The organism is Candidatus Binatia bacterium (genome assembly GCA_036493895.1).
In the GTDB taxonomy this organism is placed as follows: domain Bacteria; phylum Desulfobacterota; class Binatia; order UBA1149; family CAITLU01; genus DATNBU01.
In genome coordinates this window covers 1-57,671 of record DASXOZ010000022.1, presented here as the reverse complement: position 1 = coordinate 57,671, position 57,671 = coordinate 1, and the positions used below count along the sequence as shown (strand labels likewise).

Annotated in this window: 44 protein-coding genes (1 of these 44 running past the window's edge); 14 read left to right on the top strand and 30 right to left on the bottom strand. The window is 67.3% G+C overall.

Features of this window, described 5'->3' with window-relative positions; all coding sequences use genetic code 11:
- From VGK20_06030 to VGK20_05920, 23 genes are all read right to left on the bottom strand, one after another.
- Positions 1–1,054, bottom strand: partial view of a glycosyltransferase family 4 protein gene (locus tag VGK20_06030; GenBank protein HEY2773595.1) — the 5' portion only. The gene continues 257 nt to the left of window position 1, outside the view; the window shows 1,054 of its 1,311 coding nt (coding positions 1–1,054); it begins with the start codon at positions 1,052–1,054; its stop codon lies beyond the left edge, outside the window.
- On the bottom strand, positions 1,051–2,715 hold the full coding sequence (locus tag VGK20_06025) for an alkaline phosphatase family protein (protein ID HEY2773594.1): 1,665 nt from the start codon (positions 2,713–2,715) through the stop codon (positions 1,051–1,053). Before VGK20_06025 ends, VGK20_06030 begins: the two co-directional genes overlap by 4 nt.
- Before the next feature lie 86 nt (positions 2,716–2,801).
- Positions 2,802–4,670, bottom strand: coding sequence for a sulfatase (locus tag VGK20_06020; protein HEY2773593.1), 1,869 nt, complete (start codon positions 4,668–4,670; stop codon positions 2,802–2,804).
- 4 nt (positions 4,671–4,674) lie between these two features.
- Positions 4,675–6,696 (bottom strand): alkaline phosphatase family protein, encoded by a 2,022-nt coding sequence (locus VGK20_06015; GenBank protein ID HEY2773592.1) that lies wholly within the window; start codon positions 6,694–6,696, stop codon positions 4,675–4,677.
- Positions 6,697–6,939: 243 nt separating this feature from the next.
- The gene (locus VGK20_06010) at positions 6,940–8,109 is read right to left on the bottom strand and encodes a glycosyltransferase (protein HEY2773591.1); all 1,170 of its coding nucleotides are present in this window, start codon (positions 8,107–8,109) and stop codon (positions 6,940–6,942) included.
- 7 nt (positions 8,110–8,116) lie between these two features.
- Positions 8,117–10,648 carry an FG-GAP-like repeat-containing protein gene (locus VGK20_06005; protein HEY2773590.1) on the bottom strand — a complete coding sequence of 844 codons (2,532 nt, stop codon included), beginning with the start codon at positions 10,646–10,648 and terminating at the stop codon, positions 8,117–8,119.
- A 40-nt stretch (positions 10,649–10,688) separates the two neighbouring features.
- Positions 10,689–12,062, bottom strand: a complete 1,374-nt coding sequence (locus tag VGK20_06000; GenBank protein ID HEY2773589.1) for a flippase — start codon at positions 12,060–12,062, stop codon at positions 10,689–10,691.
- Entirely contained in the window at positions 12,059–13,174 is a 1,116-nt protein-coding gene (locus VGK20_05995; GenBank protein HEY2773588.1) for a hypothetical protein, read from the bottom strand. Before VGK20_05995 ends, VGK20_06000 begins: the two co-directional genes overlap by 4 nt.
- Entirely contained in the window at positions 13,171–14,421 is a 1,251-nt protein-coding gene (locus VGK20_05990) for a glycosyltransferase family 4 protein (protein HEY2773587.1), read from the bottom strand. Before VGK20_05990 ends, VGK20_05995 begins: the two co-directional genes overlap by 4 nt.
- Positions 14,418–15,404, bottom strand: a complete 987-nt coding sequence (locus VGK20_05985) for an NAD-dependent epimerase/dehydratase family protein (GenBank protein ID HEY2773586.1) — start codon at positions 15,402–15,404, stop codon at positions 14,418–14,420. The genes VGK20_05990 and VGK20_05985 overlap by 4 nt, the downstream gene beginning before the upstream one ends.
- Before the next feature lie 2 nt (positions 15,405–15,406).
- Positions 15,407–16,612, bottom strand: a complete 1,206-nt coding sequence (locus VGK20_05980; GenBank protein ID HEY2773585.1) for a Gfo/Idh/MocA family oxidoreductase — start codon at positions 16,610–16,612, stop codon at positions 15,407–15,409.
- A 25-nt stretch (positions 16,613–16,637) separates the two neighbouring features.
- Positions 16,638–17,633 carry a hypothetical protein gene (locus VGK20_05975; GenBank protein HEY2773584.1) on the bottom strand — a complete coding sequence of 332 codons (996 nt, stop codon included), beginning with the start codon at positions 17,631–17,633 and terminating at the stop codon, positions 16,638–16,640.
- Between the two features lie 35 nt (positions 17,634–17,668).
- On the bottom strand, positions 17,669–18,745 hold the full coding sequence (locus VGK20_05970; protein ID HEY2773583.1) for an SDR family oxidoreductase: 1,077 nt from the start codon (positions 18,743–18,745) through the stop codon (positions 17,669–17,671).
- A 17-nt stretch (positions 18,746–18,762) separates the two neighbouring features.
- Complete coding sequence (locus tag VGK20_05965; GenBank protein ID HEY2773582.1) at positions 18,763–20,175, bottom strand: sugar transferase; 1,413 nt, start codon at positions 20,173–20,175, stop codon at positions 18,763–18,765.
- Between the two features lie 106 nt (positions 20,176–20,281).
- On the bottom strand, positions 20,282–21,622 hold the full coding sequence (locus VGK20_05960; protein HEY2773581.1) for a glycosyltransferase: 1,341 nt from the start codon (positions 21,620–21,622) through the stop codon (positions 20,282–20,284).
- Between the two features lie 71 nt (positions 21,623–21,693).
- Positions 21,694–22,425, bottom strand: coding sequence for a CpsD/CapB family tyrosine-protein kinase (locus tag VGK20_05955; GenBank protein HEY2773580.1), 732 nt, complete (start codon positions 22,423–22,425; stop codon positions 21,694–21,696).
- Positions 22,426–22,431: 6 nt separating this feature from the next.
- Entirely contained in the window at positions 22,432–24,030 is a 1,599-nt protein-coding gene (locus VGK20_05950; GenBank protein ID HEY2773579.1) for a GNVR domain-containing protein, read from the bottom strand.
- 21 nt (positions 24,031–24,051) lie between these two features.
- Positions 24,052–24,774 (bottom strand): polysaccharide biosynthesis/export family protein, encoded by a 723-nt coding sequence (locus VGK20_05945; GenBank protein HEY2773578.1) that lies wholly within the window; start codon positions 24,772–24,774, stop codon positions 24,052–24,054.
- A 558-nt stretch (positions 24,775–25,332) separates the two neighbouring features.
- Positions 25,333–27,567 (bottom strand): AAA family ATPase, encoded by a 2,235-nt coding sequence (locus VGK20_05940; protein HEY2773577.1) that lies wholly within the window; start codon positions 27,565–27,567, stop codon positions 25,333–25,335.
- Positions 27,568–27,662: 95 nt separating this feature from the next.
- On the bottom strand, positions 27,663–29,069 hold the full coding sequence (locus VGK20_05935) for a sigma-54 dependent transcriptional regulator (GenBank protein HEY2773576.1): 1,407 nt from the start codon (positions 29,067–29,069) through the stop codon (positions 27,663–27,665).
- Positions 29,066–29,683, bottom strand: coding sequence for a hypothetical protein (locus tag VGK20_05930; protein ID HEY2773575.1), 618 nt, complete (start codon positions 29,681–29,683; stop codon positions 29,066–29,068). The genes VGK20_05935 and VGK20_05930 overlap by 4 nt, the downstream gene beginning before the upstream one ends.
- Positions 29,684–29,850: 167 nt before the next feature.
- Entirely contained in the window at positions 29,851–30,216 is a 366-nt protein-coding gene (locus VGK20_05925) for a hypothetical protein (GenBank protein ID HEY2773574.1), read from the bottom strand.
- A gap of 210 nt (positions 30,217–30,426) precedes the next feature.
- The gene (locus VGK20_05920) at positions 30,427–32,091 is read right to left on the bottom strand and encodes an acyl-CoA dehydrogenase family protein (GenBank protein ID HEY2773573.1); all 1,665 of its coding nucleotides are present in this window, start codon (positions 32,089–32,091) and stop codon (positions 30,427–30,429) included.
- A 272-nt stretch (positions 32,092–32,363) separates the two neighbouring features.
- On the opposite strand from VGK20_05920, the gene VGK20_05915 reads away from it, so the two are divergent.
- The 5 genes from VGK20_05915 (at position 32,364) to VGK20_05895 (ending at position 39,027) form a co-directional block, all read left to right on the top strand.
- Positions 32,364–33,020 (top strand): peptidylprolyl isomerase, encoded by a 657-nt coding sequence (locus tag VGK20_05915; GenBank protein ID HEY2773572.1) that lies wholly within the window; start codon positions 32,364–32,366, stop codon positions 33,018–33,020.
- 19 nt (positions 33,021–33,039) lie between these two features.
- Complete coding sequence (metF, locus tag VGK20_05910; GenBank protein HEY2773571.1) at positions 33,040–33,906, top strand: methylenetetrahydrofolate reductase [NAD(P)H]; 867 nt, start codon at positions 33,040–33,042, stop codon at positions 33,904–33,906.
- A 202-nt stretch (positions 33,907–34,108) separates the two neighbouring features.
- Positions 34,109–35,089 (top strand): aldolase/citrate lyase family protein, encoded by a 981-nt coding sequence (locus tag VGK20_05905; GenBank protein HEY2773570.1) that lies wholly within the window; start codon positions 34,109–34,111, stop codon positions 35,087–35,089.
- A gap of 96 nt (positions 35,090–35,185) precedes the next feature.
- The gene (locus VGK20_05900; protein ID HEY2773569.1) at positions 35,186–37,003 is read left to right on the top strand and encodes a glycosyltransferase family 39 protein; all 1,818 of its coding nucleotides are present in this window, start codon (positions 35,186–35,188) and stop codon (positions 37,001–37,003) included.
- 17 nt (positions 37,004–37,020) lie between these two features.
- A complete protein-coding gene (locus tag VGK20_05895; protein HEY2773568.1) occupies positions 37,021–39,027 on the top strand; it encodes a sulfatase in 2,007 nt (668 codons plus the stop codon).
- Between the two features lie 66 nt (positions 39,028–39,093).
- Here the strand turns inward: VGK20_05895 and VGK20_05890 are convergent, their stop codons facing one another.
- Both VGK20_05890 and VGK20_05885 read right to left on the bottom strand, forming a co-directional pair.
- Entirely contained in the window at positions 39,094–40,236 is a 1,143-nt protein-coding gene (locus tag VGK20_05890; protein ID HEY2773567.1) for an acyl-CoA dehydrogenase family protein, read from the bottom strand.
- Between the two features lie 67 nt (positions 40,237–40,303).
- Positions 40,304–41,509, bottom strand: coding sequence for an acyl-CoA dehydrogenase family protein (locus VGK20_05885; protein HEY2773566.1), 1,206 nt, complete (start codon positions 41,507–41,509; stop codon positions 40,304–40,306).
- Between the two features lie 180 nt (positions 41,510–41,689).
- Between VGK20_05885 and VGK20_05880 the strand changes: the two genes are divergently transcribed.
- The 4 genes from VGK20_05880 to VGK20_05865 are packed head-to-tail and all read left to right on the top strand — an operon-like array spanning position 41,690 to position 45,495.
- Positions 41,690–42,136: an SRPBCC domain-containing protein gene (locus tag VGK20_05880; protein HEY2773565.1), complete on the top strand. Its 447-nt coding sequence runs from the start codon at positions 41,690–41,692 to the stop codon at positions 42,134–42,136.
- Complete coding sequence (locus VGK20_05875; protein HEY2773564.1) at positions 42,133–43,110, top strand: SDR family NAD(P)-dependent oxidoreductase; 978 nt, start codon at positions 42,133–42,135, stop codon at positions 43,108–43,110. Before VGK20_05880 ends, VGK20_05875 begins: the two co-directional genes overlap by 4 nt.
- The gene (locus tag VGK20_05870) at positions 43,107–44,222 is read left to right on the top strand and encodes a DUF1214 domain-containing protein (GenBank protein HEY2773563.1); all 1,116 of its coding nucleotides are present in this window, start codon (positions 43,107–43,109) and stop codon (positions 44,220–44,222) included. Before VGK20_05875 ends, VGK20_05870 begins: the two co-directional genes overlap by 4 nt.
- Positions 44,223–44,226: 4 nt before the next feature.
- Entirely contained in the window at positions 44,227–45,495 is a 1,269-nt protein-coding gene (locus tag VGK20_05865; protein ID HEY2773562.1) for a sulfotransferase, read from the top strand.
- Between the two features lie 2 nt (positions 45,496–45,497).
- Here the strand turns inward: VGK20_05865 and VGK20_05860 are convergent, their stop codons facing one another.
- Positions 45,498–46,271, bottom strand: coding sequence for an enoyl-CoA hydratase-related protein (locus VGK20_05860; protein ID HEY2773561.1), 774 nt, complete (start codon positions 46,269–46,271; stop codon positions 45,498–45,500).
- The gene (locus VGK20_05855) at positions 46,268–47,497 is read right to left on the bottom strand and encodes a CaiB/BaiF CoA-transferase family protein (protein ID HEY2773560.1); all 1,230 of its coding nucleotides are present in this window, start codon (positions 47,495–47,497) and stop codon (positions 46,268–46,270) included. The genes VGK20_05860 and VGK20_05855 overlap by 4 nt, the downstream gene beginning before the upstream one ends.
- A 133-nt stretch (positions 47,498–47,630) precedes the next feature.
- Here VGK20_05855 and VGK20_05850 point away from each other — a divergent pair, with 133 nt between their 5' ends.
- The 4 genes from VGK20_05850 (at position 47,631) to VGK20_05835 (ending at position 53,838) form a co-directional block, all read left to right on the top strand.
- Positions 47,631–47,900: a hypothetical protein gene (locus tag VGK20_05850; protein HEY2773559.1), complete on the top strand. Its 270-nt coding sequence runs from the start codon at positions 47,631–47,633 to the stop codon at positions 47,898–47,900.
- A 70-nt stretch (positions 47,901–47,970) separates the two neighbouring features.
- Positions 47,971–49,701: an amidohydrolase family protein gene (locus VGK20_05845; protein ID HEY2773558.1), complete on the top strand. Its 1,731-nt coding sequence runs from the start codon at positions 47,971–47,973 to the stop codon at positions 49,699–49,701.
- A 7-nt stretch (positions 49,702–49,708) separates the two neighbouring features.
- Positions 49,709–50,737 (top strand): TauD/TfdA family dioxygenase, encoded by a 1,029-nt coding sequence (locus VGK20_05840; GenBank protein ID HEY2773557.1) that lies wholly within the window; start codon positions 49,709–49,711, stop codon positions 50,735–50,737.
- Positions 50,738–51,204: 467 nt separating this feature from the next.
- The gene (locus VGK20_05835; protein HEY2773556.1) at positions 51,205–53,838 is read left to right on the top strand and encodes a prolyl oligopeptidase family serine peptidase; all 2,634 of its coding nucleotides are present in this window, start codon (positions 51,205–51,207) and stop codon (positions 53,836–53,838) included.
- 112 nt (positions 53,839–53,950) lie between these two features.
- Here VGK20_05835 and VGK20_05830 read toward each other — a convergent pair whose 3' ends face one another.
- The gene (locus VGK20_05830) at positions 53,951–54,886 is read right to left on the bottom strand and encodes an SPFH domain-containing protein (protein ID HEY2773555.1); all 936 of its coding nucleotides are present in this window, start codon (positions 54,884–54,886) and stop codon (positions 53,951–53,953) included.
- A 15-nt stretch (positions 54,887–54,901) separates the two neighbouring features.
- Positions 54,902–55,375 (bottom strand): NfeD family protein, encoded by a 474-nt coding sequence (locus VGK20_05825; protein HEY2773554.1) that lies wholly within the window; start codon positions 55,373–55,375, stop codon positions 54,902–54,904.
- 174 nt (positions 55,376–55,549) lie between these two features.
- Between VGK20_05825 and VGK20_05820 the strand changes: the two genes are divergently transcribed.
- Complete coding sequence (locus VGK20_05820; GenBank protein ID HEY2773553.1) at positions 55,550–56,746, top strand: glutathione S-transferase N-terminal domain-containing protein; 1,197 nt, start codon at positions 55,550–55,552, stop codon at positions 56,744–56,746.
- Positions 56,747–56,815: 69 nt separating this feature from the next.
- Here the strand turns inward: VGK20_05820 and VGK20_05815 are convergent.
- Positions 56,816–57,671: hypothetical protein (locus VGK20_05815; GenBank protein ID HEY2773552.1), on the bottom strand; the 856-nt coding region annotated here is incomplete at its 5' end.

Genomic DNA, 57,671 nt, shown 5'->3' with positions numbered 1-57,671 from the left:
CGACCGCCTTGGCCGCGCTCATGTAATTCAGGAGCTTGACAGGATAGCCGGAACCGAGCCGCCGCGGTAGCGCCAGCACGTCACTTGCTGCCATCGCGCGGCGGACCTGCTCGAAGTCGGCGTCCTCGACGACGATGGCTGCTTGTCCCTCCTTGAGACCTGCCTTGAGACCTGCCTCGAGACCTGCCTCGAGGCCTGCTGCGGCCAGCAGAGGACGCAGCGGCGCGCCGCCGCCATGCGTCACGACGAGCAGGCGCGGCCGGCCGCCGGCGCCGCGGGCCGCTGCGTTGCCGATGAGCCGGGACATGGCTGCCACGAGCAGCTCCAGGTTCTGGTACGTATCGAGGTTCCCGACATACCCGACGACGAAATCCCCGTCGCCGATCCCGAGCGCCCGGCGAGCGGTGGCGCCGTCGGGCAAGGCCCCGTCGTCCTCGACTGCCGGAGCGATGACGGTGATTTTTTCGGCTTGGCATCCCGCCGCGACCAGCGCGCGGGCGCTCCAGTCGCAAAGCGCGATGGTGCGATCGGCGCGCGGCGGCACTTGCGCGTCGAGCATTCGACCGATCCCGGCGGCGAAACGACGAAGTACGCCGCCGGCGAAATACGTCTCCAGCTCGTCGCCCATCAGGTTGTGGCTGTGGTAGACGACCGGCGCGCCCGAGATCATTCTCGCGGCGAGCGCGGCGACGGCGGCTTCGTAGTTGTGCGCGTGGACGACGTCGATGCGGCGCTCGCGCACGATGCGCGCCAGTCGCTGCGCGAGAAGGACGTCGAGGAACGGCTTGGCCAGGTTCGGACCGGAGCGCGACGAATCGTCGCCGGGAAGACGCGCGATGCGGTGATGAACGACGCCGTCGGGCGCCAGGCCGCTTCCCTGCCCGTACGTCAGCAGGTGAACTTCGTGTCCGGCCGTCGCCAGGTGACGCGCCATCTGTCCGACGAACACCTGGGAGCCTTGCGGAGACGGAAACGGACAGGCCGCGACCAGCGCGATTCTGCGCAGGCTGCGCGAAGGAGTGCGGCGGGCCGCAGCAGCGGACGCGACCGTCACGGCAGGTATCCGAGCGCCCTCAGGCGGCTTTCGACTTCGCGTTCTTCATCCGCTGCGTAGTCGCTCTCGGGCTCGGTGCGCGGTGTCGCAACCGAAGCTGCGATGCCGCGAGCCGGCAGCTCCACGAGGCAGCGGCCCTGCATCGATGCGGTGGCCGGGAGGCCGGCGAGCGCGAGCGCCGTGACTCCGAGATCTGCGAGCCCGCAGGTGTCACCGTCGTCGCAAGCGGCGACGCCGTGCGGCCGCGCGTGAGGTCCGGCAAGCAGCGCAATGCCGTACTGGTCGTGCACGCCGCCAGGCGCCGAGCCTTTCGCGCCGACCTGCTCGTCGTCGCCGAGGCGGCGGATCCACGTCTTCTCGCGCCCGGCGCGGCTCGATGCGGCAGCATAAGCGTAGCCGCCGGGTTTCCTCAGCTCGAGCACGAGATCGGGAAGACGCGCGGCAAAAGGGCCGTCGAACAGGGCTTCGCGGCGCGCCGCCGAGAGCACGACGCAGCCGTCGTCGAACGGATCTTTCATCTCGAGCAGATCTTGCGTGAGCCGCGCGAGCAGCTCCTCGCGTACGGCCGGCGAAACGATGCCGCGCGGCTCGCGTCCCTGCAGGTTGATTCGCAGCGACGGAAAGTACGCGACTTCGTCGCTGTACACGGACGTGTGGTCCCAGTCGATGCCGGCAAAGCGCGAGCCCGATTCCACGCGGTCGGCCAGGCCCCCGGCAGCCGCGAATGCCCGCGCCTGCCATGACGAAGGGATCGACGCCAAGGCGCGCCGTTTGAGGCCCTGCGCGGCGGCGCCGGAACCCGTGAACCGCAGGTATCCGTGGTCGGCGAGCCAGCGGTTCCACAGCAGCACCCGATCGGAGCCGCCGGCACTGCCATGGTCCGAAAGAAGCAGCACGTCGGCGTCGTTACCGGCAGCAGCGAGCAACCGGGCAAGGCCTTCGTCAAGGGCGGCGTAGACGTCGGCAATGACGCCGCGGGGTCCTTCGCGATGACGCGGCGACGCCTCGTCGTCGAATTGCCAGAAATGGTGGGCAACCGTGTCCGGCTCCATGAAGTGCACGACGAAGACGTCGAGCGCGTGCTCACGCATCAGCTCTTCGGCGATGCGCGAACGCAGGCGCACGTCGTCCACGAGCCGGAGCGCCGCACGCCGATGCCACGTCGCATCGATCCGGCCCTGCGGGATTCCCTCGATGCCGAGCCGGCCGTGGCGCTCGCGAATTTCCCGGCCGAACGACTCCGGATGCGTCGCGCGCACGGATGCGGACGATCCGAGCGGAGTATCGAAGCCGCAGATCTCGAACACGCCGCGCGCTTCGGGCGGGAACGTCGCCGGCATTCCGTACATCCCGATGCGCAGGCCCGCGTCGGCCATCGACGCCACGAAGGTCGGCAGCCGCCGGTGCGTCGCGTTGACGAAACGCACCGCGTAAGCGCCCGGGCGTGGAATCGTGAAATCGGTGATGCCGTGGTGGTCGGGATTCGCGCCGGTAAGGAAGCTCGTCCACGCGGGAAACGTCACCGGCGGCGTGGTCGAGCGGACGTTCCACGTGCAGGCGCCGCCGGCCAGGAGCCGGGCCGTCGTCGGCATTCGGCCTTCGCCGACGAAGCGACGAACCAGGTTCCATCCTGCGCCGTCCCAGCCGACGACCAGCAGCATGTGCGCGCTCCTTTTCGAGTTTCTCGTCCGACTTCGTCGGGCCAATGCGCGCGCCGACGAGGCGGCGCCCGCGCATGGCCGTTGCGCTACTTGCCGCTCGCGTACCCGAGCGAGCGCAGCTTCTCCTGCGTGGCAGCATCCACACCTGCACCTCCCGCACCAGTTACCGCCTTGGAGCCGGCGTTCGCCTTCAGCGTTTCCAGGTCTGCGCGCAAACCGTCGACCACCTCGGCATTGGCCGCCGCGACGTTCTTCATCTCGTGGGGATCGGCCTGCATGTCGTAGAGCTCCACCGGTGCCAGTCCGCGGGGATTGCCTTCGTTGGCCGTGATGAGCTTCCACTTGTCCTTGCGGATCGAGTGCAGGACGTTGCCCTCGTGGTCCTCTTCCTGGAAGAGGGCCGCCGGCGCGGGCTTGTCGGAGAACAGGTCGCGCCCCTGCCACGCATCGGGCGCAGTGACGCCGGCTGCTCCGACAAGGGTCGGCGCGATATCGAGAAGCTCGGCCCAGGGTTTCACCCTCGTGCCGGCCTTGGCGCTCTTCGGCAGCTTCATGATCACCGGCACGTGCGACAGCTCATCGTACAGCGTCGTGCCGTGCCACCAGCCCTTGTGCTCGTAGAACTCCTCGCCGTGGTCGGCCACGAGCGCGATCACGGTGTCGTCGTAGTGCTTCGATGCCTGCAGCGCGTCCACGAGGTTCGCGATGAAACGGTCGAGGTATTCGACTTCTCCCGAGTAGAGCTTCTCGAGGCGGTCGCGCTGCGAAGGATCGGGGTCCGGCGTGTCGACGCGCGCAACGGCAATGCCGTCGTACGGGAGCTCGAAGTACGGGTCGTGGGGATCCATGTAGTGGATCAGCGCGAAGAACGGCCCGTCGGCGTTGTGGTCGAGCCACGGGAGCGCCGCGCCGTTGACGGTCTGCGCGTCCTGGTAATAGTTCTGGACGTACTTTGCCTTCGAGATGAAGCGCTCACGGATGAGGCGCATCCCGCTGTAGAACGCCAGCTTGGAGCCCGAGTCGGTGGCGCCGAAGAAGAAGTCCGGCGACAGGTAGTAGTATTCCTGGAAGCCCTGCTCGAAGTTGAACGCCGGCGCGACGTTGATGTTCGTCACGTACCCGACGGTGCGGTAGCCGGCACCTTTCATCACTTCCGCCAGCGTCGTGACGCCGTCGGGCAGAGAGTCGGTCTTCAGCATGACCTTGTGCGAGGACGGGTACAGTGAAGTGAGGATCGTCGAGATCGACGGCCGCGTCCACGTCGAGTTCGAGAAGGCGTTCTCGAAGACGACGCTGTCCTTGGCCAGCCGGTCGATGCCCGGCGTCTTCGTCGTCGTCGATCCGTAGGTGCCGAGGTGATCGGCCCTCAGCGTGTCGGCGATGATCAGGATGACGCTCGGTCCTGTCGCCGTACCGGGCTGGGTCGGCGCCACGGGCGCCTTGTGGAGCATGTCGAGCCCCGCCGTGGCCGCGGATCCGGCACCGACCAGCACTGCCGCGAGCGCGACGGTCGCAAAGATACCGGTGCCGCCGGGCTTGGACAGTGCGAGCACGATTCGTCGCAGCAGCCACAGCACGACGACGGCAGCAACGAGAAGCCCCGCGTGCACGAGAAGCCCTTTGGACGAGGCGACCGGCAGGCTTTCGGCAAACACGTCGCGGACGATTCGGAAACGCGCAACGGCCAGGCCGAGCAGCGCGGCCACCACGCCGGCCCCCGTCGCCGCCGCGGCGCGCGCATCGCGGGCCAGTGCCGGCACGATGCAGAAGCCCAAGCCCAGCCCGCCGCCGACCGCAGAGCCGATCACTCCGTACGAGAGCACACCGAAGCGGAACACGCCGAACTCGTCGCCGCCTTCGGTCGTTGCGATCACGGCGGCCTCGATGAGACCTACCAGCGCCGCGCCGACGAAACCGCCGAGAGCCGAAGCGACGATCTTTGCTACCCAGCGCATCGCTTCACTTCCCCGCCGGCGCGGCCAGGTTCAGCGCGTGGCCGTCGTACTGCGGCGGCACCGGCACCCCGAGGAGCGTCAGGATCGTCGGCGCAAGGTCGCCGATGGCCGGATGCTCGTCGCTGATCTTGACGTTGCTCATCAGCACGCCTTCGGTCTGGTCAGTCTCCGACGTGGCGTGGTCGCCGCTCCACTTCTTCATGTTGTCCTCGAACAGTCCTTCCGGAGCGCCGCCGAGCGGCGTCGCCGACGACACCCGGTATCCCGGCGCCATCCCGATCTGCATGTCCTGGCCCTCGCCGACGCGACTGCCCTTCCACGTATCCTTTCCCGAATAGACGACGTTGACCGCCGGCTTTCCGGTCTTCGGATCAACGACCTTCGTCATTCGATCCTGGATGTCCTTGATGACCTGGTCGTATTCGGCGCCAGGCTTGACGATGCCCTTTCCTTCGCGGCCGGCCACGTTGACGTAGATGCCGCCGACGCCGAGGGCGTACGCTTTGGTCTTCGACCAGTCGACGTCCTGCAGGAACTTCTTCGTCGTCGACTTCGCGCCTCCTTTCAGCGCCATGAAGCCTTCCTGGACGAGCCAGGTGTTGACGTTGAAGCCGCGCCTCCAGCTGTGGAAACCGTGATCCGACAATACGAACAGGATGTCCTGCGGGCCGAGCTTGGCGCGCACCTTGCCGATGATCTCGTCGGCCCTCTGGTAGGTTTTCAGGATCGAGTCGCCGAAGCGCGCGGCCAGAGCGGCGTCGTAGCGAGGGTGCTCGGGGTCGATCAGGCGGTACATCATGTGCGAGGTGCGGTCGGTCTCGACGAACACCGAGACCAGCAGCTCGGTGCTGCGATTCTCGAGCTCGTGCAGCGTGATGGCCTCGCTCTCGCGGAACGTGTCCCAGATGTCCTGCATGAACGCTTCCTCGTCGATGCGTTCTTCGTTCAGGCCCCAGGTCTCGTGGTTCCACCCGACGGTCTTGTAGTCGCCGACTGCCTTGACGAGCTCCTTCGAGTAGCCCTCGGGCTCGGTGACGGCGATCGCCGGATCCTCCGGGTCGTAGTTGATCGGCGACATGTACAGGCGAAGATTCGGCTGCACTTCGAGCACGCGAAAGCGCGCCATCCCCGAAATCGTCGACAACGCCGTGATCTTGAACGGGATGCGGAACCAGTCGCTCCAGTGTCCCGTCTCCAGCGTTTCCTTGCGGCCCGCCAGCTCCACCGCCACCGCATCCTTGCCGGCGCGCGACAGGTGCAGTGGAACCGTTACGCGGTCGCCCTTGTCGGAAAGCGGATTGACCGGGCCTTCGATGTCGGTGTCGACCGAATCGCCTTGCGCAAGCGAGACGACGCGGCCGCCGAGCTCGGGATTGGCAGCGTCGCGAGGGCTGAGGTCGCTCGACCAGTAGTGGAACGTGCCTTCGCTGCCGCGCACGTCAGGCAGGCCGAGTCCGCCCTGCGCGTAGCTGTGCTGTTCCTGCTCGAGCGGATAAATGCACGGCACTCTCAGCACGACGCTGCGCTTGCCGGCGCGGTCGGCCGTGGCCCAGAACGACTCTCCGGTCATCGTCGACGTGAACGTCTCGGGCTTGGTTTCGAACAGGCCGAACCGGTACTCCGCCTTGTGGCTGACGGAGCCCGTGCGGTCGGGAAGGTACGTCTTCGGATCGCGCAGGATGAAATCGAAGATGCCGTGACCGCCGGGATTCATTCCGGTCGTGAAGGTGGCCCACGCGGTGCACGACGACGGCGGAGTGGTCGTGGCCAGGTGCTTGAACGTGCCCGTATTCATCATCTCGGACATGTTCGGCAGCTTGTCCTTCCACTGCTCGACGAAGTTCGGATCCACTCCGTCGAAACCGAGCACGACGATGCGCCGCTGCGGCGGCGGCCCGGCGTCGCGGCGGCTCTCTCCTCCTGTGCACGCGGCAACCACGAGCGCGACTCCCGTCGCGACTGCTGCCGTCGCCGCCAGGCGGTGTCGCACGCCGGCGACCGTCACAACTTTCGTCAGACTCCTCATCGTCCTCCTCGATCCGGACATCCCGCCACCGCCGTTTGCGCGGGCACCGTGGCAGCGGCAGCCCGGCCACTGGAGCGTCCCGTCGTCATTGCGCTGCACTGCTTCCAGGCCCGATCGCTCGCACACTGCGGTTGCCGGGCAGCCGCGCCGCTGCGGCCCCATCGCGGGGTCGTGTCGCTGGATCGGATCCGCCGGGGTCGTTGCTGCTGATCGGGCTCCTGGGATTGCGGGTGGCCGCGGCCTTCAGTGCGTTTTCCCATTGAGAAGCGTCACGTACAAATCTTCGATCTGGCGGACCATGCCGCTCGCCGAATAGCGCGCGACGACGCGGGTGCGGGCAGCCTCGCCGATGCGCCGGCGCAGCGCCGCATCGCCCAGCAGGACGCAAAGCCGGGCGGCCATCGAACCGGCATCCGGATAGTCGACCAGGTTGCCGCTGACCCCCTCCTCGATCACTTCGGGCGCACCGCCGACCGACGTCGCGACCACCGGCAGCCGCATCGCCATCGCCTCGAGGATCGCGTTCGACATCCCTTCGCTCTCGGACGGCAGCACGAAGGCGTCGAAGGCCGACAGCACCTCGGGCATGTCGCTGCGGCGCCCGAGAAGATGGACGCTGGCGTCCAGGCCGAGGGAGCGCATCAGCTCGGCGGGCTCCAGCGGCATCTCGTCGGCGCCGGCGATGACGGCGTGGGCCCGCGGAAAGCTGCGGCGAAGCTCGGCCATCGCCTCAAAAAACATCCGGAACCCCTTGCGAGGCCTGAAAGTTATCGCCGTGCCGACGATCGGATCGTCGCCGATCCCGAGCTCTGCCCTCAGCTTGTCTCGCGCGGCACTGCCAACGCGGTCCGGGTCGAAACGTTCCGTGTCGGTCCCGCTCGGGATCATCACCATCCTCGCGGTCTGCGGCCCTTCCACTTCGCGCGTGAACTCGAGAACCTGCGGAGCGTTGCCGGTGACCACGTCCGACAGGCGGCCCGAGACGCGGACCGCGAGCTTTTCGGCCACGCCGGCCGGGCGGTGCAGGCCGCGTTTGCTCGTGACGACCGCCGCGCCGCAGAGGCGCCCGGCGACGGCAGCGTAAAAATTGCCGCGCAGCAGATACCCGTGCACGACGGCCGGACGCACGTCGCGCAACGCCTTCACCATCCGGCTCAAACCTAGGATATCACTCGGGTTCCTGAGCGATCCGCCCATGCCGAATGTGCGTACTTCGACGTCGAGCCCGCGGACGGTCTCCAGCAGGTTGCCGTCGTCTCTCAGCGCGAACAGCACCGGACAGAAGCGTTCCCTGTCGATCAGCCGCAGAACCTGGAGGATATGGGTCTGGGTGCCGCCCGTGATCATCTGCGCGATCACGTAGACGACCGCAGCCGGCCCCGGCCGCGGGCTCCTGCTGGCCCCTGCCGTCACGCGGTACTCAGGGTCGCCAGAAGCTGTTGGTGCCGACGAGGCCGAGCTTTGCCTGCGCCAGAGGCCCGTACGGCGCGAAACCCTGCCATCCCTTGACCGGCGACCCGTCGGCTTCGAACGCGAGGACCTGCCCGGCGCTGCCGGGACCCGTGGAGATCAGGATCTCGTCGGCCCCGTCGAAATCGACGTCCGCCGCTGCGATCGCATCCGCATGCCCGGTAAGGAAGAAGCTGACCGCGTTGCCGAGCCCGTTCGGGGTGAAGTGTTTCCCCTTGCCGTCCCACGCCTGGATCCAGATCTGACCGGATGCCGGGCACGTGATGATCTCGCGCTGGCCGTCGCCGTTGAGATCGGCAACGGCGAGCAGCACTCCGGAGTTGGGACCGAGGCTGCCCTGCAGCGGGTAGGCCTGCCACTGCGCGACCTGCGTGCCGGTGCCCGAGAACACGCGCACGGCAGGAAGGCCTGCCGCCGGCGCCGCAATGACCTCGTCCTGCTGGCCGTTGGGGTCCGACTCTTTCTGCACGTTGCCGCCGGCGATGTTCACGCCGACTGCGTTCACGAGGTTGCCTTCGATCGTGTCGGCCGGCTTGAACGCCGCGAACTCGACGATCTTCTGCCAGGAGATCATGCCGTTCGGATCGACGAACTGGCGGCGGTGCACCGCGATGTCGATCGTGCCCGTGACATTGTCAGCCGGTGCGACCGCAATCTCGTCGCCGGCATTGGCCGCGGAGAAATTGCCTCCGGCGACGTTGACGCTGCCGCTATAGACCATCGGACCCGGAGGAACCGTGGGGAACGCGGGGAACTGGGAGACTTGGCGACGGCGCCGCTGGGCGCGATAGACGACCACGTTGCTGGAGCCGCCACCGGAGCCGGCCCCGACCGCGAGCAGGGAGTTCGCAGCACCGGCGCGGTCGGACTGGTCCAGAAGCGCCATCGACAGCTTCGTCGTCGGATAACCGCGGAATGCGCGGATCTCCGCTTCGCGACGATGGCCGAATGGATCGAAGCTGCGGATCACGACTTCGCGATCCAGGTTCGGCCCCGACACGTAAATGCGCGATTCCCGTCCGCGCCTGCCGGCAAACGACGCGAGCACGCTCCCGTTGGCGCCGGAGAGCACGTACGCCGCTCCTGCCCCGCGCCTGCCGTCCGGCGTCGCGCCGGGCGAACCGGCGATGATGTCGGGAACGCCGTCGGCGTCGAAATCGATTCCGCTGCCGAGCGATTGCCCGAACTGCGAATTGGGCAGGCTGCCCGACTGGGACCACAGCTGCGCGCCGTTGCTGGCATTGAACGCTTCGACGCGGCCGGCTGCGACGCGCGTCTGCACTTTCGCATCCGGCGCGCCGACGACGACGTCGCTGCCCGGTCCTCCGTCGAGCGAGCCTGGCGCGACCAGCGAAGTGCCGAAACCGGCAAACTGCTGGGGAGTCGGTTCGACAATGCGGCGGATCTTCGTGCCGTCGCCGGTATAGAGGTCGATGGCCCCGGCCTCCAGGGTATTGCCGACCTTCGCTCCCGGCGATCCGATCCACAGGTCGCTCTTGCCGTCGCCGTTGCCGTCGGTGGTCGCGACCGCCGAGCGGCCGAACCTCTGGCGAGTCTCGTCGCCGCGCAGCGCGACGATGACGTCGAACGGGGGCTTTCCGGAGATGATCGACAGGCGTCCGGCGCGGTCGACGAGAGTGGTCGTGGTCGACGTGGTGGTCGTCGTGGACGCGGTCGTGGTCGTCACGCCGGCGGCTCGCGCGACAAAATCCTCGGCGGGAAGGCTGACGCCGTTGGCGGATGCGAACCAGTCCGGAATGCCGTCTCCGTCGACGTCGCCGGCATAGCCGACGAGGCTGCCCCAGTTCTCGAAGTGGTTGAGGCCGTCGTTCTGGCCGAGCACCGACCCGTCGGCGCCCGACAATACGTAGGCGACACCGTCGCGGCTGCCGTCGACGAGCGCTTCGCTCGCTCCGACGGCGATGTCGGCCTTTCCGTCTCCGTTCAGGTCCGCAAGCGCCGAGACGGTTTCGCCGAGGCCGGCAAAATCGTTGGCGCCGCGAGTTTCCCACAGCACTCCGTGCGTCATCGAGCGCACTTCGAGACGCCCGGCGTCGAGGCGAACGCCGCTCGTTTCCTTCGGCACGTCGAAGGCCGGGGCGCCGATCGCGAGCTCGTCCCTGCCGTCGCCGTCGAGGTCCGGAATGAAATCGAGAGCGGCGCCGTAACGCTCGCCGTCCTGGACGCCGGGCAGCGAGGCGAGCACGGCCCCGGTGGCGCCGGAGAAGACTTTTACACGGCCCGACTTTTCGCTGGTGCCGACCCACGCACACGGGGCGCCGACCGCGATGTCGGGAACGCCGTCGCCGTCATAATCGCCGCCGGTAGCGACGGACCAGCCGAAGGCGTCGCCGTCGTCGGCGCCGCACTGGACCTCGAGCGCTGCGGCGCGGCCGGCCATTGCGGCGACCAGCGCCACTGCCCCGGCCAGCGCCAGCCAGCCGTGACTTTTTTTCCCTTCGGACGGGGGTGCCAGGACCATTTGGGGCAGCTTGGGGAAAAAGGGATCTGGTCGCAAGTCGCTATCTCGCATCGGGGCGAGGCACGCGGCTGCGCGCCAGGCGCTGCGAGAACTCCGCCGCAAGCCGGCGCCAGCGCTCGAAATCCTCTATCCGGGGAACCAGGGGCTCGTACCACGACATCCCCGACTCGAGCAGGAAGAACACGTACAGCAGCAGCGCCGCCACCGTGTACGACGTGCTGGTGCCGATGGCAGCCCCGCGGATGCCCATCTTCGGGATCAGCCACACGTTGAGGCCGATATTGCCCCCGAGCGCGATGTAGGCGGCAATCACGTTGACCATCTGGCGGTCGCGCGCCGTAAAATCGCGAGACAGCAGCACGTACATCGACATCATCACGATGCCCCACGAGATGTAGATCAGCGGCACCGCTGCCGGCTCGTACGCGGCCCCGTACAGAGTGGTGATTGCGAACTTGCCGACGAACGTCAGCACCAGCGCCGAGACCGACGTGATCGCGAACGTCTGGCGGCATGCAGATGCCGTCATCAGGTGCACCCTCTCGTCGCTCACGCCGGCCAGGCGCGGGAACATCGCCAGTCCGAGCGACTGCGGAATCGACATCATCTGCTCGGCGAACTTCGCGCCGATCGCATAGAACGCGACTTCCGACGGCGACAGGTAGTATGCGCAAAGGTAGACGCCGGTCTTGAAGTTGAAGTGCGACGCGATGATCTGCAGGTGGGACTTCATGCCGTAGCGGAACATGCGGCGGAAAAGGCCGCGGTCGAACAGGAAATGCAGCGGCGTGTCCTTGTGGATCGTCCAGAACACCCACAGCAGCATCACGGTGTTGAGCACGATCGAGACGCCGAGCGCGCCGGGAAGCCCGAGCTTGAGACCGACGAGCACCACCGCCATCAGCACGAGCGCGATGATCGACTCGCCGAGCAGCCGTGCGTTGTAGACCCGGAAGCGGTCGGTAGCCTGCAGGATCCCGTAAAGGTAGCTCTCCATCAGCAGGATGGGGATCATCGGCAGGATCGTCATCAGCGCCCACAGCGGCACGCCGCGCAGGAACGTGTGCAGGATCTGGTCTCGCAGCAGCACCACCAGCACGATCAGCAGGGCGCCCGTGCCCAGGCCGAACCACACGGCAGTGGAGGCCACTCGCGAGACGTCCTCTTTCTCGCGGCGGATGAAGTAGATGACGGCCTGGGCCTGGCCGAACTTCGTCAGCGTGGTCAGCGTCGCGGGAAACGTCGAGACCAGCGAGAAAATTCCGCGCGAGGTGGGGCCGAGCCAGCGCGCGGTGATCATCCCGATGATGATGCCGAAGCCCATCTTCGCGAAGATCGTCGCCAGCGTACCCCCGAAATCCTCGAACAGCTGCCACAGCGGCGACATCGCCGGCCTCTTGCCCGTCAGCTTCAAACCTCGTCCCCCGCAAGCACGTCGAACAGCTCGCCCAGCACTTTTTCCTTGAGAAAGCCGACGGCGTCGGTCACCGGCGGTACCTGCAGCAGGAACGACGGAACCACGGCCGCCAGCTTGTCGGCCGCCCCCGGCTCATCGAATCGCCGGGCGCCGGAGACGACGTCGAGCACTTCGTTCATGATCGACAGGCGGCGCACTTCCTTGGCCATCGTGTTGGCGGCGCGCAAGCGCGCGGCGCTCTCGCGCGGCACCAGCGGCTTGAGCAGGAACTCGCTGGCGCGCTCGACGTGCAGCAGCACGCCCGCCTTGCGCGGCGCCAGCTCGACGTCGCCGACGCGGTAGGCATCGCGCGCGAAGACGCGCTGCTCGCCGGTGGCGACGAGGCGCTTGGCGCCGGCGCCGGCCAGCTTGCGGCTGCGCTCGTCGAGCAGCAGCAACTCGGGCACTGCCAGCACGTTTTCCCCGTCGTGGAGCAACAGGTTGTCCGACAGCATTTTCTGGTCGGCGTCCGAGAGCATCGAGACGGTCAATGTCGACTTCCCGCAGCCCGGCATGCCGGCGAAGATCACCGCGCCGATGCGCGTCGAGACGGCGCCGCCGTGCAGCACGTTCCAGCCCGCCCCGCGGCTGAGCCACCAGAGCAGCGGATGGTAGAAGAAATAATACAGCAGCGTCGAGAAGCGCCGTCCCCTCAGCTCGTCGAGGTGGGAGCGATGGCGCAGCCTCTGCAGCGATTCGACGGTGCCTCCCGACGAGAGATGGAAAAAGTATCGCCCGGTCAGCTCGACGCTTTCGTCGCGCATCGCCAGCTTCATCTGCAGGTCGGTAAAGTCGTCGATGCGAAGCCACAGCGCACCTGCGCCGCCGACGTAGAGGTCGCGGTCGGGTCGCCGTGTCCACGGGATCGCGTCGAAGCCCACGCCTCCGGGCTCTCCGTCGCGCGGCGGCGGACTCTCGCGCCACTGCACCGACGAGCGGATGTCGAAGCGTCCCTTGTCCTCGGTGAGGAAAGGCTCGAGGGCAGCGCGGGCATATTCGGTGAACGCCGGCAGCTCCGACTCCATGCGCACGCGCACGCCGTGAAGCTCGAAGCAGGCCGTCGCGCTCACGCCGCCGCCTTCGCCCGCCCGTGAAGCGCGGCGTCACGACCTGCGGTCGCCCGCTCGAAAGCCCGGCTCATCAGCGCAACGTGTCGCGGCAGTGCGAATCGCTCTGCCGATACCCTCGCCGCGCGACCGAGGGTTTCGCGCCGGGCGGGGTCGCCCAGCAGCACGGCAAGCTCGCGCGCCAGGGCCGGCGCATCGCCGGGCTCGACGAGCACCGCATCGTCGCCGTCGTGGACGAACTCGGGAACTCCCCCGGCCCGCGTCGCGATGACAGGCCTGGCTACCGCCATGCCTTCGATGATGACGCGCCCGAACGGCTCGCCGCGTACCGACGTGTGCACCAGAACGTCCATCGCGTTCATCAGGTCGGGTACGTCGGCGCGCGGCCCGGTAAATACGACGCGCGAGGCGAGTCCGCGCGCAGCCACCAGCTCGCGGACCTCGCGCTCGTAAGCGGCGCCGCTGCGGTGGGTGCCGCCGACGATGAGGACGACGAGCGCCGGTTTCTCCGCGGCCAGCAGGTCCAGCGCCTCGACGAGCACCTTCTGCCCTTTCCACGGCTGGATGTTGCCGACGACTCCGGCGACCTCGCAGTCCGCAGCAAGGCCGAGCTCGCGCCGGACCTCCGCCGAAGCGCGCTTCGGGCGAAACGCCGCAAGGTCCAACCCGTCGTAGATCACCTCGAAGAATCCGGGCCGCATTCCGCCGGCGCGGCAGTGGTCCTCGATCGCCTTCGTCATCGAGATGCAACCGGCCACCGATGCGGACAGCAGCCTTTCGATCCACGACAGCTTGTCGAACCCCTTGGCGTGGATGACACACGGGACACCGACGAGGCGCGCAGCGACGATCGCGTCGGAGTTGCCGCGAAAACCGTTGCACGCATAGACGAGGTCGGGAGCAAATGGTGCCATCGCCGCACGCAGGCGAAGCGCGGACGGAAGCGTTTCGGCGGCGAAGGTCGCGGAGCGCCGCAAGAGCTGAAGCGCGGAGGCCACCGCACGCACGTTCCTGGCGCCCGCGTAGGCAGTGCTTTCCTGCAGCGCATGCGTCTTCGGCAGGACCCGCCGCGAGACCACCGTCACCGGGATGCCGCGCTCGCGCAGCTCGCCGATGCACGGCTTGTGCTCGTAGAGCACCACCGACGGCGTGATCCTGGCCCGGTCGATTCCGCGAAGCAGCTCCAGCATTCCGGTCAGCGATCCGCCGACCACGCTCCCGGACGACGCCTCGACGAAAACGACCTTCACGCGGCAGCCTTGAGCGACTCCTGAAGGCTGGTGCGAAGATCGACGGCGGGAGTCCAGCCGAGACGCGACCTCGCGGCTTCGGTCGAGTAGCGCGCACTGCGTTCGGAGCGCAGCAGCTGGTACGCAACCGTCCACGGGCGGCGACGTGCCAGGCGGTGCGCGAAGTCGGCGGCACGAACGACGGGTGAGATGAGCGACACCGGCAGGTACACGACGCGCAGAGGTCGGGGCCTCACGTCCGACAGCGTACGAAAATACCGCTGCTGCGTCAGGTCCGGATCGTCGATGACGTTGAAGATTCCACGCTCGATTCCCTCCGCGGTGCCGGCCAGTACGACCGCGTCGGCCGCGTTCTCGACGTAGACGAGAGGAACGCGATAGTCGGGGCTGCTGACGACTGCGAGAAGGTCGGGCCTGAGGAACTTCTTGACGCGACCGAGGAAAATTCCCTGTCCCGACGGCTTCGGCCCGTACAGCACTCCCGGCCGCACGACGACGACGGGACGGCCCACCCGCACGGCAGTCGACGCGAGGCGGTCGGCGTCGAGCTTCGACCTGGTGTAGTGACCCCGCAGCATCGGACGGCGGTCGTAGTCACTCTCGTCGCCGATCTCGAGTCCGTCGCGGTCGATGTCGAAGATGCCGAGGGAGCTGACGTGCACGAAACGCCGGGCCTTGCCGGCCAGGCTCGCATCCATCAGCCGCTGGGTGGCTTCGACGTTGACACGCCAGAATTCTTCCCAGGGGCCGCTCGACAGAACGCGGGCTCCGACATGGTAAACAACGTCACATTCGGCCGCGCGAGGGAGCCAGGGTTCGGTGTCACCGAGGTCGCCATGCACGACTTCGACTCCGCGCCCGGCCAGAGCGTCGGCCGCCGCGCCTTCACGAGCGAGCGCAACGACGTCGTCCCCGCGTGCGAGGAGCCGACTGACGACGCGGCTGCCGAGGAAACCGGTTCCTCCGGTCACGAATGCGCGCATGCTCACTCTCCCGATACGGCCCGAGGATCGACGGGCGTCGTGCCCTCTTCGCCTGCGGCCGGCTCGCTCGAAGCCGCCGGTTCCGCGCCGCCGAGAGCTTCCCTGGCACGGCCCGCTCGCGGACGCGCCGGGCGCACCGCCGCCGCGGCCTTGCGCGGGCCTGCACCGCCCTGCCCGACAGCATCCCAGATGCGTGCGGTCACGTCGACCACCGCGCGCGCCTCGGCCTCGCTCACCGGAGGAGGTGTGCCCCGCCTCACGCTGTCGTAGAAGCGCCGGATCAGCTCTCCCATGCCGGGGTAGTAGCGGATGCGGCCGCGCACGAAGTCGATGGTATTGCGAGCGGTCTGGCCGACGAGCTGCCAGGCCTCGTCGAGGTTCGGCAGCGGCTTGGCGATGATCTTCGGCACGTCGTAATCGCGACGCCGAACGATCGTCATGTTGTTGAGGTTCACCTCGACGGTCATCTTCGAGCCGCAAAGGCGAAGCGTGTTCATCATCGGCGAAGCGTTCATCGAGATCGTCAGGAACCCGGTGCGCGACTTGCCCTGCATCAGCACGCGCAGCTCCTCGATGCGCCCGTCCTCTTTCGGTGCGAACGCGACTGCATCCAGCCGCTCGACCTCGCCGAGGAAATGCAGCTGCAGGTAGAGCGGATGCGGCACGAGGTCGCCGATGCCGCCGCCTGCCATGTCGCCGAGCCACTGGCGCTCGCTGGCCAGGCCGGCCTGGTAGCTCTCGATCGCGACGAGGTCGCCGAGCGCGCCGCTTTCCCACAGGCGCCGCGCTTCGAGCATCGGCGGATCGAACAGGCGGTTGTGATCGGCCGTGAAGAACGTCGAGCCGCGGCGCGCGGCCGCCGACATCGCCTCGACGTCGTCGAGGCTGAGCGCGAGCGGCTTTTCGATCAATGCAGGAACGCCGCGCTCCAGCACCGCGATCGCGCAGCGCGCGTGGGCGCGCGGTGGGGTCAGCACGTGGACCGCATCGAGGCGCTCGCACGCGAGCATCTCCCCGACGTCGCGATACACCCGTTGCACGCCGAAGCGGTCGGCCAGCTCGCTTGCCGAAGCGAGCGAGAGATCGCAGACCGCAACGGCGTCGCCACCGGCCTTCTGCACGTAAGGAAGGTGGGCGTTGGCGATCACGCCGCAGCCGATGATGCCGACCTTCAGTTTTTCCTGCCGTGCGCCCGCGCCAGTTGCCATCGGTGTTTTCCCGCGCCTGCCCGCGTCAGAGTGCGATCGGTGTCGCGAGCCGGCATACCAGGCCCGGCTCCGAATCCATGGCCAGCGAGCACGCGTTGACCGCGCTGGCCAGCGTGGCCAGGTCGCCCTGCAATCCGATCGGGAAGCGCACGACGATCGGCGGCCTCCCGTCGATCTCGATCTGGTCGAAAGGCTCCTCGCAGTCGAGCCTCATCGTCAGCGAAAACGAGATCTCCTTGCCGTCGGGTGCCACGGCGCGGGCCGTGTGGGCCAGCCCCAGCACCTGGCCGGGAAGAACGACTTCCCCTGCCCTTTCGACTTTCTTGTCGGCGACCACCGGCTCCAGGCTCTGCACCACTTCGCCGACGCTCCAGCCGAGCGCGGCCGCCAGGTAGCGGACCGATTCGGGAAAGCCGGCGTGTCCCATCGCGAAGCGGCTGGTTCTCTCGCGCACCGAGGCCGCATCCTGGCCGACGCCCATCTTGCGACGCAGGGCATTGCGACGCTTGGAGAGATCGACGAGGCGGGTGCCGCGCACCGCGGTAGGGCCGAGCGTCATCGAAGAAAGATACGTCGGCAGACGGTCGAGGAGAAAGCCCGGATTGACACCCGCGGCGAACAGCGTGACGCCCTTTTTCCTGGCAGCCGCATCGAGGCGCCGCGCTGCATCGTCGCGGTTGCCCCAGGGCCAGATCACTTCCTCGGCCGTCGTCACGACGTTGCAACCGGCGTCGATCAGCTCGAGCAGCTGGCTTTCGATGCCGTCGATGTGCGAGCCGGCGCAGTGGAACGCGACGTCGACCTTGCCGGCATCGGCCAGCGCCGCGCTGAGCGTGCCACGTACGGTGGCACCGCCCCTGGCACCCCACAGCGAGGCCAGCGGCTTGCCGATCTTCTCCGGATCGACGTCGACCGCACCGACGCTGTCGAGCCGGCCGGTGGCCGCGCTCTCGCGCGCAATGCCGATGCCGATCTCGCCAAGACCATAATGAAGAACCCGGAGCCGGGTGTGCTCGCGCATTTCGCCCTCTGTCTCTTGAGTGGAAGGGGCCGCGGTCAGGCCACTTCTTCGATCGCGTCGCTCGGGTCCGCGGTCTCGTCGATGCAATCGCGGCCGAGGCCGCCGAAACCGTGATGTCGAAGCCAGCCGACGTTCGAGTACCGCGCGTCGGTCCAGTCGATGCGGGCCCTCTCCAGCAGGTCCTTCACTTCGTCGATCCCCTGCTCGATCGAGACCGATGCCGTGAACCCGAGCACGTGCCGGATCTTGTCGAAGCTGACGCGATAGCTGCGCAGATCGTCGACGCGCCCGCCGTTGTCGATGCGCGTTCCCGGGATGCGGGCGGCGACCATCTCGGCCGTGGCGCTGATCGTGAAATTGTTCTCGTCGGAACCGACGTTGAAGATCTCTCCGCTGACGATTTCCGAGGACGACTCGGCGGCCACCAGGAAAGCCTCGGCGACGTCGCGCACGTGGACGTGGGGACGCCACGCCTCTCCGCCGGTCACCGTGATGCTGCCCGTCGCAGCCGCGCGGCACGTCATCGTGTTGATCATCAGGTCGAAGCGCGGTCGCGGCGAGGCGCCGAAGACGGTGCCGAGCCTGAGCATCACGACGCTGCGGCCGTCGAGCTCGCGCTGCAGGATCTGCTCGGAGACGATGCGCGTGCGGGCGTAGAACGAGACCGGGTTGAGCCGCGAACCCTCGTTCAGCACCAGGCCTTCGGTGGCACCGTAGACGCTGCACGAAGACGCGAAGACGATGCGACCGAGGTCCGGATGGTGACGGACGACGTGGCAAAGCAGCTTGGTCGATTCGATGTTGATCGACGTCGTCTCTTCGCGATCGACCTCGCAGGCGGGGTCTCCGACCAGAGCCGCCAGCGCGATGACGGCACGGGCGCCGCTCGCCGCGCGCATCATGTCGCGGATGTTGCAGATGTCGCCGTACTGGATCTCGAGGTGCGGATGCGGACGAATGCCGCGCAGCCCCGCGTTGCCGTAGAGGAACGTCTCGAGCACGCGCACGCGATAGCCGCGCTCGAGCAGGCGGCGCACCAGGTGCGAGCCCACGTAGCCGGCGCCGCCGGTGACAAGGACGAGGTCGCCCGCGCTTAGGAAATTGCTGGTCATCCGTCTCCGGTGCGCTCTCAGGCCTGGGAGGAGAGAACCACGTTCTTCATCGGCTCGGCCGGCGCCTGCTCGAGCAGAGCCGAAAGGGCCGGCACCAGCCGGTACTCCAGGCCGAGCTTCTTGCAGGCCTCGGTGATCTCCCTCAGCACGACCGGATCGAGGTCGACGAGCGAGATGAGCACCATCTCGACGCCGTGCAGGCTCGCCGACATCGCGATGTCGGTCGCCCCGCCCACGACGCGGACACCATGGATCAGAGCTCCCCACTTGTGCGGCTCGTGATCGATGATGCCGACCGGCATGAACCGTGACTTCGGGTCCTCGAGCAGCGAGCGAAGGATCGTCTCGCCACCGTGACCGGCTCCCGCAACCAGTACCTTCACGAGCGGGCCCCTCTCCTCGTTCCGGGCCGCGCCGCTCTGGACCGAGCGAAGGATATAGCGTGCACCGGCGGCGAGGAAAAGCAGCAGCATGGCGTCGATCACGAAGACGGCGCGCGAATGGCGCTGGATCGAGAACGTGGTGGCCGCCACGAGCAGCGCCGAGCTGACGCTGACGGCCTTGACGAGCGCCGCAAGGTCGCGGCGGCCGAGCCAGCGGGCGCTGCGCTGGTACAGGCCGTAGTAGACGAAGACCGGAGGTTTGATCACCAGCACCCAGGCCAGCGCCTTGCCGGCGTAGGTCCACAGGGACGGGTCGAGGCTCCAGTCGAACTTGATCAAGTTGGCCATCACGTAGGCGAAGACCATCAGGACCATGTCGAGGCCGAGCGCCGCGAAGCGGTAGCGGTTGCGGGCGAAGAAGCCGCGCTTGAACTGGGACAGCGACACCGAGACGAAACCGCTCAGCAGGAAGCGCATGTCGCCCCGGAACGTCGCGTCGCGCACGTAGGTGAAGTCGCGCGCGAGCTTCTCGGGCAGGATCTGCTGGATGTAGTGCTCCTCGACGCTCTCGCAGCCTTCGGGGTACTTTTCGATCTCGTCGCGCCCGTCGATCTGGCTGGGACCGATGATGCCCGGCCTGGCCGAAAGCACCTCGCGGAACTCCGGCGGGTAGAAGTTCGTGAAATACGGGTCTTCGGGCCGCGGCCCGACGAACGACATGTCGCCGAGGAAGACGTTGAGCAGTTGCGGAAGCTCGTCGAGCTTGGTCCAGCGCAGCAGGTGGCCGACCGGCGTGATGCGCGGATCGCGCTTGACCGTCAGCCGTGCGCCGCTGCGATAGGCGCCGACGATCATCGTACGGAACTTGAAAATCCGGAACGTCGTGTCGTTCGGCCCGGCCCTTTCCTGGCGGAAGAACACGGGCCCGTGCGTGTCGAGCTTGATCAGGACGGCGATGGCGGCGAACAGCGGCCACAGCACCAGCAGCGCAGCCAGCGACACGACGAAGTCGAACAGCCGCTTGGCCCTGCGTTGTCTCGACGACATCACGCGCCGGCCCTCCGCGAGGCCGCAGTTGCAGGTGCCTGCGTCGATCGCCTGCGACTGCGCGACGGGAACGACGCGGGGCTGGCAGCGTGCGTCGCCATGGCCGTCACGCGGCGGTCGCCACCGCGACCGGCGCAATACGTTCGTCGAAGACGCGCGAGAGCGCCTCCAGGTTCTTCTTCCTGTCCCAGATGTCGGCGACGCGAGCCATCGCCGCGGCGCGCAGCCTTGCCGCCAGCGCCGGATCGTTCGCAATGCGGGCGAGCGCCTCGGCAAGCGCGGCAGGATCGCGCTGCGGAACCATCAGGCCGCAAGCACCGTCGTGGACCAGTTCGGCGATTCCTCCCATCTTCGTGGAAACCACCGGCAGCCCAACTGCCATTGCTTCGGCAATCACGTTCGGGATCACGTCCTGGCGGCCGAAGTTGGTCATCTCGATGCTGCCCATCGCGAACGCGTCACAGTCGCGATAAAGCGCGAGAAGGCGATCGTGATCCAAATATCCGTGAAAGACCACCCTATTCGTGATGCCGAGCGTCTTCGCCTGACGTTCGAGATAGCCGCGCTGGGGCCCGTCGCCGGCCAGGTGCAGCTCCGCGTTGACGCCCTGCGCCACGAGGCGGGCGACCGCGTCGACGATGAAGTGAAATCCTTTGTACTCCTTGAACCAGCCCACGCTGACAATCCGGAAAGCATCGCCCGGGCTTCGCGGCCCAGGCTGGAACCGCTGCAGGTTGGTGCCGTGGTAGTTGAGCACGATGCGACCGGCAGCCTCCGCGGAGCACATCGACGCGAGGTAGCGGCGATTGTAGTCGGCGCAGGTCACGAAGAAGTCCGCCGTCTCCAGTTTCTCGGGAAGCATCCACGGCATCATGTGGATGTCGTAGGCGTGAGCCGTGACACTGTACGGCAGGCCGCTCCACTGCTTGATCAGCATGCCGACGGTGGCCGGGTACGTGGCCCAGTGGCAGTGCACATGGGGGACCCCGTCGCGGCGCAGCACTTCGGCGAGATAGATCGCGTGCGGCACCATCATCCACGACTTGGCAAGGTAGAACCACTTGTTGCCGCGGTAGAGAAGGTCGAGCCAGTCTTCCAGTCCGAAGGTCTGCGGCCCCGGCGATGCCGAGTCGTGACGGATCGGCACGGGGCGTCGCCACGCGCGCAGCACGGTCGCGAAAAGGCGCGCGACCGCCGCCGGGTCTTCGCGCAGCGCGCGCAGGAACGGCGCCCAAAGCTGCATCGAGCCGTAGCCGGGACAGTAATGGGTCTGGTCGATGAGGCTGCGCGCTTCGGCCTGCTGCAGGTTGTGGTCCACCCTGGACAGCAGCGAATAGAGGCGGATGTCGTAGCCGCGCTCCCTCAGCCCGAGAACCTCGGCGAGCGTGAACGTCTGGTTGATGACTGGAAAGAGCGGAAAGAGATACCCGATGCGCCGCCCGCTCATCTCGGCGTCCCCACGGCCGTGCCGGCTTGCATCGCCCCCTCGCGCCCCTCTCGCCTTGGCTTCTGCCGCCGCTAGCCGATGACGGCCGCAAAGCGCTCGGGGATGTATTGCCGCGTCTTGTTCAGGACGACGCCGAGGATGTTGGCTCCGGATTCGCGCAGAATCTCGGTCGCTCGCGATGCGACGCCAACCGGAGTCGCGTCGGCTTCGATCACCAGGATCACGCCGTCGACCAGCGGCGCCAGTGCGCGCGCGTCCGGGTAGAGCGTGACCGGCGGAGCGTCGATGAACGTGACGTCGGCCAGACGCGCCAGTCCTTCGACGACCTCGGGAGCTTTCGGATTGTCGATGACGTCAACGGCGCTCAGGCGGCCGTTGCCGGCCGTGACGATCGCGACGCCGGGGACGTCCGTCGGCTGGATCACCTCGTCCAGCCTCTTGTCTTCGGCGATGACGTTCATGAAGCCGGCCTGGCCGCTGACGTTCATCAGGCGCCACAGCGCCGGGGTGCGCAGGTTGAGGTCGACGAGCAGCGCACGCGTGCGGCCGCCGCCGCCGATGGCGCGCGCGAGCAGGCAAGCCACGCTCGAAGTTCCCTCGCCGTGCAGGGAACTGACGACGAGAACGCTGCGCACCGACTCGCCGACCTGGCTCGTCATCAGTGCGCGGCGCAGCTCGTAGTAGTCGTCCGCGCCGTGCAGCGGAATCGTCGGGGGAACGTGCTCGACGTCGAACGTCTCCGCGGCCCTTTCCTGGGCGCGAAGGGCCTCGGCACGCTTGAGAGCTTCGTATGTCTTGCTCATGGCGCGTCAGGCCGGGCGGCCGCCTCCGTTGTTCCCGTTGTTTCGGGGACGGTTGCCGGAACGCCTGGCGTTGCCGACGCGATATCCGTTGCCCGCTTGTCCCTGCTGGTTGCCCTGCTGGTTGCCCTGCAGGTTGTTGCCCTGGAAGTTCAGGTTGCCGCCGGGTCCGCCGCCTGCGCCGCTGGCCGGAATTGCCGCGAGCACCGGCAGGTCGAGCTGGTGGCGCACGTCGAGATCGCTGTTCATCACCGGGTTGACGAGCTCGACGACCACCGCCGCGCTGACGCCGAGCAGCAGCGCGAGGAAGATCGTCAGGAACAGCGTGATCATCTTGTAGTCGGGATCGGATTCGAGAGGGCCGGCGGCGGCCTGGATGACGGCGACATTGGAGATACCCGCCAGGTCCATCGCCTCGGAGATCTTCGCCTCGTTCAGCTTGCCGAGCAGCGTCGAGTAGATGTCCTTGGCTTCTTCGCGGTCGCGACGCAGGCGCATGACCTCGTAGTGCTTGGCGTGAAGGACGCGAATCTTGCCCTCGTAGTCGGTGATGCGCTCGGCGAGCATCGCGCGGCGGGCTTCGAGGGCGCCGAGCTCGGCCTGGTTGGTCAGCAGGTCTTCCTGCAGTTTTCGACGGGCCGGCGTCTGCGACATCTTCTTGCGGCCGACGACCGTGCCTTCCTGCGACGCAACTTGCGATTTCAGCTGCGCGATCTCGTTCTCGACGTCCTCGACGAGCCGGTTCTGCGGCGTGTACAGCTGCAGCAGGCGCTGGCGCTCCATGTCCAGGCGCGACAGGTTCTGCCGCATGTAGTTGAGCAGCGGGTTCGGGACCATCTCGGTCTCGACGGCTTCCTGCTCGGGGATGTACTCGAGCTCGGCCTCGATGGCCGCCACCTTGGTCGTCAGCTCGGTGACCTGCGCTTCGGTGCGCATCTGGTCGGCTTCGAGCTGCGACCTCTGGCGCATCGTGTTGTCTTCCTCGGTGGCCACCGAGGTCAGGCCGTTGGTCGCGTCGAAGCGCTCCAGCTCCAGGTCGGCCTGGACGAACGTCTCCTTGGCCGTCTGCGTTTCCTTGTCGAAGAACGGAAGGGCGTTCTGCTCCTTGTGGGTCTCGATGTGGTACTTCGTGTACAGGTTCGTCAGCGTGTTGACGACGTGCACCGCGAACTCCGAATCGGAGCTGCGGTAGTCGACCTCGATGACGTTGGACTGGGGCCGGCGGCTGGCGAGCAGGCGTATCGTCAGGGACGGAACGGACGGAACCGGGAACCCGCCGCCGGCGCTGGTCTGCGACTGCGACTCCAGCTCATCGTGCAGGCGCCGGATCAGGTCGCCGCTGCGGATCAGCTGCAGCTCGGAGTTGACGACCATTTCGTTGGGCAGGTCGGGCGTGGCGTGCTCGCGCTCCAGGGGGGTGAGGTCGGCGTAGCCGCGGTCGCGCGTGACCAGCACCAGGGCCTTCGCGGTGTACGACGGCTGCCGGATCAGGAAGTTGAAGAAGTTGAACGGCAGCACGATCGTCGCGAACACGAGTGCGACGAGGCGCCACCGCTTGAAGATCGCCGTGACGGCCTGGCGGATGAGATAGAGGGAACGCTGATCCATCGAGAAGTTTTCCGCTCTCTCTCAGAAATCCGTCAGACGCGTGGTCGGCTCGCGAATCGGGATCAGGTCGATGATCCATTGACGAACCCAGATGTCGGCATTGGCGATCCACGTCGTCGGCACGTAGATGACGTCGTTCGGGCCAATGACGAGATCCTGGGTGGTGTCGCCGGTCTCGAGCACGTGGCGAAGATCGAGGCGCTTGGCGGAATAACCGCCCTGTGCGTTCCACGCGATGTGAAGCACGCTGTCCAGGCGCGCGTTGTAGGAGAATCCTCCCCTTTCCATGACGGCCCGCAGCGTGGTCATTCCCGGCTTGATGATCACGTAGCCGGGCTTTTTCACCTCGCCGCCGATGTAGGCGTGGAACGTCGTGAATTCCTTCACGCCGACGGTGATCGAGGGATCGCGGAAGGTGAGCGAGGCGCGCCGGGTGATCTCCGACGCCAACTCGTCCGCCGTCAGGCCTACCGCCTGGAACTGGCCGAGCGCCGGCACCGCGAGGCGGCCGTCGGGACCGATCGTCCCTTCGCCGGTGAGCGCGTCGTGAAACTGCGAGTGGATGTCGACGCGGTCACCGGGTTGCAGCCGGTAGATCGGCGACGTCGTGTTGTCCTGCACCGCACCCATCGCCGCAGCAATCGGCTTGATGTCCTGGGTCGGAGGCGCAATCGACGGATTCTGGAAGCAGCCGGTCCACAGAAGCGCGGCCGGAAGGGCGATCATGAGGTGTCGTGCTTTCATGAACCCTGTCCGCCCTTTCCCGATCGCACGGCCATCACAAGTCGCGACATTCGATCCGGCCTCGCAGGACGAAGCGCCCGGACCGTAGTCCCGGCGCAGCATTCCCTCCAGCCACGAAATTTTTGCAGTGACGCCACGGAGAATCTCAACACCAACCGCAAACGGACCGTCCTCCAAGCCCGACGCCGCCGGCGTATGTTCGTCCCCGCACGGAAAACCCCCGCCATCCCTCGAGCCGACCCGATCGACTCCCCGGCGATGCGGCCGACGCATCCTTCCCGAAGATGCAATTCGCCAATCTCGACCCGGGCTCTGAGGAATAGAGCATACTAAGTAAACTTACAAGAAATCCGCGGAGCAAACCGTGTGTTTACGATGCAACGCGCAGAGCCTGAATCCGGCCCGACGCGCCGCGCGGCCAGCTTTGCACGGCGAGCCGTCGAACCCCTGGCCGACCGTGACCATTCGGTCGGCATCGTCGCATCGGTTCCCGGCAGACTACCTGTCGGCAGAGGGCCCAACAAGACACAAGAAACGTTCATCAATCGTGAGGATTGTTCAGGGCGTGGCGGGCAGCAGCTGGCGTGCGGCGGCAAGTGCCGCCTCCCTGCCCGAAAAGCCGGTGGCGTAGACCATGTGGACGGGGTTGTCCTTGCCCTTGCTCAGCGTTTGCAGGGGCCGGCCGGGAAGCCTCGAGGCCGCCCAGGACGATGCCTTGGCAATTTCCGCCGGCTCGGCGCTCTCGGCAACCAGCACGCGATAGCCGCCGCCCTGGACCGGATCGATCATGTGCTCGGGCTTGAGGAACGGCACGAAGACCTCGGTCCCGACCGGAAGCTGGTGGGCATTGCGGATGCCTGGGTTGTGCCGGAAGATTTCGGCGAGCACCGACTGGTCGACGCTGCCGTAATACTGCATCGCGATCGCCCAGACCGTATCGCCGCGGGCCACGTGCACTCGCCGGCCGACGACCGGAATATCCCCGGATTTCGCCGGCTTGCCCGCAGATCCGGAGATCGAGGCAAGCGATTCCAGTCCTGCCGCCAGGCCGCTCGGAGGCGCGGCCATCGACGGCGGTGCGGAGGCCGCGAGCCTGGGCGAAGGCGGTGACTGGACCGCAGCTTCGGGATGACGCATCGCTTCGGCGGCCATGGCCTCGGCATCGGCTCGCGGCCGTTCGTCGTCGCGCTCGTACGGCTGGTAGGCGTCGACGTGCGAACCGCCGCGGCCTGCTTGTTTCTCGGCGACCGGCCGGCGCGGGCTCGGCGTCACGGCGGCAGTTTCATCCGACTCGGCATCGCCAGGCGCCGCCGGCGCTGAGCCGTAGAGCTTGGCCGCGGTCGACCTCGCCATTTCCTCGGCCCGCCGCTTGATCGAATCGGTGCTGAGATCGAGGTGGCCGGCCGCTCCGGAGGCCTGCCCGGCGGTCGCGGCGGCAGAGTTGGCCGGAGGTGTGGGAGCCGCAGCCTCGCGGATCGGCTCCCGGGAGCCTTCGGCCGGAGCGCCGACGGCCGGCGGCATACCGGCTGGCGCGGGATCGGTCGCCTGGTCGGCAGGAGGCCACGATGAAGGAGCCGGAACGGCCGGCGCCTGCATCGCCGCCGGCGCCGGTGCCGCTGATGGTGGCAGCGGCGGCGAAGGAGCCACGGCTGTCTGCACAGGCGTCTCGTGAGCAGCGGGCGCGGGAGCCGCCGGTGCAGGAGGCGTCGCCGGCGCGGTAACCTGAGGCCTGGCCGGCGCCGGTGCCGACGGCGGCGACGATGCATTCGGTGCGGGCGGCGCCTGCTGCGACGCGACGCGCACCGGCGCGCCTTCGTCTCCGGACATCGTCAGCCCGCGGCCGAGCAGGAACGCCGCGGCCACGACGGCCGTCGCCGCGACGCCGTACCGCACCGCCGGAAGCGCGATCATCGAGCGCGCCCGGCCGAGCCAGCTTTCGGTCGGATTGAGTCCGTCCAGGTCGCGGATCGCGGCATTCATGACGGTCGTCGTGATGCGATCGCTGCCTTCGGCGAACGCGATCATCATCGCGTTGTCGCAGATGACGTTGATGACGCGCGGAATTCCCTGGGAGGCCTGCCAGCAGCGGTGCAGCGCGGAGGCCGTGAACAGCTCGGCCTTCTGGCTGCCCGCGCTTCGCAGGCGCGTCTCGACGTAGGCGCGGATCTCGTCGCTGCGCATCGGCTTGAGCGTCGCGCGCACGCCGATTCTCTGGCGAAGCTGCCTCAAGTTCGGCCTTCGCAGCTTGTCCTCGAGCTCGGGCTGCCCGGACAGCACGATCTGCAGGATCTTTTCCTTCGACGTCTCCAGGTTCGACAGCAGGCGCAGCTCTTCGAGCACGTCGTCCTCGAGGGTCTGCGCCTCGTCGATGATGACGACGACGTTACGGCCTTCGGTGAGCTGGGCGAGCAGGAAATGGTTGAGCCGCTCGATCAGCTGCAGGCGCCCGGCCGGATCGGTGCGGATGCCGAGCTCCATGCACAGGTATTCGAGGAGCTCGTCGAAGCTGACGCCCGGATTGAAGACGAATACGATCCGAGTCTCGCCTTCGATCTCGTCGACGATGCGCCGAAGCAGCGTGGTCTTGCCGGTACCTGCCTCGCCGATCAGCGTGAGGAAGCCCTTGCGCGACTTGATGCCGTAAAGAACGGCGGCCAGCGCCTCGCGCGTCGACTCGTTGATGTAGTGGAACTTCGGATCCGGCGTCAGGTTGAACGGATTTTCCGAGAGGTGGTAGAAATGCGCGTACATCGCTGTGCCCTGCAGGCTCGTCGCGGGCCTGCTGCTCCTCACCCTTTATCTCACGAGGGGGCGTCCTACCCAACCTGTCCCTGCCCGTCCCTGTCCGGCTTTTTCGCAATCCCCGGCCTGCGAAGCCGCGCCTGCCGTCAGCTTCCGGACTGGGGCTCGCGGGGCCTGCGGAAGTCTTCCCGCTTCAGGCCGTGCTGCTTCATCTTGCGGTGCAGGGTCGCGGCGTCGACCATCGCGTGCTTGGACGTCGACGAGATGCCGCCGCGCGCCCGCCTCAGCACCGAGGCCAGGTAGTCCTTTTCCGCCCGCTTGAGGAATTCGCGAAGCGGCAGCTCGTAATCGCGCGCCCGGCCCGAGCCCGGCGTGCTGGTCGGCGTGCCGCTGCCGCCGGGAAGGTCCACGTCCTTGATCAGCGGGCCGGCGGCCTTGAGGATGGCACGCTCGAGCACGTTGCCGAGCTCGCGGACGTTGCCCGGCCAGTGGTACGACATCATCACCTGCAGGGCCTTGTTCGAGACCCGCATGCCGCCGCGCTCGCGCGCGTGCGGGTTGTTCTTGAGCATCTCCGTGACGAGCAGCGGGATGTCCTCGAGCCGGTCGCGAAGAGGCGGGATGACGATCGGCACGACGTTGACGCGGTAAAAGAAGTCCTCGCGCATCTCGCCGCGCGCGATCATCTGCTCGAGGTCGCGGTTGGTCGCTGCGATGACGCGGATGTTGACCTTGATCAGCCGGTTGCCGCCGAGCTTCTCGACCTCGCGCTGCTCGAGCACGCGCAGCAGCTTGAGCTGCATCGGCAGCGAGATGCTCTCGATCTCGTCGAGGAACAGCGTGCCGCCGCTGGCCAGCTCGATCTTGCCGACGCGGTCCTGCACGGCGCCGGTGAACGCGCCGCGCTCGTGGCCGAACAGCTCGGTCTCCAGCAGCGTGTCGGGAAAGGCCGCGCAGTTGATCGCGACGAAGCGGCCGCTCTTGCGCCGCCCCTGGAAATGCACCGCGCGCGCAGCGAGCTCTTTCCCGGTGCCGGACTCGCCGGTGATCAGCACCGTCGCGTCGTTCTGCGACAACGCCTCGATGGTGCGGAAGATCTCGTGCATCGCCGGGTTGCGGCTGACCATGTTCGCGAACGAGTAGCGCTCGGAAAGCTGGCTCCTCAGGTAGCTGATCTCGTCGAGGAGGCGGCGTTTCTCGAGGATTTTCTCGGTCGCAAGGATGATCTCCTCGCGCTCGAACGGCTTGGTGATGTAGTCGTTGGCGCCCTGGCGGATCGCCTCGACGGCGCCCTTGATGGATGCGTAACCGGTGATGATGATGACGCCGAAGTCGCTCCAGCGCTCGTGGATCTGCTTGGTCAGGCTCAGACCGTCGGTGCCGGGGATCTTCAGGTCGACGACGCCGAGTGCGTAGTCGAACTGCTCGAGCAGCGTCAGCGCCTCGTTGGCGCCTTCTGCGCTGTCCACCTCGTAGTGCCTCTCGCGGAACAGGTCCTCGAGTTGGCGGCAGATCAGCGGATCGTCGTCGACGACCAGGATGCGCTGTGTCATCGTCCGGCCTCCCCTGCTGCCAGCGGCAGCTTCAACGTCAGCGACGATGCTTCGCCGTCCTGGATGTCGAGGTCGCCACCGTGAAGGTGGGCAATGCGCGCGGTCAGTGCCATCGGCAGGTCGCGGCGCGCCGGATCGTCCAGGCCGGCATCGCGATGGATGCGCAGCGCAACGGGATTGCCGTCGAGCAACTCGACGACCAGCGGCTGGCCGCCGGCTCCATCGTGCATCGAGGCTTTGCACAGCAGCGACAGCGCCTCGGAGATTCGAGCGGGATCGACGTCGACCTCGCAGCGTCCCGCACCCGAGTCGCCGGAGATCTCGATGCGCCGGATGCCGACGTGCTGGCGCATGCTCGCGACGAGATCGTCCATGCGCACCCGCAGGCGGCGAAGCTCGATCGGACGGACGAACGCCAGCGCCGAGCGCGACATCGCCTCGATTTCCTCGAGAGTGCCTCGCAGGCGGCCGACGGTGGACGCGACGGTGTCATCCCCGGCGGGGATCACCTCGTGAAGGAGATCAAGGAGGTAGTAGGACCGGTGGAAGCAGTTGGCGAGGTCGTGGGAGACCTCGGAAAGGACGCGATCCTGGTCGTCTAGGTCTCTGGACACTCCGGCGCACCTCGCACGGGCAGCGGGTGGCGGGACTCTCCCCGACCGCCGCCCCGCCCGGCCTGCAACTCCGGATCCAGCTCCGGACCTTGCATGCCTGCGCCGCATACAGCCCGCGTTCGCGCAAATTTGCAAGTCCGCACGGCCCTCGCCGAGGGCCTTTCTTCTCAGATGCGGTCTTCGCTGTCCGTCAGGATCCGCTCTCTCAGCGCCATCGGGTCCAGCGCGAGGGCCTCGCAGACGTTATTGAACGAAAATGGGGAGTCCCAATCCTCGCAGCTCAGCCAGTGAGCCGCCTGGCGGCGCAGGATGGCCGGGTTCTCGCGGGGAGCCTTGAGCTTGCCTGCGTAGCAGGCCACCGCGTCTTCGAGCACCGCCAGCATCAGCGCGCGCTCGGGGGTCCGTTCCTGGGTTTCCTCGGCAAGCGAGCCTGCTGCCGTGAAGAACGAGCGCGGGCGCGTCCTGGAGAAGCGCTGCCTGCGGTCCGTCGACTGCTGGAAACCGTGTTCTGCCTGCTGTGCCGCCTTCCTCATCTTCCTCTTCCTCCGCGTTTGCTGGCAGGCATGGAGCAAGCCCGAAGCCAGGCAACGAAAAGAGAGAAAGTGTTTGAAAAGGCTGGATTTTTGCGATCGGGCCCGCGCCGACAGCGGACGGTCGTGTACGGCCGCGGTCAATTCCGTACGATTCGGCGGAAATTGGTGGCCGGAGTTTGCGACCAGCCCGGGAGCGGGCGTTGCGACAGGTCAGGCGCCGAGCAGTTGCCGGGCGATGACCTTGAGCTCCAGGATCGGCTTTACGCCTTCGAAGATCGGCAGCACCGTGGCATCGACGACGTAGCGGGAGATCGGATACTCCTCCGCATAACCCCACCCGCCGTGCAGGAGCTGGCCTTCCTGCGTGACCGCCACTGCGATGTCGCACGAGAGCAGCTTCGCCATCGCGGGCTCGAGCGAAATCGTCTCGTCGGCATCCATTGAACGGCCGGCCCGGTAGCTGATCTGGCGCGCGACCTGGGTCTGCGTGGCCATGCGGCCGAGCTTGTACTGGCTGAGCTGGAAATCGACGAGGTTGCTGCCGAACTGGCGGCGGTCCACAGCGTAGCCGGCTGCCGCTTCGAGCGCGGCCTGGGCAAGACCGGTCGCGCGACCTGCCGTCTGCAGGCGCCCGGCCGCGAAGCCGTTCATCTGAAGGTAGAAGCCCTTGCCCAGTCCCTTCTCCTCGCCGATCAGGTTCTCGGCCGGCACGAAGTAGTTCTCGAACGCGAGCGTGTACGAGTGCATGCCGCGGTAGCCGGGCGTCGCGTCGGCCTTGCCATGCAGCACTCCGCCCCCCGGCTGCTTCATCTCGAACTCGTGTCCCGTGAAAGGATCCTTCTCGACGATGAACAGCGACAGACCGCGCGCACCGGACTTGGGATCGGCATCGGTGCGGGCGAGCAGCGCGATCACGTTGGCGCGACCGGCGAACGTGCACCAGGCCTTGGGGCCGTTGATCACGTAGCCTTTCCTGCCGCCCACCTCCGCCGCTTCGGCGCGGCACGCGACCGACGCGACGTCGGAGCCGGTGTTGGGCTCGGTGACCGAGATCGCGACCATCAGCTCGCCGGCACTGACCGGCGCCAGCCACTTGCGCTTCTGTTCTTCGGTGCCGCCCTTGAGAAGGGCTTTCGTCAGGATCTCGGGCCTCGTGATCAGCGATCCGGCAGCCGCCAGCGATACGCGCGACAATTCCTCCGTCGTCACGATCATCGCGAGGTTGCCCATCCCGAGCCCGCCGTAGGCCTCCGGCGCCGACATGCCGAAGTAGCCCATCGCGGCCATCGCGCCGATCAGCGAGTCGGGCACGAGCTCGTCGTGACGGTGGATCCGCTCGGCCAGCGGAGCGACTTCCTTCTGGGCGAAGCTGCGCACCGAGTCGCGCACCATCACGACGTCGTCCTCGGGCATCCACGCGTTGTTGCTGCCGCGCTGGGAGGCTACCGCGCGGCCGATCGCGCGCACGCGGTCTTCGCAGGCCGCGAGGCGGATCAGGCGTGAGACCGCGGGCGAGCCTACCGTCTTGTCGATGACGCCGGCCGGCAGCGCATAGTCGTCGCCCGCCAGCGTGAGCTGGCCTGCCAGCTTCGCGGCGACCTCGCCGGCGTAAACGGCGGCCTCGTCCACGAAGAGCGAAGCATCGGTGCCGCTTGCGGCAGCGGCGTTTGCGTAGTCGAGCATCGAGCGCGCGGCGAGAACTTCGGTTGCCAGGTAGGCGACGCGCTCGCAGTGCACCTGCCACGAATCGATGTCTTTTCCGGAGGCCGTGCGCGCGGACGCCGAACGCACCGCCTCGCGCGAGACCTCGTCGATCGCGTCGACCAGAGTCGCCACATCCCCCGCCGTGACCTGCGCCGCCAGTCTCTGCGTCATCGAACCGTCTCCTGCCGTATGGATACCGCAGCGGAACGCTGAGGCGAACGGACGTGTACGGGCGCAACCGGACGGTGTCAACGCCGCGCGCCGCCGGCCGCAGAGGTCGCAGCGACAGCGTGTTCGCGAGCGCGCAGCCCTTCGCAGCCGCTCGCCGCTTTCGCGTCCGCGACGTGCGTGGTAGCCTCGCGTCCCACTCGTCGCGTCGCAGGCCGCGCCGTCGCGCGCCGCCCGCGAATGTAGCGGCCCCAGTCACTCCCAGGAGACCACGGATGACCCCTTTCGTCCCCGCTTCCTCGCGTTTTGCCGCGCGCCTCGTCGCTGCCGCGGCCGTCCTCATCGTTGCCGCCGCTCCTTTGTCGGGATGCTCGAAAGGCGCCGGAACCGGAGCGGCACCCAAAGCCGCCCCGCCTGCCGTCGCCGGCCCGATGGTCGTCATCAAGACGAACAAGGGCACGGTCGAGGTCGAGCTCAATCCGGACAAGGCGCCGGCCACCGTCAAGAACTTCCTCGACTACGTCGATGCCGGCTTCTACGACGGCACGATCTTCCACCGGGTCATCAAGGACTTCATGGTCCAGGGGGGCGGCTTCACGCCCGACGGCCAGCAGAAGCCGACGCGTCCGCCCGTCAAGAACGAGGCGAACAACGGACTCAAGAACACGCGCGGCACCATTGCGATGGCGCGCACGGCGGTGGTCGACTCGGCAACTTCCCAGTTCTTCATCAACCACGCCGACAACGCGTTCCTCGACTACAAGAACGACACGCCGCAGCTCTACGGCTACTGCGTGTTCGGCAAGGTTACGTCGGGGATGGACGTCGTCGATGCCATTGCCAATGCGCCCAAGGGCAACAAGCAGCCCGGCGTCTTCTCGGACCGGCCCCAGGACGACGTGATCATCGAGTCGATCAAGAGGAAGGGCTGAGGCCCGGCGGCACCAGGCCATGCAGATCGCTTCCCTGCTTGGGCGGGGGACACCGGTTTTTTCTTTCGAGTTCTTCCCGCCGAGGACCGAGGCCGGCGACCGAGCCCTTCTCGATACGCTGGCCGAGCTGAGGCCGCTCGCGCCGGACTTCGTGTCGGTGACGTACGGCGCCGGCGGCAGCACCCGCGACCGTACGGTCGAGCTCGTCGGCTACATCCAGCGAGATCTGCACCTGGTCGCAATGGCGCACCTTACCTGCGTCGGCGCGTCACGCGGCGAGCTGAGCGCCGTGCTCGACCGCCTCGAAGACTCCGGCATCGAGAACATCATTGCGCTCCGCGGCGATCCGCCCCAGGGAGAAGCGACGTTCGAGCCGCACCCGGACGGGCTGTCGTACGCAAGCGAGCTCGTGGCGCACATCCGCGACGAGAACCGGCCCTTTTGTGTCGCCGGTGCCTGCTATCCGGAAAAGCACCTCGAGGCCGTCTCGTTCGACAGCGACCTCGAGCACCTGAAGGCAAAGGTCGACGCGGGCGTCGACTTCCTGATCACGCAGCTCTTCTTCGACAACCGGGCGTATTTCGACTTCGTCGCCCGCGCCCGTGCTGCAGGGATCGGCGTGCCGGTCCTTGCCGGCATCATGCCGATCACCAACCTGTCGCAGATCGAGAGGTTCACGCAGCGCTGCGGTGCGACGATCCCGCGCGACCTGCACGCCATTCTCGGGCCGTGGCGCGACGATCCGGACAAGATCGAAGAGCTGAGCATCCGCCACACCACCGCGCAGTGCCGCGACCTTCTCGAGCGCGGCGCGCCGGGCGTGCATTTCTACACGCTGAACCGCTCGCGGGCGACGCGCGACATCCTGACGGCGCTGCGGCGCTGAATCGCGCGTTTGCGCGCTTGCGCAGCCAGGGATCCACGCTCTTACGGACGGTTGACTGCGATTGCCGCGCAGACCAGATTCGAGCCTTCGCGTAGTGTCACGACGTCCTCCCGGGGACGGGAACGAGACGAGCAAGTCGAGCAAGTCGAGCAGGACGAGCAGATTGAGCGGGACGAGTACCCAGACCGAGACGAGCACGCGGATCCATCCGAACGAGGCGCTGTTCTCCGGCGAGAAGCGTTTCCCGATCGTCAATGTCTGCGAGCACTTCGCCGGCAATGAGAAGCTCATCACCAAGGCCCTCGAACACCAGCAGGCTCTCGGCGGCATCTTCGACGTCTCGATGGACTGCGAGGACGGAGCGCGCCAGGGACAGGAGCGCCAGCACGCGGAGATGGTCGTCGACCTGACCCGCTCCGCGGCGAACAAGTTCGGCCGCACCGGCGTGCGCATCCACGATCACGACAACCGCTGGTGGCGCCAGGACGTCGACATCGTCGTCGCCGGCGCGGGCAACGAGGTCGCCTACCTCACGCTGCCCAAGCCTACCCGCGTCGAACAGGCGGCCGAGCAGATCGAATACATCCAGTCGGTGGCGAAGAAGGCCGGCGTCCGCCGCGAGATTCCGATCCACGTCCTGATCGAAACCCACGGTGCCCTGCGCGACGTCTACGAGATCGCGGCGCTGCCGTGGGTCGAAGTGCTCGACTTCGGGCTGATGGATTTCATCTCGGGTTTCCACGGCGCGATCCCCGCTTCGTGCATGCGCTCGCCGGGCCAGTTCGACCACGGCGCAGTGTCCTACGCGAAGGCACGCATGGTGCATGCCGCGATGTGCAGCGGCGTCGTGCCGTCCCATAACGTGACGCTCGACCTCAAGAGCGCATACACCACCTTCGAGGACGCGCGGCGCGCGCGCGAGGAGTTCGGCTTCCTGCGCATGTGGTCGATCTATCCGACCCAGATCCAGGCCATCGTCGACGCGATGAAGCCCGATACCAGCGAGGTCGAGGCCGCGGTGGAGATCCTTACGGCAGCCCAGGATTCGAACTGGGGTCCGATCCAGCACGACGGGCACCTGCACGACCGCGCCACCTATCGTTACTATTGGGAAGTGGTCCAGAAGGCGCGCCTGACCGGCACCGAGCTTGGCGGCGACGCCGAGAGCCGCTGGTTCGCCTGACGCCTGCGGTTGCCCCCTGCCCTGCGATACCGATGAAGCGACCTGCGGCGCAGCCTTGATCCGCCCGAGCGAAACCCCGATCTTCGCGTTTTCCTGATGCGCCTGGCCGATCCACTCCGCGAGCGCTGGCAGCGCGACCCGCTTTCCATCGTCGTTCCCGCCGTCGTCTTCGCGTTCGCGCTGTTCGTCTACACTCGCGCGCTCGGCTGGGGTCTGCCGGCCGGCGACGAGACGTGGGCAGCCGACGCGCTCAAGCCGAGCGCCCCGATCTCGGTGGCGTGGCACGAGCTGGCCTCGCGCCCGAACAACGGCTGGTTCTGGTTCAAGTATCCTCCGCTGCACGCGTTCCTGCTGTGCGCGCTCTACCTTCCGTACCTGGCATGGCTCACGGCCGTCGGCGGCATCATGCACTTCCAGTCGGAGTATCCGTTCGGCATGCGCGATCCGATCTCGTCGCTGTCCACCCTCGCGCTGATCGGGCGCGCGGCCAGCGCCGTGATGGGCGCCGGATGCGCGGTGCTCATTTACGCGAGCGTCGTGCGCAGTTTCGGGCGCGCGGCAGCGGCCTGCGCGGCGTTCGCGGCGACGATGGCCTACCCGATGGTGTTCTACTCCCAGACCACCAACGTCGAAGTGCCGTACATCTTCTGGATGCTGCTCGCCCTCGTGGCAGCGGTGCGGATCGTCGAGGGAGACGCGCAAAGGCGCTGGTGGATGCTGCTCGGCATCGCCGGTGCATGCTCCGTCTCGACCAAGGAGCTGGTGGCCGGCTTCCTGGCCGGACTTCCGGTTGCGATCATCGCCGTCAGCATCGCCGGACGCCGTCCCGTGATGACGTGGCTGCGAGGAGGCGTGGTCGCGGCCGCCGCCTTCGCCGCGACGATGGTCATCGCCAACGCGGTGTTCTGGAACCCGCTCGGATTCTGGCGCCGCATCGGGTTCCTGACCCAGACGCTGCCGCGGGACATCGCGCTGCAGTACGCACCCTACTATTTCCCGATCGAGCTCGGCGGCAACCGCGGCGCCGCGGTAGAGCTTGCCCAGCTTTCCACCGCATGGACGCGGCTGGTCGCCAGCGTCGGGTGGCCGGTCGTCGCGCTCGCCATCGCCGGGCTCGTGCTTGCGATCCGGCGTCGTCCGGCGTGGACGTCGCTGCTGCTGGCGGCCGCGGCGGCGTACTACGTCGTCAGCGTGCGCGCGATGCTGTCGATGAGCATCCGCTACCTGATGCCGCTGGCGCTGATCCTGGCAACAATGGCGGGCATCGCGCTGGCCGAGCTGTTGCGGCCGGGCAGGCTTCGCCCTTTGCGCGCGGCCGTGGCTGCCGGCCTGGCGATGTGGATTTTCGCGTACGGCTGGGACGTCGACCGCATGCTGGCAGGCGACGGCCGCTACGCGGCCGAGCACTGGCTCGCCGAAGCCGCGAGCGCGCACCCGGACGTGGAAATTTACCAGAATCGGGCATACCTTCCGCGTTTCCCCGAGGGACTGGCCGTGCACGAGATCGACTACGACCAGCGAGGCATCGACCAGTTCACCGCGCGCCGCCCCGACCTCGTCGTCGTCTCCTCGAGCGGGCTTTCCGGCATCACCGTGCGCTACAAGCAGGACTGGCAGGACGACGGCGGCACCGGCGAAGGCTACTCACCGGCACAGACGAGCGCCGGCGGCCAGGTGATGAACTACTCGCGCGATGCGAACTCCGATTTCCTGCGCCGGCTGACCGCCGGCGAGCTCGGATACGAAGAGGCGGCGCGCTTCGTCGTCGACCCCTGGATCCCGCGGCCTCTGATCCAGAGCCTGAACCCCGAGATCGCGATCTATCGCCGCCGCGTCGCCTCCGTCGCTCCGGACGCGAACGCGGCCGCTTCCAGCGCCGCGCAAGCTGCGTCCGCTGCGCCCACCGGCAACTGAGAGAGACCAGCGCTTCGATGGCACCCAGAGTCCCCGCCTTTCTGCGCTGCCTCGGCGCGCTGCTGCTGCTGACGGCGACCACCTGGGTCGTCGAGATCGCAGCCTTCGTCGTGCTCTGGCGAACGCAGACGCTGGCGCCGTACGCGTTCTTCCCGAACCAGGCTTACGATTTCCTCGCGAAGATCCGCTGGTTCGGCGACGGGTTCCTGAAATGGGCTCCTGCCCTTCCCGATCGCTTCGCCGGTCTCGGCGCCGGCGATAAATTGTCCATGCTCTCGGCGCTGCTGCCGTCCACGCTCGTGGTCGCGCTGATTGCAGGAACGCTGGGCGGGCTGCTGTGCGCTGCGCTGCCTCGTCGCCGCGGCTCGCTGCGCCGCGACGTCGTCGTGTGGGCGCTGGTCGCGCTCGCGGTCCATCTCGCAGCGACGATTCCCGCGATGAACCTCGACGAAGGCATCCGCGTCGGCAAGATGGCCTTCCGCGCGCGCAGCCTCGTGATCGACGGCATGGTGCTGGCAACGGTCGTCTCGGTGGTGGCCGGGGCGATCGCGTGGGCGATCGCTCCGATGGTCGCACGCTCGAGAGCCCTTTCCGGCGCAGGCCTGGCAGCAATGGCGCTGGCAGCGGGGGCCGCAGTCACGGCGCATCCAGCACTGCCGCCGCCGCAACCGGCAGCGGCGGTGCACGCAGCTGCCGGCGCGGTCCACCGCAACGTGATATTGATTTCGCTCGACAGCCTGAGGGCCGACCACGTCGGCGCGTTCGGCTACAAGCGCGACACCACGCCGAGCTTCGATCGCTTCACGAAGGAAAGCGTCCTTTTCACCAATGCCATCGCATCGTCGTCGTGGACGCTGCCGACCCACATGACGATGTTCACCGGCCGCTCCCAGCTCGCCCACGGTGTCGTCGTCGACACGCTCGTGCTGCCGCGCGCGGTGCCCACCCTCGGCGAAATCTTCCACGACGCCGGCTACGCCACTGCGGGCTTCGTTTCGGGGCCCTACGTCAACGGACACTACGGTTACGACCGGGGCATGGACACCTATGTCGACCTGAGTGCGTCGATCAAGGGCGCCGACGCCCGCAGCGCGGTGCTGTCTCCGGCCGTCAACGAGAAAGGCATTGCGTGGATCGACCAGACGAGCAGTGACCGGCCGTTCTTCCTGTTCCTGCACTACTTCGACATCCACTACGACTACGTGCCGCCGCCGCCTTACGACAAGATGTTCGATCCCGACTACACCGGCACCGTCGACGGACGCCGCTTCATCGAGAGGCCCGACATCAACCCGCAGATGCCGAAACGGGACCTCGACCACGTCATTGCGCTCTACGACGGCGAGATCCGCTTCACCGACGAGCACGTCGGCCTGGTGCTCGACCACCTGAAGCAGAAAGGCCTGCTCGACAACACTCTCGTCATGATCGTCGCCGACCACGGCGACGAGTTCTTCGAGCACGGCAACAAGGGCCACCACCGCACGGTTTACGACGAAGTGCTGCACGTGCCGTTCGCGATCCGTCTTCCCGGCGGCGAGCATGCCGGCGAGAAGATCGAGACGCAGGCGAGCACGCTCGACGTCTTCCCCACCCTGCTCGACGCCGCCGGCCTCGCTCCGCCGCCGGAAGCCGAAGGCGAGAGCCTGATCGGATGGATCCGCGGCGAGAAACCCCGACGCGACGCCGTGTACTCCGACTTCTACGACAAGCGCGGCTTCAACCTGCAGGTTTCGCGTCGCACCCTGCAGACGAAGACGATCCAGCACTTCAACCGGATCACGCATCCGAGCAAGGGACCGTTCGAATATTACGACCTTGCCAGGGACGCCGGCGAACAGCACGACGAAGCGCGGCAAAGCCGCGCGCAGATCGCGACGGCTGCCGAGCTGATGACCGGATGGCTGAATGAGAGGTGGAGGGCCCACCGCGCAGCGGAGACCCTGTCGGGCGGCAGCTCGTCGATCGAGCTCGATGCCGAGACCAAGCAGCGCCTCAAGTCGCTGGGCTACGTCGGCAACTGAACAGCCGCTGCGGCTATGGCGGTTGCCGTGATGGTTGCCGCGCTACGAGAGGATACGCGTCGAGCCTCAGAATCCCTGCATCGCCGCGAAGCGATCGCGGTGCCAGGCGGCATCGCCGAAGGTCATCTCGTTGCCGCGCATCCGTTTCACGTACAGGCCGATGTCGTGCTCGTCGGTCATTCCGATGCCGCCGTGCATCTGGATTCCTTCGTATCCGCACAGCACCGCCGCATCCGAGCAGCGAGCCTTGGCGACCGACACCAGGGCGCGTGAATCCTTCGCACCCTGGTCGATCGCGGTAGCGGCCCCGAGCACGGCCGAGCGCGACAACTCGAGCTCGACGAAGACTTTCGCGGCCCGGTGCTTCAGCGCCTGGAACGTCCCGATGACGACGCCGAACTGCTTGCGCGTCTTCAGGTAGTCGAGCGTCATCTCGAAGGTCGTGCGCATGTTGCCGAGCATCTCGGCGCAAAGGCCGACAGTGGCGCGGTCGAGCACGTCGTCGAGCAGCGCGGCGGCGTTGCCTTGTTCGCCGACCAGGGCGGAAACCGGCACCTCGACATCCGACAGGCGCACGACGGCCGCGGCGCGCAGGTGCATCGTCTTTTGGGGTACGACCGAAAGGCCCGGCGCGCCGCGGTCGACGACGAACATCGACAAGCCCTCGCGATCGGAGTCGGCGCCGGCGGTTCGTGCGATGACCACGATGTGGTCGGCGCTGGCGCCGTCGAGTACCAGCGTCTTTTCTCCACGAAGCCGCCACCCGGACCCCGATTTCTCCGCGCGCGCGGCGGAAACCGTCCTGTCGTAGCGCGCGCCCTTTTCCTGCCATGCCAGCGCCATCGTGCGCGAGCCTTCGGCCACCGGCGGCAGCAGCGTCTTTTTCTGCTCGCTGCTTCCCCCGAGAAGAATCGCGTTGGCGCCGAGCAGCACGGTCGAAAGCAGCGGTTCGGGCACCAGCGCGCGCCCGCACTCCTCGAGCACGCACGCCATCTCCACGTAGCCCATGCCGAGCCCGCCGCAATCCTCCGGAATGAGGATCGCCGGCCATCCGAGCGCCGCCATCTTCGCCCAGAGCTCCGGCGAGTAGCCGACGGGATCGTCGCTGTCGCGCAGGTGGCGGACACGGGAGACCGGCGACTCGTTGCGCACGAAGTCGGAGGCGGAGGATTTCAGCATCTGCTGGTCTTCGGTGAGGACGAGTCCCATCTTCAATTCCTGCTTGGATTCCTGATTCCGTTCTTGCTTCGGTCGTGGAGGCCGGCGCTGCCCGGTGTCAGTCGGGAAGCCCGAGCACGCGCTTGGCGATGATGTTGAGCTGGACCTCCGAGGTGCCGCCTTCGATCGAGTTGCCGCGTGCGCGCAGCCAGCTGCGCGTCGCATCGATTTCCGCACCCTCGAAGCCTTCGCCGTCCCAGCCGAGCGCCTGCGGGCCGAGGATTCCGACGAGCAGCGACGTGCGCTCCTTGTTCAGCTCGGTCGCATAGTACTTGAAGATCGACGACTCGGGTCCGGGCTGCTGCCCGAGCTTGGCCGCTTCCTTGGTGCGCTTCAGCGTCAGCTCGAGGCAGGTCTTGTCCATCGTCAGCTGGGAGATGCGGTCGCGCAGCGCGCCGTCGCGGATGCGACCGCCGTTTTCCTGGCCGACGTAGCGCCGCGCAGCCGCGACCAGCTCGTTGCGCTCCTCGGACTCGTTGAACGCTTCGCTGATCATGCTGCGCTCGTGGCCGAGCAGCGCCTTGGCCATCGTCCAGCCGTTGCCAATGCCGCCGACGATGTTCTCGTGGTCGACGCGCGCATCCTCGAGGAAGGTCTCGCAGAACGGCGAGTAGCCGCTGATGAGCTTGATCGGCTTTACCGTCACTCCCGGCTGATCCATGTCGATCAGCATGAACGTGATGCCTTCGTGCTTGGGTTTTTCGAACTCGGTACGGACGAGCACGAACATCCAGTCGGCCTTGTCGGCGTACGACGTCCAGACTTTCTGGCCGTTGATCGTCCACGTGTCGCCGTCGCGCACGCCGCGAGTCTGCAGTCCGGCAAGATCGGAGCCCGCGCCCGGCTCCGAATAGCCCTGGCACCAGCGCACCTCGCCGCGGCAGATCTCGGGAAGGAAGCGAAGCTTCTGCTCCTCATTGCCGCTCTGCAGCAGCAAGGGACCGATCATCGTAAGTCCGAACCCGATCAGCGGCGGCTTGGCGCGGATGCGGCGCATCTCCTCGGCCAGCACCTTCGCCTCTTCCCTGGACAGGCCTCCGCCGCCGTATGGCTTTGGCCAGGTCGGTGCCGTCCAGCCCCGCGACGCCATGCGGTCGAGCCAGAGCTTCGTTTCCGGATTGGCGTAAGTCTCCTTCCTGCCGCCCCAGGCCAGCTCGTCGGCAAGATTGCCGCCGCCCGCATTGGCACCGAAGCGCATCGACGCCGGGCAGTTGGCCTCGAGCCAGGCCCGCGTCTCCTGTCGAAAGGTCTCGATGTCGCCCATCGGCCGAGTCTAGCCGCGCGCTTCGGGAAGAAAAATGCGGGTAGGGCCATCGGCCGCGGGCGTCTTCGCACCCGCGCAAGTCGGCCGCGGGCGTCTTCGCGCCTGCGCAAATCGGCCCATCACCGGTCCCGGACAGCGGGGGTCGCACTTGGCGGGCGATCCGTATTAATTCCCTGCCCCATGCCTGTCGTCATTCACCTCGAACGCGAGATCGCCGCCCCCGTCTCCGTCGTCTGGAACGTCGTGACGGACCTCGGCGCCTACGCCGACTGGAATCCTTTCGTTCCAGGTTGCCGCTCCAGCCTGAGACCCGGCGATCCCATCGACATGAAAGTGCAGATGTTCCCGTGGTTTTCGCAGAACCAGCGCGAGACGGTCTTCGAGAACGTCGCCGGCGAGCGCTTCTGCTACGGGCTGGCCGGGTCGGCCATCACGAGTCGCCGCTGCCACGAATTGCGACCGATCGGGCCGGCGCGCACGTCGTACACGTCCCACTTCGAGCTCTCGGGATGGATGTCGGGCCTCGTGCAGGTGCTGCTCGGATCCCGCCTCGAACACGGATTCACGTCGATGACCGACGCCCTGGTCGTGCGCTGCGAGAGCCTCGCGCAGGCCGCTTCGAGATGAAGAATCCGTTCTCCGCAACGTTGCAGGGACTTCTCGACCTGCGCAGCACTGCGGGCCGGGTGCCGCCGCTTCGCCGTGACGAGCGCCTCGACGGACGCACGGCGCTCGTGACCGGAGCCAACCGCGGCCTTGGCCTTGCGGTCTGCGTCGCACTGGCCCGGCGAGGGGCCCGCGTCATCATGGCCTGCCGCAGCGGCATCCCCGAAGCCGGCGACATCGTGCGCCGCCGCAGCGAATCGGTCGCCGTCGAAATGCGACAGGTCGACCTTGCCGATCTCGACAGCGTCTCGTCGCTTTGCGATGGGCTGGCTCGTGACGGCGTGCGCGTCGACCTCCTCGTTCTCAATGCCGGCATCGTTCCGCGCGAGGCGAGACGCACGACGCAGGGCCTGGAGTTGATGTTCCAGGTAAATTTCCTGGCGAACGTCGCGCTCGTCGAGCGCCTGCTTGCGGATGGCGTAGTTCCGCAGTCCGCCGATGCGGCGCCCTTGCCCCGCATCGTGTTCGTTTCCAGCGATACGCATCGCGGCGCAGGTCCGGTCGATTTCGACCATTTCGGCAACTACCAGCCGTACGGCCCCATCGCCGGCGTGCGTGTCTACGGCTACACCAAGCTGCTGATGAGCGTCTACGCCGGCCACCTGGCACGCCGGCTCGACGGCCGCGCCGCCGTGCACCAGTGCTGTCCCGGCGCCGTCAACAGCGACATCGCGCGCGAAGCGCCGTCGTGGATGAAACCGCTGCTCGGCGTCGTGATGTCTGCGTTTTTCCGTTCTCCCGAGGACGCCGCGACCACCGTCGAGTACCTCGCCTGCGCGAAGGATCTCGAACAGCAGACCGGCTGTTACCTGCACATCCTGACGAGGAAAGACCCCGATCCGGCATGCGCGGACGCCGAGGTCGGTGCGCGCCTGCTGGCCGCGAGCCGCGAGCTGCTCGCGCACCTTCCCCGCCCGGAGCAATCGCCGCGATGAGCGAAACGACGACGACGACAACCGAACAGGACCGCCGGGTGATCGACGGCACGAGCTGGCGGGAATTCTGCGAGAGACTGGCTGCTGCCGGCGACGCGATTTTTTCCAGCGACACGCCCGCCGATCCGCTGAGCCGCGCCGAAGGCACCCGCTACCTCACGCGCCTCGTGCGCGCCGCGCTCGAAACGTTCGTCGAATTCTCCGATCCGATGGCTCCCGTGCTGCGCCGCGCGGTGCACGAAACCGTCAAGATGGGCGCCGACAATCCGGACAATTGGTACGAGAACGCACCGCTGCACGGCGACTACGAATACCGCCTGCACGGCAGCCGCGGCACCGTGGCTTATCTCAGCATCGCGACCCAGGTCGGTCACTACGGACAGGGCGCAGGAATGCCGCCCGCCGGGTTCCTCGAAGCCAAGGACCTGGAGATCCGCCCTGACGGCACTTTCGAGCTGTTCCTCAGCGCGAGGCGCAAACCCGGAAACTGGCTGCCGATCGGCGAAGGCTACGGCACGCTGATCATCCGCCAGACGTTCCTCGACCGCGCCCGCGAAACCCGCGCCGAGCTGACGCTCGAGCGCATCGGCGGGCCCGCCGCGCCGGCGCCGCTCACTACCGCGTCAATCGACGCCGGCCTTGCCAGCGCGGCCAGCCTCGTCGGCGCCTGTGCGATGATCTTTCCCGGCTGGGCGCGCGGCTTCGAGCAGCATTCGAACAGGCTCCCGCGCTTCGATCCCGACCTTTCGCGGATGTTCGGCGGCGACCCCAACATCGCGTACTACCACAGCCACTGGGTACTGGCCGACGACGAAGCGCTGGTGATCGAAGCGACGCCGCCCGACTGCGAGTACTGGAACTTCCAGCTCAACAACTGGTGGATGGAGTCGCTCGACTACCGCTATCACCGCATCACCATCAACAAGGCGTCGGCACGGCTGCGGCCCGACGGAAGTCTGCGGATCGTCGTTGCCCACCGCGATCCGGGCGTCGACAACTGGCTCGACACCGCCGGACACGCCTTCGGCACGATGTGCTTTCGCTGGGTCCGCGCCGCCACTGCGCCCGAGCCGTCGACCCGCGTCGTCAAGCTGCGCGATCTCGAGCGCTGATCCAATGAGCGCTGCGGCAGTCGCCACTGGCGAGACCTCGCTCGCGACCGCGAGGCCGTATCGGCCGCGCGCGATCGCGGCGCTCAATTCCTTTCTTGCACGTCGTGGCAGGGCCGCCCGCCTCGACGTCGACGAGCTGGTGGCCGCCGCAAGGCGGCGCAGCGGCCTCAGCGACTTCGGCGACGAGTCGTTTCGCGAGCCGCTGACGGTACTTTGCACGTCGATCGACGACGAAGCCCGCCTGCATCCGGTCGGCGCGATGATCACCAAGACGCGCCTCGTCGGCGCGCTCGCTACACGGCTGCGCGTGCACCGCTACCTGGCCGACCATCCCGAGGCCCGCGAGATCGAGCTCGAGCCGCCGGTCGTCATTGCCGGGCTGCAGCGCACCGGCACGACGATGCTGCATCGCCTGATGGCGAGCGATCCACAGCTTCGCCCGGTCCTATCCTGGGAAGGGCTCGATCCGGTTCCCGGCGGCCGCTCGCTGCTCGCCACCGATCCGCGTATCTATCGCGCACGCTTCGGCGAAAAGGCGCTCGCATACATGGCGCCGGCCTTCTTCGCCATCCATCCGGCCGAGGCGGACGCGCCCGAGGAAGACGTGCTTCTTCTCGACTACGCGTTCATGAGCACGACGCCCGAGGCGACCCTGCACGTTCCGACGTATGCCGCCTGGCTCGAGGCCCAGGACCACACCGAAGCGTACTGCTACTTCGCGCTGCTGCTTCGCGTGCTCGCGCACCAGCACGGGCCGCGCCGATTCGTGCTCAAGACGCCGCATCACCTCGAGTACCTCGACGTGCTCCGGCGCGTATTCCCCGGCGTTCGCGTCGTGCAGACGCACCGCGATCCCACGCGCACGCTGGCGTCGTTCTGCAGCATGGTCTGGCACGGGCGCGGGATCTTCAGCGACGATGTCGATGCACGCGAAGTGGGCGCCCACTGGTCGCGCAAGATCGGGCGCATGCTCGAGCGCAGCCTCGACGTGCGCGAGGCGGCTGCCGACGAAGGTTTCGTCGATGTGTCGTATTACGACCTGATCGGCGACCCGCTGCCGACGGTGCAGGCTCTCTACGACCGGCTCGGCCTGCCTTTCACCACGCCGGTGCGCGGGCGCATGCAGACGACGAGGGAAGGCAACCCGCAGCACAAGTACGGCACCCACCGCTACTCGCTCGGCGATTTCGGGCTTTCGGCCGCCGGCATCGAGCCGCTGCTGGCGCGCTATCGCCAGCGTTTCGGCGTTCGCCACGAAGGCTCGGCAGGCTGAGCTCAGCTGCGCGTGAACTTCGGGTCGCGTTTTTCGAGAAAGGCCCGCACCGCCTCGACGTGATCGCTGCTCTGCAGCAGCGTCGCGAGCTCGCGGCCCTGGGCCTCGCGTCCCTTTTCGGGATCGAGGTCGAGCGCGAGCCCCGAAACGCGTTTGCTTGCTTCGACCGACAGAGGGGCGCGCGATGCGATGCGAGCAGCGATCACGAGCGCCTCGCCGGCCAGCTCGTCGTCCGCGTGCACGGCCGTGACGAGCCCGCAGGCGCGGGCCCAGGCGACATCGGCCGGCGAACCGGTCAGCAGCAGGTGGCGCGCCGGCCCGAGCCCGATCAGGCGAGGCAGGCGATAGGCCGAGGCCATCAAGCCGACGTTGACGCCTGCACAGACGAAGCGCGCCTGCGTCGATGCGATGCGCACGTCGCAACAAAGAGCCAGCTCGACGCCGCCGCCGACGCACCAGCCGCCGATCGCCGCGACGACCGGCACGCGAAGCTGCTCGACCTGCTCGAGCAGTGACGCGAAATCGAGCAGGTTGCCGCCGCGGCTGCCGCGCTCTCCGAGGGCCTCGAGCTCTTCACGCAAGTCGTCCCCGCTGCAGAACGCCTTGCCGCGCCCCGAGACGACGACGGCCCGCACGGTGAAATCGGCGTCCGCTGCGTGAAGGTGGCCGCGCATCTGCTCGCGCATCGCTCGACCGAGCGTGTTGCGCGGCGGATTGTCGATCTCCAGCAGCATCACGTGTTCGAGGGGACGGCTGCAGTGCACGGTACCGCTCACGGTTTTCTCCCTTCGGCGACCGCTCCGCTTTCGAGCAGCGCCTCGACTTCGGCGCCGGCAAACCCCGATTCGAGCAGCACCTGGCGCGTGTGCTCGCCAACCTCGGCCGGACCTCGCGAGACCGAAGTCGGCGTGCGCGACAGATGGATCGGACTTCCGAGAAACTGCCGGTCCCCTACCCGCACGACGACACCGCGCGCGGCGACCTGGGGATCCTCGAGCGCTTCGTCGATGCGGAGGATCGGACCGCACGGAACGTCGTTCTCGACAAATCGCGAGATCCAATGCTCGCTCGACGCCGACGCGAGACGACGCTCGATCTCGCTCCTCAGCTCTTCGCGGTGGACGATGCGAACGAAATTGTTCTCGAAGCGCGGATCTTCGCGAAGCTCCTCTGCGCCGATCGCGGTGCAGAAGCGTTGCCACAGTTTCTGGTTGTTGACGCCGACGACGACGGAGCCGTCGGCGGTGCGAAGCGCTTCGTACGGAGCCGCAAGGCGGTGGCGGGAGCCGGCAGGCCTCGACACTTCGCCGAGCGTCAAGTAGAGGCCCGTTTCCCAGACGGTATAGGCCAGCGCCGATTCGAGCAGCGTCGTCTCGACGTGCTGCCCTTCGCCGCTCTTGTGTCGGTGGGCGAGCGCCGCGAGAACGCCGAGCGCTGCGAACGTTCCGGCGTTGAGATCGGCGATCGGAACTCCGGTCGACGACGGCTCGGCGCCAGGCTGGCCGACGAAGCTCATCACTCCGCTCATCGCCTGCGCAACCAGATCGAAGCCGCCGCGCTCGCGATACGGCCCGTCGTGGCCGAAACCGGAGATCGAACAATAGATGAGCCCCGGGTGAATCGCCGACAGGGCTTCGAAGCCGAGGCCGGCGCGATCCAGGGTGCCCGGCCGATAGTTCTCGACCCACACGTCGGCGCCGGCAGCCAGGCGATGGAGCGTCGCCACGCCCTGCGGATTGCCGAAGTCGACGGCGATGGCCCTCTTGTTGCGGTTGATGAAATCGTAAGCGCGAAAATCGCCGAGGCGGCCGCGCGTCACCTCGCCCGACGGGGGCTCGATCTTGACGACGTCGGCCCCGAGGTCCGCCAGCAGCATCGAGCACCAGGCGCCGGCAATGACGTGGGTGCAGTCGAGGACCTTCAGTCCGGCCAGGGGCCCGCCGGCGGCGGGCACCTGCGCTGCCCGCGCGCGGGAAGTCGCGTTAGCCGAGTCGTCACTCATTCGTTCAGGCTAGCAGGACGCCGGGCAAAACACCTCCATCCTGCGCTTGCCTGCGCTTGCCTGTGCTTGCCCGCGCTTGCGTGCCGCGGCAGCGGCGGCGTATCGTCCGGATGCGGGGCCCGGCCGAGATTCCATGTCCTTCGACTTTGTCCTTACGTTGGCCGCAATGTGCGTGATCTCGCTGGCGATGTTCGTCATTCCGGCGGTGCCGGTGTGGGTCTGGGGCATCCTGCTCTTCTCCTACGCAATGACGCAGACATACAGCCTGGACGCGGACCGCATGACTGCGCCCCACGACGAGGAAGAACGGTGCCGCCGCAAGTGCGAGGACGTCTATGGCACCGACCACCGCTACTTCCTCACGCGGCAGTTCTGCATCGATCGCTGCGACGGCAGGGTCTAGCTAGCAGGCTGCGGAGCCCCGCGTGCGCCGGGCTGGACTTCGGCAAGGCGGGATAGCAAGCTCGTTCGACATGACCGGCAAGCACTGGGACCTCGTGATTCGCGGCGGAACCGTCGTCGACGGCACCGGCGCCGCTTCGCGGGAAGCGGACCTCGCGATCGCAGGCGGCGTCATCGCCGAAGTCGGGACAGTCGCCGGCAGCGGACGTGAAGAGATCGACGCACGCGGCCTTCTCGTCACCCCGGGTTTCGTCGACATCCACACGCACTACGACGGCCAGGCCACATGGGACGACAGGATCGCGCCGACGTCGTGGCACGGAGTCACCACCGCGGTCATGGGCAACTGCGGTGTCGGCTTCGCGCCGTGCCGACCCGAACACCACTCGCTGTTGATCAGGCTGATGGAAGGCGTCGAGGACATTCCCGGCGTCGTGCTCGACGAAGGATTGGCCTGGAACTGGGAGACGTTTCCGCAGTTCCTCGATGCCGTCGAGGCCAGGCGCCACGACATCGATCTTGCCGCCCAGCTGCCTCATGCACCCCTTCGCGTCTATGTGATGGGCGAGCGCGCGGCGCGCCTCGAGGACGCGACCGATGACGAGATCGCCGAGATGGCGCGTCTTGCGCGCGAAGCGATCGAAGCCGGAGCGCTCGGTTTCAGCTCGTCGCGCACTGTCAACCACCGCACCAGCGACGGAAAGCCCACCCCGACACTGACCGCTGCCGCGGGCGAGCTTGCCGGAATCGCGTCGGGGCTGAAGGCGGCCGGCGCCGGCGTGCTGCAGTTCGTCACCGATTTTCGCGATACGGCCCAGGAGCTGGCGCTGCTCGAAGGGCTGTGCCGCAGCTCCGGACGACCGCTTTCAGTGTCGCTTGCCCAGGCCGACCAGAATCCCGATGCATGGCGCCTCGTGCTCGCGTGGATTCATTCGCTCGCCGAGCAGGGGCTGCCGCTTCTCGCGCAGGTCGCGGGGCGCCCCGTCGGCCTGATGCTCGGGTTCGAAGCCACGCTCAATCCTTTCGTCGGCTGCGAAAGCTACCGCCGCCTGGCCGGACTTGCGCTTGCCGAGCGCCTTGCCGAGATGGCGCGGCCGGAGATGCGCGAGCTGATCCTGGCTGACGTCGAGGCCGGGCGGTTCAGCGCCGGCGCGAAGATGCTGATGCAGTTCGACAAGATCTTCCTGCTCGGCGATCCGCCCGATTACGAGCAGGAGCCCGAGTGCAGCATCGCAGCTCGGGCCGCACGCGACGGCGTGGGAGCTGCAGCGTACGCCTACGACCGCATGCTCGAGGACGGCGGGCACGCGCTGCTGTACTTCCCGTTCCTCAATTATTCGGAGGGATCGCTCGAGGCGTCGCTCGCGATGATGCAGCATCCCGACACCGTGCTCGGGCTCGGCGACGGCGGCGCGCACCTCGGCACGATCTGCGATGCGAGCTTTCCGACCCACATGCTGACGCACTGGACCCGCGACCGGCGCCGCGGCGCGCGTCTTCCCGTCGAAACGGTGATTCAATGGCACACTCGCGACACGGCGCGCGCCGTCGGCCTCTGCGACCGCGGCGTGCTCGCGCGCGGATTCAAGGCGGACGTCAACATCATCGACTACGACCGGCTGCGCCTTCGCGCGCCGCGCATCGTTCGCGACCTTCCGGCCGGCGGCGGCCGCCTGATGCAGAAAGTCGAAGGCTACCGCTACGCAATCGTCTCCGGCGAGGTCACCTACGTGGATGGCCAGCCCACCAGCGCGCTGCCTGGCCGCCTCGTGCGCGGACCGAGATCGGCGCCTTCGGCTTGAGGATGCGATGAGACCACTCGAACGAAGCTGCGAATGGCTGGCCGACGACGTTGCCGACGAATCGCTGTGGACCGAGACGTTTACGGCGGCCGAGCTCGACGAGCTCGACTCGGCGCTGCGCCTCGCCCTGACGGTCTCCGAAGACGTCCTCGACATCTCGCGCGAGGAATTTCCGCTCCCCGTGCTGGCCTCGCGCCTGGCGCGCATCGAGCGCGAGCTGATCGGCGGGCGCGGCTTCGTGCGCCTCCGCGGCATCGACCGGCATCGCTACACCCAGGGCGAAATGGAAATGCTGTACTGGGGAATCGGCATGCACCTGGGAACGCCTTGGCCCCAGAACAAGCACGGGCACATGCTCGGTGACGTCACCGACCAGGGCAAGACCTACGACGACCCTACGGCACGAGGCAACGAGATCGGCGGCATGGCGCTGCCCTTCCACTGCGACGGCTCCGATCTGGTCGGACTGATGTGCCTCGAGAACGGAATCTCCGGAGGCCTTTCGACGATCGCGAACTCGGTGGCCATCCACAACCGCCTCGTGCGCGAGCATCCCGAGCTTGCTGCCGAATTGTACGAGCCCCAGCCGTACGACTACCGCGGAGAACAGATCCCGGGCCACCAGGCCTGGTACGCATTGCCGGTGTTCACCGAAATGGACGGGCGCCTGTTCGTGCGCTGCATCCTTCCGTACATCCTCGCGTCCCAGCGCCATGCCGATGCGCCGAGGCTCACGCCGCGGGCACGCGAAGCCCTCTCGACGATGGATGCCATGGCCAACGAGCCGCGCCACCACGTGGCGATGGAGCTGAGGCCGGGCGACATGCAGTTCATCAATAACTTCCACGTGCTGCACGGCCGCACTGCGTACTGCGACGACAGGACCGGCGGTGCCGTGCGCCATCTGAAGCGTCTCTGGCTGGAAACCCGCGTGCTCGCGCAGCGACCGACGTTCTTCGAGAACACGGCCGGCCATCACTGGGGCCGCAACCGCACCGTCAGCCGCATCCCCGTACCCGCTGCGCACGGAAGCTGAGAAATTCGGGACAGGGACCGGTGCGCCGGTGCTTGCGGCGCGCTGGTGCCTGGCGCTATTCCTCTGGTGCCTGACCCCATTCCTGTGGTGCCTGACCCCAAACGTCTTGCGGGGCGTCGCGAGGGGCGCTACGGTAGCTTGCAAACATCATTGTAGATAAGGCCGGCTCGCGGTGGGCGACGTTTCGGCCGTTCTACGGGGAGCAAGCCATGGCCTTGTTCGTCGCCCACATCCGCCCTACGCGTTCGGCCGTAAAATCAAGTAATTCCAAAACGTATTTCGCGTTTTGCTTTGCATCTGCCGCGCTGGCCTTGCTTGCGACCCGGGCAGCGGCCGGCCTGCCGGAAGACTCCCTGCCATCTGTCCGAAGCGGTGCTCGCCCCGGCCCCGACGTCCTCTACGCCCCGGCCCCGCCGGCCCCCCAGCTCGAGAACCGCGACCCCCGCTTCAAAGCCCCGCCGCTGCTCGTGTCGGGGAACGAGGCCTACGTCGACGGCGAGTACCTGTACCAGGACTTCCTCTACGACGACTACGGCAGCGACACCGACGGCAAAGGCGCCGAGCCCCTGTCGGAGATGACCGGCGACGTCACCTACCCTTCCGACTTCGGCCGTTACGGCAACAACGCGGCCGACCTCGTCGAGTTCCGCATCGCGCCGACCCCGGTCGACGTCGCCTACCGCTTCACGCTGAACACGCTGCTGGTCGCCGATACGACGATCATCGCCGTTGCCTTCGACACCGACCGCAACACGGCAACCGGCTTCTCCACATTGCCGCGCGATCCCGGCGCGACCTTCCCCGGCACCGACGAAGTGCTGACGGTCTGGGGAACCGGCGGCGAATACTCGCGCCTGACCGCGACCGGCGTGGTCACGACGCCCGTCATCGTGACGGTGGACCTGGAAGCCAACCAGATCACGGCAGTCGTTCCGCGCAGCGTCTCCGACCCTCACGGTACCTGGCGCACCACGCTCGCAACCGGCCTCCACGATTCGGCGAGCGGAGGATGGCTGAAGCCGACGATCACCGCGTCGGCAACCCAGGGCGGCGGCGCCGGGCCTCTCGATCCGCTGCCGTCGGGCATCTACAACCTCGCGTTCCGCTTCGACGAGGCGGTGCTGTCCTCCGACGTTCCACCCGATGCAGGCCAGGCCGTTGCGATCCGCAACCACGCGCCGACCACGTACGCCCACGACATCGACTTCGATGCCCTCGACTCGCACGCCAATTCGACGACGGTGCCGGCGAGCGGCACCACGGTGCGCATGTTCGCAAGCCGCCTTCACGTCGGCGAGGGTCGCGACCTCAACAGCTTCCCCGGCTATCTCGGCCAGCTGCAGCCCTATTCGCTGTACGTTCCGACGACCTACGTGCCGGGCACGAAGGCGCCGTTCCTGCTGAACCTGCACTCGTTGTCCGAGCACTACTGGCAGTACAACGGCACCAACATGACGCAGCAGATCGGCGAGCAGCGCGGCAGCCTGGTCGCCACGTCGCTGTCGCGCGGCGACGACGGCTGGTACGAGCACGAGGCCGAGTACGACGTCTTCGAGATGTGGAACGACGTGGCGTCGCACTTCACGCTGGATCCCGACCGCATGGCGATCAGCGGCTACTCGATGGGCGGCTACGCGACCTACCGCCTCGGCACGCTGTATCCGGACCTGTTCGCGAAGGCGTTCTCGCAGGTGGGTCCGCCGGGCGAAGGCATCTGGATTCCGCCGGCGCCTCCGACCGGCAGCTACCGCGGCGACGATTTCGGCACCACGCTGCAGACCGCCGATGCGACGCTGACCAACCTGTGGCTCGAGAACGCGCGCAACCTTCCGTACCTCAACCTTGCGGCGAGCACCGATGAGCTGGTGCCGCTGGTCGGTCCGCGCGCGCAGAATCTCGGTGCGCCCGAATACGGGATCCAGGGCTTCGACCAGCTCGGCTATCGCTTCCGCTTCCTCGTGTTCGCGCCGTGCGACCACCTGGCGCTCGCGCTCGTCGACAACTACCCGATGGCAGCCGATTTCCTCGGCGACGCGAAAGTCGACCGCAATCCGCCTCACGTGACGTTCGCGTACGTGCCGGGCGCCGACGATACGACGCTCGGGCTCGTGCACGACCATGCGTACTGGGTCTCCGGCGTGCGTGTGGCCGACGTGTCCTCCGGTTCGACTGCCAAAGGCGTCGTGGACGCGATCAGCCACGGCTTCGGGCTCGGCGACCCTTCGAGCACTGCCGGAAACGGCGCAGGCGTCGTCGCTCCGCTCTCTTACGCGGAAGTAAACCGCAGTTGGGGCGACCCGCCGGCGATTCCCGTCGAGAACATCCTCGATCTTGCGCTGACAAACCTGTCGTCGGTGCGCATCGATGTCGCGCGCGCGTCGCTTCACCCGGGGCGAACGCTGGTCATCCATTCGACCAGCGACGCCGATTCGACGCTAGCCATGGACGGATCCTTCCCTTCGTCGGCGACGGTGACCGAGGACGATGCGCCGCTGGCAGGCGCAGTCGTCGATCGCGACGGCGTCCAGATCCCCGTCTCCGCCGGAGCTCACACCTATACGATCGCTTCGTCCGGCGGCTGCGACGTCGGGCCGCGAAGCGACTGCAGGCGCAGCGTGAAGACCGGAGCCGCGCGACTTTCGATCGCTTCGGGCGCCGTGCCCGGACAGGCGCGTCTCGCCTGGAAATGGCTGGCCGGCGAGGCCACGACGGCCACCGATTTCGGCGAGCCGACGGCGTCGACGAGTTACGCGCTGTGCGTTTATGACGGCAACGGCCAGGCGCTGAGCCAGGCCGTGCTGCCCTCGAACGACGACTGCGCTTCCGGCACCTGCTGGCGGAGCGGATCGCGCGGGCTCACTTTCGCGAGCGCGACGGGCGAGCCTTCGGGAATTTCCGATGCGCGCCTGATGGCGGGCGATGACGGCAAGGCGAGCATCGCCATCGACGGACACGGTGCGCTGCTCCAGCTCCCGCCTCTGCCGGCGTCGAATCTACCGCTGGTCGTCCAGCTCCAGTCGAACGACGATCCATGCTGGGAGAGCGATTTTGCGAGCGCGACTCGCAACGATGCGGGACATCTCAAGGCGAAGGGCAATTGAACGAAACGGGGTCAGGCAGCGGCTGCGCCTGACCCCGTTTCGGTCGAGTCACAAGTAGTCTGGCCACTGGGCCGCCGGCGCCCGGGGACGTGATCCCGGGAGTTCCAACGCACTACTTCGCACCTGCTTCCAGTCGCGGGACCGCTTCGAGCACCGAGCGCAGCGATTGCGCGGCGCCGAGCAGCGCGGCGCTTTCGTAGGGCACGATCAGCTTGGCATTGTCGCTGTCGGCGAATTTTGCGAGCGTCTCGAGCTGGAGAATCGCGACGACGCGAGGATCGGGATTGGCCTCCAGGATTGCGCCGTACACGGCCCGGATCGCCTGCGAACGTCCTTCGGCCTCCAGGATGGCCGCCTGGCGATTGCCTTCTGCGCGCAGGATCGCAGCCTGCTTCTCGCCTTCGGCCTTGCGGATGTTGGCCTGGGCATCGCCCTCGGCAACGTTGATGGCCGACTGCTGGCGTCCCTGCGACTGCAGGATGCTCGCGCGCTTTTCCTGGTCGGCCTGCTTTTCGAGCGCAAGCGCCTGCAGGATGTTGGGCGGCGGCGCGATCTCGACGATCTCGATGCGGCTGATGCGGATGCCCCACTTGTCCGTGACGACTTCCATCTGCTGCTGGACGTCGGTGTTGATGCGCTCGCGCTCGGACAGCGCCTGGTCGAGCGTCATCGTACCGATGACGGAGCGCAACGCCGTGCGCGCCAGCGCATCGATGCCGATATCGAAATTGGCGACGCTGAACAACGCCGCCTTGGCATCGACGACTTGCGTGAAGATCGTCGCATTGACGGTGACGACGACGTTGTCTTTCGTGATGACTTCCTGGCGATCACCCGGCCGCGGGAACTCGCGCATGTCGACGCGCTGCAAGTCGTCAATGAACGGCGCGATGAGGACAAGGCCAGGCCCGTGCGTCTTGCGGTACTGTCCGAGCCGCTTGACGACACCAACCTCGCCCTGCTGGATGATGTTGACCATCTGGCCGAACCCGGCCAGCAGCAGGAGAACCAGGACGCCGAGAACCATGAGGCCAATCGGAAATTCCATGACTGATTCCTTTCGTCAGCGGATCTGTGCGCCCGCCGCCAGGTACTCCTGCTCCGGAACCACGACGAACGTCGTGCCTTCGACGGCCGCGACAACAACTGCAGTATCTGGCGGGATTCTATCCCCACCCTTGCAGATCGCGAGCCAGCGCTCGCCGGCCAACTGCACGTGACCCACGTCACGCGTATCGCCGACCACGTCGAGAGTGAAGGCACGCTGCCCGACAAATCCACCATGCACGCCGCGCACCCCTTCGCCGCCCGGGTGGCGCCGCTCGTATGCCTTGCTGACGTAAGGGCGAACAGCCGCAACCCCCGCGACCGCGACCGAAACGAAGACGATTCCCTGCAGCGTCGTGGCCGACGGATCGACGGCCGCAACCACTGCGGCGCCGAAAGCGCCGGCGGCGACGAACATCGCGTAAAACGCAAGATGGTGAAGCTCGAAGAAGACCAGGACCACCCCGAGCAGGAGCCAGACCCAGAACATCGCGTATTCCTCCCCGCGTTCTATTCATTAAGCACTGGCGGGCGCGGTGCAAGACGCTGACCGGCCGGCGTCGCGGCCGGCGAAGCCACCCGCACGCTCCCGGCAGACCGCGACGCCGATGCCGCAGGCATGCCGGCAGTGGCGAGTGTTTCGCCTTTCAGGCACGGTCGCGCCGTGGCCGCGAGCCCTCTGATCGTCTGGGGACCCGAACTGTCGCCGTTCCTGCTCAAGCTCGAGTCGATGCTGGCATTCCATGGAGTGCCGTGGCGCCGGCTGCCCCGCGACGGCAGCCGCCTCGAAAACCTGCGAACGGCCGGCTCCGTCAGCCGTGCCGTCCGCCGGCGCAGCGCGCTGCGGCCCCCTGCGAACGATCCTCTCGACGAATATCCCGCCGTACCGTTCCTCGTCGCTGCCGACGGCGATGTTCTTTACGATTCGTCGGCGCTGGCCGTGTGGCTCGACGAGCATCATCCAGGCACGCGGGCGCCGCTGGTCCCGGCGGAACCCGCAGCCTGCTTCGTCGCGTGCCTCATCGACGAGGCATTCGACGAATACGGCCTCTACATGGTCCACCACAACCGGTGGAAGCTGGCCGCTGCCGACAACGATGAGCCCGGGCGGCGCCTCGCGCGCGAATATTCCCGCCTTCTGCCGCCGGGAATCGAAACGCCCTTTGCGCGCTGGTTCGCGCGCCGCCAGGTGCGGCGCCTTCCCTACCTGTTCAGCGTCGCGCCGCAGGGATTCGCAATGACGGGAGTGCCCGCCGCCCTGACGCCTCCGTCGCGCAAAGGGTTCCCGCCTACGCACGAGCTGCTCGAGCGTTCGTGGGAACGTTATCTCTGCGCGATCGAGGAGATCCTTGCGCATCGGCCGTTCCTGCTCGGCCAGTGCTTCACCATCGCCGATGCCAGCGCGTACGGACAGCTCTCGATGAACCTTACCGACTCGCTTGCTGCGCGCCGACTTCAGGCGCTCGCGCCGAGGACAGCTCGATGGCTGGAATCGATCCGCGACGGACGGCATGCCTCGAGCGAAGGGACACTCGCGATCGACGATGCGCTCGGGCCGCTGCTTCGCACGATCCTCGAAACCTTCGTGCCGCTGATGCAGCAGAACGCCGCAGCCGTCCGAGAGGCGCAGGAGCGCAGGGATCGCCTCTTCAATGAAAAAGCGTTCGACGCCGGCAGGAACCTGTACGACGGGCAGATTCTGGGGCACCGGTTCCGCAGTGTTGCCAAGAGCTTCCAGGCGCGTTCGTGGCGCGACCTGTGCGCGCGCTGGAGCGCACTTGCAGGCGACGAAAAGAAGCAGGTCGAAGCAGTGGCGTCGGCGCGCGATCTGGACGCGCTATTCGGGTCCTTTTCGATTTGACGGCGCCTGGCGGCGCAGCGGCTGACGGCATCTGACGGAGCGGCTGCTGACCGCGCCGGGAGGCGCGACTTACCCGGCGCGGCGCGGAAGGAAAGGAAACGCGGCGCCGATGTAGCGTCGCGGAAACTCGTCGCGCAGCCTCCAGATGCCGGCGTCGATCACGAAGTGCGCCATCGTCGCGCCGAGGGTCAGCCCGAACACCGGCAGCAGGTGCCACTTCTGCATGAGCCCGTAGTCTCCACCCTGCTTGAGGAAGTATCCGACGGCGACGAGGCACGCGGTGAGCGTGATCAGGCCAGGCCTTACAGGACGCGATGCCGGAGGTGTCGGCGCGGACGTCGAGCGTGCCACGTACGACATGAAGACCTGGTACTGAAGACCGTGGGCAAGCGCATAGGTTGCCACCGCGCTCTTCGGATCGTCGAACAAGAACACGGGAAGGAAGAAGCAGGCCCCCATGAGCAGCGACGCCAGACGCAGCGGCGCCTCGCGAAGCGCTGCGACGCGGGCAACCGCAATGACAAGAAGGACGGGTATAACCGCGGTGATCAGCGTACCCATCGCAAACGCCGGGGCCGCCCACTGTTCGAGCTCCGTGCCCGCACCGAAGTGTGCGCTGCGGATTCCGCCGATGATGCCGCCCACCACCGCCAGGCGCAGGATCCATTCTTCGATCGTGGTGGCCGACCCGTGGCTGACGACCCGCGTCACGAACGAATGCACTCCCCAGTTCTGCCTCTGGTAGTGCCACAGCAGCCACACCGTGAAGAGGAAGTTGATCCAGCGCGTCGGCTCCTGTTCCTGCCAGATCACGTACGCGAGCGTGGTTCCGGCGATCAGGGCGGCGGGCGCGACCACGTAGCGCAGCGGATGGGCGGCGAGGAAATCCTTCGCCTCCGCCATACCCGCGGCTTGCACCTGTCTG

Excerpts from the sequence above, each read along its gene's own strand:
- metF (HEY2773571.1), top strand. The coding sequence starts at position 33,040 with ATGCAGATCGCTTCCCTGCTTGGGCGGGGGACACCGGTTTTTTCTTTC.
- VGK20_05980 (HEY2773585.1), bottom strand. The coding sequence starts at position 16,612 with ATGGCAACTGGCGCGGGCGCACGGCAGGAAAAACTGAAGGTCGGCATC.
- VGK20_05945 (HEY2773578.1), bottom strand. The coding sequence starts at position 24,774 with ATGAAAGCACGACACCTCATGATCGCCCTTCCGGCCGCGCTTCTGTGG.
- VGK20_05890 (HEY2773567.1), bottom strand. The coding sequence starts at position 40,236 with ATGGGACTCGTCCTCACCGAAGACCAGCAGATGCTGAAATCCTCCGCC.
- VGK20_05935 (HEY2773576.1), bottom strand. The coding sequence starts at position 29,069 with ATGACACAGCGCATCCTGGTCGTCGACGACGATCCGCTGATCTGCCGC.
- VGK20_05950 (HEY2773579.1), bottom strand. The coding sequence starts at position 24,030 with ATGGATCAGCGTTCCCTCTATCTCATCCGCCAGGCCGTCACGGCGATC.
- VGK20_05960 (HEY2773581.1), bottom strand. The coding sequence starts at position 21,622 with ATGAGCGGGCGGCGCATCGGGTATCTCTTTCCGCTCTTTCCAGTCATC.
- VGK20_05985 (HEY2773586.1), bottom strand. The coding sequence starts at position 15,404 with ATGCGCGCATTCGTGACCGGAGGAACCGGTTTCCTCGGCAGCCGCGTC.
- VGK20_05845 (HEY2773558.1), top strand. The coding sequence starts at position 47,971 with ATGACCGGCAAGCACTGGGACCTCGTGATTCGCGGCGGAACCGTCGTC.
- VGK20_05825 (HEY2773554.1), bottom strand. The coding sequence starts at position 55,375 with ATGTTCTGGGTCTGGCTCCTGCTCGGGGTGGTCCTGGTCTTCTTCGAG.
- VGK20_05900 (HEY2773569.1), top strand. The coding sequence starts at position 35,186 with ATGCGCCTGGCCGATCCACTCCGCGAGCGCTGGCAGCGCGACCCGCTT.
- VGK20_05830 (HEY2773555.1), bottom strand. The coding sequence starts at position 54,886 with ATGGAATTTCCGATTGGCCTCATGGTTCTCGGCGTCCTGGTTCTCCTG.
- VGK20_05875 (HEY2773564.1), top strand. The coding sequence starts at position 42,133 with ATGAAGAATCCGTTCTCCGCAACGTTGCAGGGACTTCTCGACCTGCGC.
- VGK20_06005 (HEY2773590.1), bottom strand. The coding sequence starts at position 10,648 with ATGGTCCTGGCACCCCCGTCCGAAGGGAAAAAAAGTCACGGCTGGCTG.
- VGK20_06020 (HEY2773593.1), bottom strand. The coding sequence starts at position 4,670 with ATGCGCTGGGTAGCAAAGATCGTCGCTTCGGCTCTCGGCGGTTTCGTC.
- VGK20_05920 (HEY2773573.1), bottom strand. The coding sequence starts at position 32,091 with ATGACGCAGAGACTGGCGGCGCAGGTCACGGCGGGGGATGTGGCGACT.
- VGK20_06025 (HEY2773594.1), bottom strand. The coding sequence starts at position 2,715 with ATGCTGCTGGTCGTCGGCTGGGACGGCGCAGGATGGAACCTGGTTCGT.
- VGK20_06015 (HEY2773592.1), bottom strand. The coding sequence starts at position 6,696 with ATGAGGAGTCTGACGAAAGTTGTGACGGTCGCCGGCGTGCGACACCGC.
- VGK20_05965 (HEY2773582.1), bottom strand. The coding sequence starts at position 20,175 with ATGTCGTCGAGACAACGCAGGGCCAAGCGGCTGTTCGACTTCGTCGTG.
- VGK20_05970 (HEY2773583.1), bottom strand. The coding sequence starts at position 18,745 with ATGACCAGCAATTTCCTAAGCGCGGGCGACCTCGTCCTTGTCACCGGC.
- VGK20_05865 (HEY2773562.1), top strand. The coding sequence starts at position 44,227 with ATGAGCGCTGCGGCAGTCGCCACTGGCGAGACCTCGCTCGCGACCGCG.
- VGK20_05855 (HEY2773560.1), bottom strand. The coding sequence starts at position 47,497 with ATGAGTGACGACTCGGCTAACGCGACTTCCCGCGCGCGGGCAGCGCAG.
- VGK20_05895 (HEY2773568.1), top strand. The coding sequence starts at position 37,021 with ATGGCACCCAGAGTCCCCGCCTTTCTGCGCTGCCTCGGCGCGCTGCTG.
- VGK20_05955 (HEY2773580.1), bottom strand. The coding sequence starts at position 22,425 with ATGAGCAAGACATACGAAGCTCTCAAGCGTGCCGAGGCCCTTCGCGCC.
- VGK20_05925 (HEY2773574.1), bottom strand. The coding sequence starts at position 30,216 with ATGAGGAAGGCGGCACAGCAGGCAGAACACGGTTTCCAGCAGTCGACG.
- VGK20_05915 (HEY2773572.1), top strand. The coding sequence starts at position 32,364 with ATGACCCCTTTCGTCCCCGCTTCCTCGCGTTTTGCCGCGCGCCTCGTC.
- VGK20_05840 (HEY2773557.1), top strand. The coding sequence starts at position 49,709 with ATGAGACCACTCGAACGAAGCTGCGAATGGCTGGCCGACGACGTTGCC.
- VGK20_05850 (HEY2773559.1), top strand. The coding sequence starts at position 47,631 with ATGTCCTTCGACTTTGTCCTTACGTTGGCCGCAATGTGCGTGATCTCG.
- VGK20_05880 (HEY2773565.1), top strand. The coding sequence starts at position 41,690 with ATGCCTGTCGTCATTCACCTCGAACGCGAGATCGCCGCCCCCGTCTCC.
- VGK20_05885 (HEY2773566.1), bottom strand. The coding sequence starts at position 41,509 with ATGGGCGACATCGAGACCTTTCGACAGGAGACGCGGGCCTGGCTCGAG.
- VGK20_05870 (HEY2773563.1), top strand. The coding sequence starts at position 43,107 with ATGAGCGAAACGACGACGACGACAACCGAACAGGACCGCCGGGTGATC.
- VGK20_05975 (HEY2773584.1), bottom strand. The coding sequence starts at position 17,633 with ATGCGCGAGCACACCCGGCTCCGGGTTCTTCATTATGGTCTTGGCGAG.